38 protein-coding genes, 1 tRNA gene and 1 riboswitch are annotated in these 45,103 nt (G+C 43.1%); of the genes, 25 read left to right on the top strand and 14 right to left on the bottom strand.

Going from position 1 to position 45,103, the window contains the following annotated elements:
- The 6 genes from hpf to VIM88_RS09955 form a co-directional block, all read right to left on the bottom strand.
- A partial coding sequence (gene hpf / locus VIM88_RS09980; RefSeq protein ID WP_331862744.1) for a ribosome hibernation-promoting factor, HPF/YfiA family occupies positions 1 to 404 on the bottom strand: 404 nt, incomplete at its 3' end.
- Between the two features lie 92 nt (positions 405 to 496).
- Positions 497 to 1,156 carry a pilus assembly FimT family protein gene (locus VIM88_RS09975; RefSeq protein WP_331862743.1) on the bottom strand — a complete coding sequence of 220 codons (660 nt, stop codon included), beginning with the start codon at positions 1,154 to 1,156 and terminating at the stop codon, positions 497 to 499.
- Positions 1,153 to 1,605 carry a type II secretion system protein gene (locus VIM88_RS09970; protein WP_331862742.1) on the bottom strand — a complete coding sequence of 151 codons (453 nt, stop codon included), beginning with the start codon at positions 1,603 to 1,605 and terminating at the stop codon, positions 1,153 to 1,155. Before VIM88_RS09970 ends, VIM88_RS09975 begins: the two co-directional genes overlap by 4 nt.
- Positions 1,605 to 2,423, bottom strand: a complete 819-nt coding sequence (locus VIM88_RS09965) for a type II secretion system protein (protein ID WP_331862741.1) — start codon at positions 2,421 to 2,423, stop codon at positions 1,605 to 1,607. Before VIM88_RS09965 ends, VIM88_RS09970 begins: the two co-directional genes overlap by 1 nt.
- Position 2,424: 1 nt before the next feature.
- Complete coding sequence (locus tag VIM88_RS09960; RefSeq protein WP_331862740.1) at positions 2,425 to 3,132, bottom strand: type II secretion system protein; 708 nt, start codon at positions 3,130 to 3,132, stop codon at positions 2,425 to 2,427.
- On the bottom strand, positions 3,133 to 6,381 hold the full coding sequence (locus tag VIM88_RS09955) for a hypothetical protein (RefSeq protein WP_331862739.1): 3,249 nt from the start codon (positions 6,379 to 6,381) through the stop codon (positions 3,133 to 3,135).
- A 376-nt stretch (positions 6,382 to 6,757) separates the two neighbouring features.
- A riboswitch (cyclic di-GMP riboswitch) is annotated at positions 6,758 to 6,833 on the bottom strand.
- Between the two features lie 164 nt (positions 6,834 to 6,997).
- Here VIM88_RS09955 and VIM88_RS09950 point away from each other — a divergent pair.
- Both VIM88_RS09950 and lon read left to right on the top strand, forming a co-directional pair.
- Positions 6,998 to 7,651: an outer membrane protein assembly factor BamD gene (locus tag VIM88_RS09950; RefSeq protein WP_331862738.1), complete on the top strand. Its 654-nt coding sequence runs from the start codon at positions 6,998 to 7,000 to the stop codon at positions 7,649 to 7,651.
- A 103-nt stretch (positions 7,652 to 7,754) separates the two neighbouring features.
- Complete coding sequence (gene lon / locus VIM88_RS09945) at positions 7,755 to 10,175, top strand: endopeptidase La (protein ID WP_331862745.1); 2,421 nt, start codon at positions 7,755 to 7,757, stop codon at positions 10,173 to 10,175.
- Between the two features lie 59 nt (positions 10,176 to 10,234).
- Here the strand turns inward: lon and VIM88_RS09940 are convergent, their stop codons facing one another.
- From VIM88_RS09940 to VIM88_RS09915, 6 genes are all read right to left on the bottom strand, one after another.
- Positions 10,235 to 10,603 (bottom strand): response regulator, encoded by a 369-nt coding sequence (locus tag VIM88_RS09940; RefSeq protein ID WP_331862737.1) that lies wholly within the window; start codon positions 10,601 to 10,603, stop codon positions 10,235 to 10,237.
- A gap of 5 nt (positions 10,604 to 10,608) precedes the next feature.
- The gene (locus VIM88_RS09935; protein ID WP_331862736.1) at positions 10,609 to 13,851 is read right to left on the bottom strand and encodes an ATP-binding protein; all 3,243 of its coding nucleotides are present in this window, start codon (positions 13,849 to 13,851) and stop codon (positions 10,609 to 10,611) included.
- A gap of 13 nt (positions 13,852 to 13,864) precedes the next feature.
- The gene (locus VIM88_RS09930; protein WP_331862735.1) at positions 13,865 to 15,196 is read right to left on the bottom strand and encodes a hypothetical protein; all 1,332 of its coding nucleotides are present in this window, start codon (positions 15,194 to 15,196) and stop codon (positions 13,865 to 13,867) included.
- A gap of 18 nt (positions 15,197 to 15,214) precedes the next feature.
- Positions 15,215 to 15,628, bottom strand: coding sequence for a PAS domain S-box protein (locus VIM88_RS09925; RefSeq protein WP_331862734.1), 414 nt, complete (start codon positions 15,626 to 15,628; stop codon positions 15,215 to 15,217).
- A gap of 292 nt (positions 15,629 to 15,920) precedes the next feature.
- A complete protein-coding gene (uvrC, locus tag VIM88_RS09920) occupies positions 15,921 to 17,711 on the bottom strand; it encodes an excinuclease ABC subunit UvrC (protein ID WP_331862733.1) in 1,791 nt (596 codons plus the stop codon).
- Entirely contained in the window at positions 17,699 to 18,142 is a 444-nt protein-coding gene (locus VIM88_RS09915; protein ID WP_331862732.1) for a hypothetical protein, read from the bottom strand. Before VIM88_RS09915 ends, uvrC begins: the two co-directional genes overlap by 13 nt.
- A gap of 119 nt (positions 18,143 to 18,261) precedes the next feature.
- On the opposite strand from VIM88_RS09915, the gene nadB reads away from it, so the two are divergent.
- From nadB to VIM88_RS09890, 5 genes are all read left to right on the top strand, one after another.
- Complete coding sequence (gene nadB / locus VIM88_RS09910; RefSeq protein WP_331862731.1) at positions 18,262 to 19,719, top strand: L-aspartate oxidase; 1,458 nt, start codon at positions 18,262 to 18,264, stop codon at positions 19,717 to 19,719.
- A gap of 73 nt (positions 19,720 to 19,792) precedes the next feature.
- Complete coding sequence (guaA, locus tag VIM88_RS09905; RefSeq protein ID WP_331862730.1) at positions 19,793 to 21,331, top strand: glutamine-hydrolyzing GMP synthase; 1,539 nt, start codon at positions 19,793 to 19,795, stop codon at positions 21,329 to 21,331.
- A gap of 25 nt (positions 21,332 to 21,356) precedes the next feature.
- Positions 21,357 to 21,623 (top strand): hypothetical protein, encoded by a 267-nt coding sequence (locus VIM88_RS09900; RefSeq protein WP_331862729.1) that lies wholly within the window; start codon positions 21,357 to 21,359, stop codon positions 21,621 to 21,623.
- A gap of 66 nt (positions 21,624 to 21,689) precedes the next feature.
- A complete protein-coding gene (locus VIM88_RS09895; protein ID WP_331862728.1) occupies positions 21,690 to 22,856 on the top strand; it encodes a hypothetical protein in 1,167 nt (388 codons plus the stop codon).
- Positions 22,857 to 22,888: 32 nt separating this feature from the next.
- The gene (locus VIM88_RS09890; RefSeq protein WP_331862727.1) at positions 22,889 to 23,491 is read left to right on the top strand and encodes a transglutaminase domain-containing protein; all 603 of its coding nucleotides are present in this window, start codon (positions 22,889 to 22,891) and stop codon (positions 23,489 to 23,491) included.
- Positions 23,492 to 23,496: 5 nt separating this feature from the next.
- On the opposite strand, the gene VIM88_RS09885 is transcribed toward VIM88_RS09890, so the two are convergent.
- On the bottom strand, positions 23,497 to 23,988 hold the full coding sequence (locus tag VIM88_RS09885; protein ID WP_331862726.1) for a SixA phosphatase family protein: 492 nt from the start codon (positions 23,986 to 23,988) through the stop codon (positions 23,497 to 23,499).
- A gap of 144 nt (positions 23,989 to 24,132) precedes the next feature.
- On the opposite strand from VIM88_RS09885, the gene htpG reads away from it, so the two are divergent.
- The 14 genes from htpG (at position 24,133) to VIM88_RS09815 (ending at position 40,821) form a co-directional block, all read left to right on the top strand.
- Positions 24,133 to 25,995 (top strand): molecular chaperone HtpG, encoded by a 1,863-nt coding sequence (gene htpG / locus VIM88_RS09880; RefSeq protein ID WP_331862725.1) that lies wholly within the window; start codon positions 24,133 to 24,135, stop codon positions 25,993 to 25,995.
- 135 nt (positions 25,996 to 26,130) lie between these two features.
- Complete coding sequence (locus VIM88_RS09875; protein ID WP_331862724.1) at positions 26,131 to 26,790, top strand: hypothetical protein; 660 nt, start codon at positions 26,131 to 26,133, stop codon at positions 26,788 to 26,790.
- A complete protein-coding gene (locus VIM88_RS09870; protein ID WP_331862723.1) occupies positions 26,787 to 27,713 on the top strand; it encodes a cation diffusion facilitator family transporter in 927 nt (308 codons plus the stop codon). Before VIM88_RS09875 ends, VIM88_RS09870 begins: the two co-directional genes overlap by 4 nt.
- Before the next feature lie 493 nt (positions 27,714 to 28,206).
- Positions 28,207 to 29,475, top strand: a complete 1,269-nt coding sequence (purD, locus tag VIM88_RS09865) for a phosphoribosylamine--glycine ligase (protein ID WP_331862722.1) — start codon at positions 28,207 to 28,209, stop codon at positions 29,473 to 29,475.
- Between the two features lie 9 nt (positions 29,476 to 29,484).
- On the top strand, positions 29,485 to 29,940 hold the full coding sequence (locus tag VIM88_RS09860; protein WP_331862721.1) for an RDD family protein: 456 nt from the start codon (positions 29,485 to 29,487) through the stop codon (positions 29,938 to 29,940).
- Positions 29,933 to 32,053, top strand: coding sequence for an LPS-assembly protein LptD (locus tag VIM88_RS09855; RefSeq protein ID WP_331862720.1), 2,121 nt, complete (start codon positions 29,933 to 29,935; stop codon positions 32,051 to 32,053). The genes VIM88_RS09860 and VIM88_RS09855 overlap by 8 nt, the downstream gene beginning before the upstream one ends.
- Positions 32,043 to 32,315 carry a DnaJ domain-containing protein gene (locus tag VIM88_RS09850; protein WP_331862719.1) on the top strand — a complete coding sequence of 91 codons (273 nt, stop codon included), beginning with the start codon at positions 32,043 to 32,045 and terminating at the stop codon, positions 32,313 to 32,315. The genes VIM88_RS09855 and VIM88_RS09850 overlap by 11 nt, the downstream gene beginning before the upstream one ends.
- Positions 32,293 to 32,991 carry a phosphoribosyltransferase gene (locus VIM88_RS09845; RefSeq protein WP_331862718.1) on the top strand — a complete coding sequence of 233 codons (699 nt, stop codon included), beginning with the start codon at positions 32,293 to 32,295 and terminating at the stop codon, positions 32,989 to 32,991. Before VIM88_RS09850 ends, VIM88_RS09845 begins: the two co-directional genes overlap by 23 nt.
- A 4-nt stretch (positions 32,992 to 32,995) precedes the next feature.
- Positions 32,996 to 35,128, top strand: coding sequence for a polyribonucleotide nucleotidyltransferase (locus VIM88_RS09840; RefSeq protein WP_331862717.1), 2,133 nt, complete (start codon positions 32,996 to 32,998; stop codon positions 35,126 to 35,128).
- A 338-nt stretch (positions 35,129 to 35,466) separates the two neighbouring features.
- On the top strand, positions 35,467 to 38,682 hold the full coding sequence (locus tag VIM88_RS09835; protein ID WP_331862716.1) for an SdrD B-like domain-containing protein: 3,216 nt from the start codon (positions 35,467 to 35,469) through the stop codon (positions 38,680 to 38,682).
- 12 nt (positions 38,683 to 38,694) lie between these two features.
- Positions 38,695 to 39,366 (top strand): porin family protein, encoded by a 672-nt coding sequence (locus tag VIM88_RS09830; protein ID WP_331862715.1) that lies wholly within the window; start codon positions 38,695 to 38,697, stop codon positions 39,364 to 39,366.
- A gap of 222 nt (positions 39,367 to 39,588) precedes the next feature.
- Positions 39,589 to 39,900, top strand: a complete 312-nt coding sequence (locus VIM88_RS09825; RefSeq protein ID WP_331862714.1) for a F0F1 ATP synthase subunit C — start codon at positions 39,589 to 39,591, stop codon at positions 39,898 to 39,900.
- Positions 39,901 to 39,999: 99 nt separating this feature from the next.
- A tRNA-Leu gene (locus VIM88_RS09820) sits at positions 40,000 to 40,084 on the top strand.
- A gap of 455 nt (positions 40,085 to 40,539) precedes the next feature.
- Positions 40,540 to 40,821 (top strand): HU family DNA-binding protein, encoded by a 282-nt coding sequence (locus tag VIM88_RS09815; protein ID WP_331862713.1) that lies wholly within the window; start codon positions 40,540 to 40,542, stop codon positions 40,819 to 40,821.
- A 241-nt stretch (positions 40,822 to 41,062) separates the two neighbouring features.
- Here the strand turns inward: VIM88_RS09815 and VIM88_RS09810 are convergent, their stop codons facing one another.
- A complete protein-coding gene (locus VIM88_RS09810) occupies positions 41,063 to 41,530 on the bottom strand; it encodes a DsrE family protein (protein ID WP_331862712.1) in 468 nt (155 codons plus the stop codon).
- A gap of 96 nt (positions 41,531 to 41,626) precedes the next feature.
- On the opposite strand from VIM88_RS09810, the gene VIM88_RS09805 reads away from it, so the two are divergent.
- The 4 genes from VIM88_RS09805 to VIM88_RS09790 form a co-directional block, all read left to right on the top strand.
- Entirely contained in the window at positions 41,627 to 42,751 is a 1,125-nt protein-coding gene (locus VIM88_RS09805) for a hypothetical protein (RefSeq protein WP_331862711.1), read from the top strand.
- Positions 42,748 to 43,407, top strand: a complete 660-nt coding sequence (locus VIM88_RS09800) for a response regulator transcription factor (protein ID WP_331862710.1) — start codon at positions 42,748 to 42,750, stop codon at positions 43,405 to 43,407. Before VIM88_RS09805 ends, VIM88_RS09800 begins: the two co-directional genes overlap by 4 nt.
- Positions 43,397 to 44,542 (top strand): HAMP domain-containing sensor histidine kinase, encoded by a 1,146-nt coding sequence (locus VIM88_RS09795; RefSeq protein ID WP_331862709.1) that lies wholly within the window; start codon positions 43,397 to 43,399, stop codon positions 44,540 to 44,542. The genes VIM88_RS09800 and VIM88_RS09795 overlap by 11 nt, the downstream gene beginning before the upstream one ends.
- Positions 44,543 to 44,884: 342 nt before the next feature.
- On the top strand, positions 44,885 to 45,103 hold a 219-nt coding region (locus tag VIM88_RS09790), incomplete at its 3' end, for a hypothetical protein (protein WP_331862708.1).

Genomic DNA, 45,103 nt, shown 5'->3' with positions numbered 1-45,103 from the left:
GGCTTGTGAAGCTCAAGGTCCATAGGGACGATTTCGATGTCATCTGCGGTTAACTCAGCAACCGCCTCGGCCTCTTCACCCAGATCTCTAAAGCTCATGATCTTATGGTCTTTGATCTTATCCGAGTGTCTTCTAAGTGATTTTTTTACTCTCTCTATGGCAAGGTCCATAGCAGCATATACATCTTTATCTACTTGTGAAATAATGATCGTATTTTTATCTTTAAGGTTAATAATGAACTCTGTGACAAACCCTTTTTTCCCATTTTTCTCACTGGCTGAGATCACAGTACTTGCAGAAATAATGTCTAAGTGATATTTTTCCAGGCTATCCATAGCTGCTTCCGCATAGGTTTTGATAGGCTCAGTAAGTTCGAAATGTCTTCCCGTTATACTTTTGTTCATAATATATCCTTAATATTAGAGTATAGATATATCGCTATATCCATACTTAATTCTAACTTAAGATACTTAATGAAAGGTAAATAGAAAGAGGATTAAAATTCTTCTTGTCCTATAACATAGGCATAACCAGTTTCACGAGAGATATTGATATCAATCGGTTCCCCTGGAAAAGCATTTTCCGCACTGAAAGTTAGAATACAATCTTCATTGACATAGCTATCGTAGTCATTTGTAGCAGTAGAAACTCCCCTAAAAGGGCGACCTAGATTATCAAATGCAATATGCAGAGTGGTCGTAGCTGTACCGGCAGCATTTCCGCATCCGTCAGTGATTTCTATACTCGTAATGCCATATTTTTTATTCAGAAAAATATCGGGACTTTCATCTGCTTGAGGGGTGGCTGAATTGTTATAGATATATTTTCCATTGATAGGATCAATAGCAGCTTCTATTTTGTCAATGTTCCCTTCACGGTTCATATCAGAGCCTATAGTGTAATGATCTCCATCACTAGAAAATCTTATAGTCCAAAGTGATTTTTGCCAATCATTGATAAAAGGATTGGTCTTATCGTCATTGAGCGCCAAATGCTGCGTATAGCGGATGGCAGAGAGTATATTGTCTGCGGCTTCCTGTCTTATGTCACGATCCATTCTCGGCAATGCCAACGCAGCGAGTATCCCTAATACAACGATGACAAAGACAAGTTCCATCATAGTAAAAGCTTTTCTGTGTTTAAGTAAAGTTCTCATATTTTTTGCAAGCTCCTTCTATGGTAAGTGATCTCCGCACCATCTGGATGATCCAGGTCTTTATGTTTGACAAAAACATCCACGATGATACTGAGGGGAGATTTTTCAGTGACTACAGTATTGCTTAGGGTTCTGCAGCTACCATGCAAGTTTGCATCTCCGATATAAGAGATGTTGACATCAATATTGTAGAGGTATGTACCGTCCCCGAGATCTCCATAGTTCCCGCTAATGTTATTGAGACAGTTAGCAGTGTTGTGCTCATTTGCCGTGGCTGCCATGATGGCATACTCTGTGTAGCTTTTTGCCAGAAGGACGGACTGTTCATGCTGGAACTGTGCAGTCGTTCCCTTGACCATTTTACCTGAAAGGTTTATGATGAAGGCAGCGACAGTTGCCATAAGAACGATGATGAAGATCGCCGTTAACATTGAAAATGCTTTTCTCATTAGAATACCGCCTTTTCTTTACAAGCTGTGATGTTTACATCTTCGCTGATGGGTTCCTGTTTACACATCTTGAATCGGATGGTCCGTCCTGCACCCATAAACTTAAAAGTACTGACATCTTTCATAATGAGTGACCTGGAAGCTGTATCCGGAATGGCAATTGCAGGTGTAGGAATAAAATTATAATACAAATATAGATCATTATTCTCTACCACCAATGCATAAGAACTCCATGCAAGTTTATAGTGTTCTACTATTTTTGATGCATTATCATCGAGGGTAATCGTTTGACCCGTTCCTGTAGCAATGTGATGTACAGTATTGTACCCAGGAAAATAAATGGCTGCATCAGCTATTGTTTTTCCATTCGAGAGTGTTCCGATGATCGTATTCGTCAAATCCAGATCAGAACCAGGTGTAGAGAGTGAAGTTTTTGTCGTGAGATTGCTGTCAATATCACAAAAGCCGCTCCAGCCAGGTGTAGCAGCTGCACTGAAACTGTCAGTATCACTCCCCACCCATTGTAGACCTATGTAATCATCACCAGTACCAGTTAGGGCAGACTCAATCGGTTCATAGCTATCATCATTTTTTATCCGATAGACGGTTCCAGGTATCGCTGAAGACAGTCTGTTTGCTATCTGTGTAGCGGCCAGTTCGGTTTTAAGAGTAGCCCGGTGTTCTGCTCTTTGGACGATGTAACTCTCATAGACCTTGACGATCATCTCTGAACCTATGGAAGCCACGATACCGAGTATGACGATGACAAAGACAAGTTCAAGCATACTGAAGGCAGGCGTAAGTCGATAATGTTTCATATTAGAATTCCCTCTCTTCAAGTTTGTACCCACCGATGTTGCAGCTGAAGCCACGCAGTATGATCTCTTTTTCAAGTTCTTCCGCACCGCTGTTGCTGGTCACTGTAACGGTGATCGATTTGATATTGCTTGTATCTCCTGCATCTGCGAATGAGGGATCAAAGGTGATAGTGGACTGATCATAATCGGCGGTATCATCACTATAGATAACGTCTCTGGCAATAGTAATGTTTGTTTCTACATATTCAGCCACTGATGTTCCTTCTGGGGTAAGGGCGAGGTTTGTGCTAGAATCTGCAAAATCATCAATATCATCCTCTTCTGTATCGTCTGCATCGTCCCCGATTGCAGAGGCACTGATATTTTGATCTCCATCAGAACGTATAAAGGTACGGTAACTTTCTACCGGTGTTCCCAGACGACGACCTGTAGGGTCTACTTCTGCTAACTCAGCATCCCCATTTACTACTAAAATAGGGTCAATATACCTTTCATCCGCATCATTCTCATCCCAGTGATAGCCCATGATCATATTGACCTGGGATGCCGCTTCGTTGATGGCTTCCTGCTGGATGGCAACAAAGCCGCTTTTTGCTGCGGTGCTGACGAGCTGAGGCGCTGACATCAGTATGATACCCATGATCACGATGGCAAAGATCAATTCCAGCATGGCAATAGCAGGGCGCATTACTTTAGTTTTTAACATCATCTACCATCCTAGTCGTCTATTTTTCTTGGTACTTGTTTCGCTTTCAACTACATGGCCTGTATCGCCATGGCCCGCCCAGCCGCTTTCATCTATGAAACGGACACGGTAGAATGGAACCGGTATCTCATTTTTGTCTCTGTTATAGATGAGCCACTTGTCCGTATTTGGTGGAGCAACAAAGGTAATATCAACATCCAGAGGACGTGTAGTACCAGCATTTGCAGAAACCCTCACATCAGGGGTATTCACACCGTCAATGAAGTTGATAGGGAAAGGCGATGCGTCTGAAAGTTCAACATTGGCTCCGGTACTTGCATTCAAGGTGATATCTCCATCACCCTGATCTGTCACATGCCCGCGTGAAAGATACCAGTCATATTCATCTGTCTGCCTGAATGTCCCATTGGTTATGTTGTATACAGCGCCACACGTTACAGGGTCCTGATCACAATAGACCACCATTGAGATCGGGGTGTCTACAAAGTCTTCAGTGACATCATCATACAAATATTGAGAAGGTTTGGCTCTTCCATACACGAAAGTGACATTATGGTCAAGGATCTTGTCCCCAAATATTTTATGATCGTTTGTGAGATCTGCATAGATATTGGTCGGGGTATTGCTATTGATGGCATGCGTAATATTGAAATCTTTAAACTCTATATATCTGGGATTGAGTGTTTTATTGTAGTCACGTTTGAAATTATAGCCCAGGTCCATCGAGATAGACCCATTCATCTCTTTGACAAAGAACTCTTCTTCTTGAAGAATTTTGAATGGTGTACTATTATTAGTGTCTGTTCCTACTTCAAAGTGATTATCTAAGACATAGCCTGAAACAGGAACAGGTCTATAAATTTCTGTTTCATCATACGTATGATGATCTTTCAGACTGTATGAGAGGTATGGTTCTTGATCTGTTGCAGGCTCGGGACTGTTGTAAATAAAGTTCAGACTCATATTCACATCATCCGCATAACAGCCGTCGACGAAGTTGGTAAGAAGAACATCGTTATATCCAGCTGCAAAGAATCTGCCGTTCATATTGTAGCTCATATCTTTATTGTCTATATCCAGTGTTGGAGGGGTATTGATGTAGACAAAAGGTGCATGCGTATTGCTTCTTGTGTAGGGACCTATCTGAGGTTGAACCCCGGTAAGATTGAAATCATAAGGATAGATCATGGTGTTAATATCCGTATATTCAGTAACAGTACCATTATTTCGGGTATGTTTACTCTTAATATCACATCCGCTCACGTTCGTGATCGTACCACCATCTATTCCGGCACTTGCACCCTCCAAAGGAACATGCGATGAATCCACTACACAGTCCCTTGCATTATCCCCAGTAACAAAATACTCATCGACATCACCATGTATAGGGTGTATATAGTGATGTGCCAGTAGTTCTGGCTCATGATCATTACGGGTCCAATCTCTATCCAGGATCGTAAGATTGTATTCCCCTATCTGATCGTTAGAAAGATTGTTCTCCATCAGCCCGTTGATGAACTTCATGCTTTTATTGTGGTCACGGGTATCATTACAATTATTTGGGTTGATACTGCTGTTCGCATTCCAGACAAAACTGAAATGCTTATCTGCGGTTGCATTGGTTTCCGAAAACGTTTGACCGTAACCTGGGGTATTGTGATCATTTAAATAGTTGGTTGCATTGACATCCACTTTATACTGGTATCCTGCAGCGATGTTGATCCTGCTATTATCTACATTGGTTTTGATGTGACTTTGTGTTACAGGTGATACCTGAGATTGGTCACTGAGTGAAACCCTGAAACTTTCAGGCCTTATAGCAAAATTGTCTCGGGAACAGAGGTAACGTGTGTTGTATCCATAGAGACATTCCATACAAGTGGCAACTTCCGTTTGGGTCAGATTGTTACCATCGTTACTGCATGCAACAGAAACAAGCGATGTTATTGTATTGTTTTGAGGATTTTTTACTTCCTGTTTACAACTGGAGATATCTTGTACCAGTGCTTCAAAGTTATCTATCCTGAGGCCCTGGTCCGTTTTTATTAAACGTATGAGCTCTTCACCATCTTTCAGGGCATTATAAACAACCCTGAAAGCAACATTTTCTCTGGCACTGCTATAGAAGTCCCCCGGTAGTGAAATAGGAGGCGTACCGTCCAAACTTGGATATATCTGATCTGAAATTGAACCATTTTCGATAGCTTCTTGTATCGTCGCTGCATTAAAGGGAATATGTGTTGTGTCGGTTCCTGTTTCTGTCCCTGTGAAATCAAGCCATATACGAGGCGATATGGCACGGTCCTCGTCAGCACATGATTCATAGATGTCATCGTAAAGGACCTCTATGAGTTCAACCCCAACGATAGTAGAAACAGGATTTGTTGTGAAAACATCATCCACTTTGTATGAAACGACTTCGAAATTATCTGCGCGATTGGCAGTTTGGGTTGGAAGATTGTAGGTTCGGTCTTCTCCATTTGCAGTAGGACCATTTAAAGAATCAAGCTCCACATTGAATATACTATAGGCTGGAGAATATCCGGTCTGCATACTCTCACATGGTCCTATGTCTCCCAGGTTGAAGGTATGCGAAGTCATGACATACGTATCTCCTATCGGTACAGCAAGTTCATAGGCTATTGTTGCATTGATCGATAAATTCAAATCACTGACTTTAGGTACAAGCTGGTACCGGATGGTGAATTTGTCCATAGTAGGTATGTCACCCACATCAATTTCGTTTATATATGTAGGACTGGTATCCAGTTCAATGTTAGGGATATATTCAAATTCGAATACTCTGGCTTCCTTTACCAAGATGCCATCTGCTTCATAGGCCGCCTGTGAAACATTGATATCTGTAATGTCCACCACAGCATTTTCTGCCAATCTATAACCAGTCACAGTACCCAAATTTCTAATCAGAAGATTTATGTCAATAGGAGTCCCCACTGTTACGGTGTCTACCAGACCCGGTGGTTCTGTTATATTTAAAGGTGTTGCTCCCTGAGAGTAAGAATAGTCATAACAGAAGTCAGGTCTATTATAATCATCTTCAGTTAGTCCGCTGACATCCACATCATAGTCAATAGTAAGGTCATAGTTTTTACCATTACTATTATAGATCTTGATAAAATAAACCTCATATCTTTCAACGGTTATGGTGGGGGACACATGCGTTGTACTTTGGTCCGTGCCACTGTATATATTGCTGATATTGACATCATCACAGCCTGTTCCGACCAACATAGAAGCCACTTTGTTACCAGCGGGATCAGTGTTTTGCCATGTAATGGTTATAGTACCGTTAGCAGGAACTGTGAATTGATAATAGTCCGGGGTAGCAGAACTATTTTCAAACGTTCCTGTAACGATATTTATTCCATTGGAAATGTTTATGTCTTGAGTAGTATTACAGTCATTATTAGGCTCATCTTCAACTATAGCTAGCGCCTGTGTTGTCATAAGTGGAGAGAAAAGAATAACAAAAAATAGTAGTTTGGACAGATTGGTTAAATGCTTCATGATAACACCTTATAATATAATCCTCAAGAATAGTATTGAGTAAAACTAGATTCGTATCTACATCTGAAAGTGGTGAATTTTAAGCGTTATCGCTTACTTTTTTGGTAGCCCGGCTATCTCTTGAGAGACCCGTAGCTTTCCGTCCCTGTCTCGCAACAGGTTTGGCTTTTTCAAAATGTAAAACTCGGGCTAAAGAATATCATATCTAAGATAAATTTACAATTATATATAATAATATGAAATAAATATCGCGATTTTTTATAATTTATACGCATGTAATACGATTTTTACATACTTTGAGCTATGATATATAGTATTTAGATTTTAAGTAGGGAAAAATATGAAGTTGAAAAAGAGTATGTTAGCAGGTATGGTGTTGGCCGTATCATTTTTATTTGTAGGATGCGGAGATGAAAAAGAAGTGGCGGAATTTAACAAGCCGGCACTCTACTGGTACCAGAAGATAGCCAGCAGCATTACCCGCGGAGATCTGGACAAGGCTGATGCCTATTATATCTCTCTTAAAAGTGAACATATGCGTTCACCGCTGATGCCTACAGCACTGATGATACTTGCGCATGCCCATATGAACGAAGAAGAGTATCTGCTTGCAAACTATTATCTGGATGAATATAACAAGCGTTTCGGTGAAACGGAAAGCCGCGAATATACAGACTTTATGAAACTCAAAGCATCATTTTTGGGCATCAAAGATGTTTATAAGGACCAAAAGCTTATTATGGACAGCATTGCGCAGGCAAAAACGTACATTCATCGTTATCCCGGGTCTGCGTATGCACCGCTTGTTAATACAATGCTGATAAGATTGCATATGAGCCAATATCTGCTTAATGAGAATATCGCAGCACTGTATGACCGCACCGGAAAGCCTGATGCGGCAAAAATTTACAGAGACAAGAACAAAGGCTCTGTGGTAGAAATGGCTGATATTACACCGCCTGAAAAAGGCATCATAGGTCACGTCTTTGATTAACCTTTGATATGCAGTGCACCAAAGCACACTCCTCAGGGGGTATTCATGCCCGATCTGCCTAGAGAACACTATGAAATTAACTATTATTTAAAGGAACAATATGATGCAACTTAGCGATTATGATGCATTTCCCACCACACTACCGATCGTTGTCGAGGATGAACTTTTTCTTTATCCTTTTATGATCAGTCCTATTTTTCTTACCGACCAGAAAGATATAGATGCAGCCACCGATGCAATGGAAAACAACTCCTTGCTGTTCGTTGCTTCATCAATGCCGGGGAAAGAAGGCAAACATGATTTTGACTCTATCTATAAAGTAGGGGTGATCGGATCGATCATGCGTAAGGTCCATATACCCGATGGCAGGGTCAAGATACTTTTCCAGGGACTTTCACGCGGAAAGATCCTTGAAGCCAAAGAGGGTGCTTTCAACCGTGCCCTCATCGATGTGGTCAACCTGGAAAGCTATAACAAGCTCAAAGTAGATGCCTTGATGGACATACTCAGGGACAAAGTGAAATCGCTTTCGGCATTGAACAGTCAGATACCTGCGGACCTTGTGCGTACGATTGAAGAGAATGATGAACCGAACCGTATCGCAGACCTTGTCTCGTCCATGTTGAAACTGGACAAAGAGGTGGCCTACACCCTTTATATCGAACTGAACATTGAAAAACGTCTGCTGGGGCTGATCGATATCGTGACCTCCGAGATAGAGTCTGCCAAAGTACAGCGTGAGATACGCACGAAGGTACACACGAAGATCGAACAGACCAATAAAGAGTATTTCCTCAAAGAACAGCTCAAAGAGATCCAGCATGAGCTGGGTATGGATACCCAAAGAGAGGAAGAGATAGCTATTTTTAGAGAAAAAGTAGCTGCATTGAAGCCTCATATGCAGGAAGATGCCTTCAAAGAGATCAGCAAGCAGCTGGACCGCTTTGCGCGTATGCACCCTGACTCTGCAGATGCCAATGTGCTCCAGAGTTATTTGGAGTGGGTACTTGAACTTCCCTTCGGAAAGCTGACGAAGAAAAACCTCAGTGTCAAGGATGTCTCGCGTGAGCTCGACAAGGACCACTACTCGCTTGAAAAACCTAAAGAGCGTATCGTAGAGTTCTTCTCGGTCAGAGAACTGGCTGAACTTCGCGGTGTCAAACAGAAAGATGCAGGTGGTGTGATACTCTGTTTTGCAGGACCTCCGGGCGTGGGAAAAACGTCATTAGCCAACTCGATCGCTACGGCATTGGGAAGACCGCTTGTGCGTATAGCACTGGGCGGGCTTGAAGATGTGAATGAGCTTAGAGGCCATAGAAGAACGTACGTCGGCGCGATGCCGGGGCGTCTGGTACAGGGGCTCATTGAGGCAAAAAGCATGGACCCGGTCATCGTACTGGATGAGATAGACAAAGTAGGGCGCAGTATGCGGGGTGATCCGACTGCCGCACTGCTTGAGATACTTGATCCGGAGCAGAACAGCAAATACAGGGATTATTATCTGAATTTCAATATCGACCTGAGCAAAGCGATCTTTATCGCTACCGCCAACGATGTGGGGCGTATCCCTGCACCGCTTCGTGACAGGATGGAGTTCATAGGGCTTAACTCCTATACCCCTAAAGAGAAGTTCGAGATCGCAAAACGCTACCTGATACCACAGGAACTGAAAAAACATGCGCTGAAAAACAGAGAGTTTTCCATTTCCGATAAAGCACTTAAAATACTGATCGACGAATATACCAGAGAGGCCGGTGTACGAAATCTACGTCGGAGAATTGCAGGGCTGATGCGAAAAAGTGCAAGACAGCTTCTGGAAGATAAGACCAAAGAGTCGATCAGCATCACAAGAAAGAACCTGGAGAAGTTCACGGACAAAAAAGTCTTTGAGATATCTCAGGTAGACAGTAACCCTCAGGTCGGGATCGTGAGTGGCTTGGCATGGACCGCCGTAGGCGGGGATGTCCTGACGATAGAGGCGATCAAGATCAAGGGCAAAGGAGGCTTCCAGCTTACCGGAAGTCTGGGTGATGTCATGAAAGAGTCTGCCCGTATCGCCTTTTCAGTCGTGAAGATACTGATAGACAACGGAACGCTGCCTATTCCTTCTTCGATCATTCCTCAGAGTGCGAAAGAGAGAGAAGAGAACATTCCTGTAGACGCAAGCGAAGTGTATAAACGATATGATCTGCATGTCCACGTACCCGAAGGTGCCACACCTAAAGACGGACCGAGTGCAGGTATCGCTATGGTCAGTGCTATTGCTTCCATTTTGAGCGGTCAAAAGATAGACAACAAGATCGCGATGACAGGAGAGGTGACACTGACCGGGAAGGTCCTGCCGATAGGCGGATTGAAGGAAAAACTGATCGCTGCCTACAAAGCAGGGGTTGAAAAGGCTCTGATTCCGATGAAGAACTATGAACGTGATCTGGACGAGATACCAGAGGAAGTCAAAAGTCATGTAAAAGTGATCGGTGTGACGCATGTCAATGAAGTGCTTAAAGAGATATTTGTAAAATAGGAAGCGTGTAAGGTTTGAGCAGCTTGAAAGCTGCCTCAAGCGAAAAGACTAAGTAGAAACTAGTCCATCCACTGTGTGATCTTTTCAGCCAGCTGATCCTGCATCACAGGCTTGCGCAGGAAGTCATTCGCCCCATTGTCAAATACTTCTGTTTTGCGTGTATCATCTGTTGAGAGTACGATGACAGGTACGTGGGCATTTGACATGTCTGATCTGAAGATCTTAAGAAACTCTATTCCATCTACAACCGGCATCATGATATCTAACAGTATGAGATTTATTGCAGGGTCTTTTTTCAATTTATCCAACGCATCAGAACCATTTTCAGCTTCTACGATATCTGTGACATTCGGATTGTTCTTTAAATGGGTCTGCAACAGTTTTCTGTTGATGAAGTCATCATCGACTACAAGTACTTTTAGTGACATATTTTTTATCCTCTATATTTATTAATTATATTTGCTATATCTTCTTTAGAAGCTGTATTGGAGATGGTTTCACCTTTCTGTACGGTCACTTCTTGAGGCGTTTGGGTATTGCTTGCCGAAATTATAGCCACATTTTCATTTGACTGGCTGATGGTATCAGTGATCAGATCTGTATCCGTAAAGAGTATATCATAGCTGTCAGATGCCAGTTTGCTTTCAAGCATACCAAGGTCATCCAGGATATCATACTCCTGACCGAGGTTGTCCAATACTTTTGCCATGACCTTGCGTGACAACAGGTGTTTTTTGGCGATCAGTATCTTTTTCTCTTGTGGTGTTTCGATGAGGTCTTCTAGAGGTTCTTCAAAAGATTCTTCGAGATTCAGCTCCAGCGGTTCATCTGTCATATCGATCATTGCAACAGCCGTTTCTTCTTCTGCAGCTTCAGGAGCCGTCGTTTCAATCGTCGGCTCCTCTTTCTCGACTGCTTCATGCATTTGAGTGGTTGCTTTATGCGGCAAGAATTTGTTCAGTATGTACAGCAGTTCTGTCGTCTCGATCGGCTTGGTAATATACTCATCCATACCTTCAGCCAGGAATCTTTCTCTGTCACCTTTAAGGGCATTGGCTGTCAGTGCAACGATAGGGATATGTTCGACATTTTCATCTTCCTCATAATCAAGGATCTCATGTGTAGCTTCAATACCATCCATTACCGGCATTTGGATATCCATAAAGAGCAGGTCATACTCTCCGTTTCTTCTCTTCTCGAAGGACTCCAGACCATTGTTCGCAATATCCACAGTGATGCCATGCTCTTCAAGTATACGTCTAATAAGTTTCTGGTTAATGATATTGTCTTCTGTAACCAGTACTTTTGCATCAAACTTGGTTTCCTGTGCGGCCATCGCCTCTTGGATCAGTTGAGGCTCTACATTTACAGTATTGCTCAGTACGGTCTTTAGTTTGCTGAGTGTCACTGGTTTATAGACTACCTGTTTCTGGTCAATACCAAACGCTTCCACCTTCGCACGGCTTGAGATATTTGCCAGAATGATGAGCTTGGATTTGTCCATATGCCCGATCGCATCTATCATACTTTGCTTCGCTTTATCTATATCCACCCAGTAGTTCTTGCAAACATCTTTGCTGTCAAGGTCTTTGAGCTCACTGATGGATTCAAAATGCTCTACCTTTGGACCAAAGTATGCAAAGTATCTTTCAAGATAGGTATCCATTTTTGTTGGGATCTCCTGCTGATACTTGCCTATCGTGAGATCCGTATAGACGTTCATGTAGCTCGCTTCGGTCGAACCCACTTCTTCCAGCGGCAGGGAGAAGAAGAATGAAGTACCTTGGTCTTTGGCACTTTCGAGTTCAAGTTTTCCACCCATCAGCTCAACAAATTCACTTGAAATAGTAAGCCCCAGACCGGTACCACCGTACTTTCTTGTAACTGATACATCGGCCTGAGAGAACGCATCAAAGATACGCGACTGCTGGTCTTTTGTCATACCGATACCCGTATCTTTCACCGTGAACTTCACTCTCGGTACATCATTTTCATCTACAACTCTTAGAATTTCAAGGTCAACGCTTCCGCCATAACTTGTAAATTTGATCGCATTGGAGAGAAGGTTGATAATGATCTCTTTGATCTTGGTCGGGTCACCTTTAAGTTTTGGTGAAATAGTCGGATCCATATAGTAGTTAAGGTCGATGTTTTTCTCAGTGGCTGCAACTGCATAGGTTTCAACAGCACTTTCAAACTCTTCCGCTGCATCAAAGATGATATTTTCAATTTCGATCTTGTTGCTTTCGATCTTTGAAAGGTCAAGAATGTTGTTGATAATACTGAGAAGGTTCTCAGAACTCTTGTCAATGATCGAGAGGAATTCGCTTTGCTCATCTGTAAGTTTGGTGCTACGGAGTATCTCTGTAAATCCAACGATACCGTTGAGTGGTGTACGGATCTCATGTGACATGTTTGCAAGGAAAAGAGATTTTGCCTCATTGGCCTGCAAGGCTGTGAGTTTATCATTCTTTGCTTCTTCAACAAGGCTCTCAAGGAACTTATAGGCTTCTTTTGTACCTTCATGCGTATCAAGCTCGATGTTTTCGATAGCTAGCGAATCTGATGCAAGATAGTCCCCGCTGGCTTTCATTTCATCTACTGCTTTGTTGAGTACATCTTCAAGCTCTTTGATGTTTCTTGTAATATCTCTTGATGTGGTATATCCCAGGTAAGCCAAAATAAAACTCAGTATCCAGATAGCTGCCGCAATAGCAAGAAGCAGAAGCTGTTTTTCAAGATAGATATTACTTGTTTTCCATAATACGTCAGAAACGACCAGTTCTGCTTTTGAAAGCAGGGTGATCTTTTGTGTCTGAAGTGCAAACCAGTCTACAGCTTCCTCTGCATAGTCACCGTTATCCATATCGGTTTGCACTGCAGAGGATGTCATGGCAAGCTCATACATAGCCTCTTTTGCTTTTTCGTTATTGAACAGTTTCTGAATCTCATAACGTAACAGCGGATTGGCTATCTGTTTGACATCAAAGACATTGGCTCTGGTTTTAAAGGCATCCCACACAGCGATCTCATCAAATGAAAGTGAAGCTCTTTTGACCATGAAATAGGAAATAAAGTCTCTTTCCAGTGAGGCATTCTCTTTTGCTGTATAGAGCTGGACAAGTATATCGATCAGTGATGAGATCTCTGGATCGAGTGAATAGTTTTGAAGTATGAGCACTCTCTCCAGTACAGGTGTCGAGTACCCCTCGGTATAGGTGTTGAAAAAGACACTTTTAAAATCTACGGCTTCGCTGTCTATCTTCTCTCTGGCTGCGTTCAAATTGGCGATATTTGCGAAGAGTTTCTGGTAGCTGCTGTGGTCGATATGACTCTTTTCCTCCATCCATTCAAGGAGGAAAGGAAGATAGGCAGGCTTTTCCTGGATCACTTCATATTTGAGGTCTTCAAATGCATTGTCTAGTTTTTCTCTTTGTTTCCCGAGCGCATCAGCAAACTCTTGTTTGTCACTTCCAAGGAACAGGGCAGTGAGTCCGCGCTCCTGACCGATCTGTACAAGCGCTCTGTTCAAAGGGGCATTGTTGATCAGGGTTGTCTTGAGCGCATTTGCTTTTTCAAAGTTGACGTATGAAGTTACAAGAAAATAACTTGATAGAAGAATAAGCAGTGTGATCGGAACAAGCCCAATAAGTTTAAGTCTATTACGTATGGTCATCGTATATTTCCTTTTATTTAGCTAGTGCGTTTATTTGAATTTCAAAAGACAGGAAGTGGGCCCAATAGTCTTTGATATATGCTTCGAGCTTACTGACATCTTCACAGAACTGTATCTTGTAGAGTGTATCAGATAGTGGATTGATACGGAGGTTGCTTGATGCCCCTTTCAGCAGATGCCCTATCTTTTGGATGCTATCCAGATCACCTTCCTCATACGCTTTTAACATTTTCTCTGTCTCAACATGTGCCTGCTCTATAAAATCACGTACAAACTCTTCAATGAGGTCGATCGGCAAGGAGAGGTCATTTGCAGCCTCTTCCAATCGAAAATCAAAGTAAATAGGCTTGATACCCTCCAGGCTGATGCTCCCAAAGCCCTTTTCACTCTTTTCAGCGGCAGGTTCAGCTTCTTCTTTTGGTTCTTCTTCTAAACCAAACAGCTCCATTTCAGGCTCCATCTCAGGCTCTTTTTCAGGGGCTTGTGATGTGGTGATCCTTGAAAGTGCAGAGTAGAATGACCCTATAGCCTCTTGCTGCTTCTCTTCTGAAGCGGTATTGATCGAAGCGACCAAACCTGACATCATAGGAAGCTGCAGGAGATCACTAAGGTTTGTGAGCGTTCCAATGGCATCTGCACGTTTTTGTGCATCAGCACTTTTAAGGTCTTGTTCCAGTTCCAGTGCGGTATTGATATACTCATTGAGGAATGTATCATAGTCTTCTTCTGAAACGCCGATACGCTGGCTCACTTGTGCGATGTCTATAAGGATCTCTTCAGATCCATCGGTCACTGGCTGTACTTCAGCTGCCTCTTCCTCTTTTAAGGCAAAGTCCAGGTCCAGATCCAAGATATCCGTATCTTCACTTGGTGCCGGCGCTATCTCATCGATGCTCTCAGCTGTCTCCTCTGCGATACCCAGGTCAAGATCCATTAATGCTGTGTCCTCTTCAACCGCCTCGGTTTCCAGACCTGTTTCCTCCGTCTCTGGCTCGAGGGAGTACAGTTCCGTATCCAGGTCATGAGCAATGATATCCTCATCACTCTCTTCCGGTATACCTGTCTTGATATCTGACAGGAGGTCTTCGTTTCCTTCTTCCGGTCTCTTCAGATCGACCAGGGTCAGATGACCGAGCATACTTGAAAGAGAAACTTTAGACATAGGGTATGAGGTATCATTATCTTCCTCTGTGATGACAAGGTTCTCTTCGGAGGTATGATCGAACTTGGTTTTCCCCAGTGCAATGTTCAAATTCAATTGATCGATATGTGTCAATCCGCATAATTCCAATAAATCAGTATCAGCAGCTATGATCTGGTTCGTTTCGTTTAGTATAAAGTACATTGTATTGATATCCCGTGTTTAGTTTTTTTCTTTTTCTAATAAGTCCCTATAGATAGGAGTGCTTTCTTCGATCTCTGTAGGTGAGGCAGGCCTTCTGGCTGCAGTATAGCCGACCACTTCATCATCGGCCACTATGGGTGAAATGTGGGAATAGACCCAGTAGTATCTCCCGTCTTTTCTCAGGTTCTTAACAATGCCTGTCCATTCTTTCCCTGATTGGATCGTGTCCCAGAGCTCTTTAAAGGCTGCTTTCGGCATATCGGGATGCCTGACAATATTATGATTCTTTCCTACGAGTTCATCTTTGGTATATCCTGATATTTCACAGAATTTCCTGTTAGCATAGGTGATGATCCCCTTAAGGTCTGTAGAACTAACTATCAGACCTTTCTCAAAAGTATACTCTTCATCAATTGGATTAGGTCTATTCATGGTATTCTTTTACCCCTTTTATAGTATCTCAAGTGTATCAAGAAGAAGCGGATTCCAGTAAACTTCAAGCCAAAGATCACTGTCTGAAACCTAGCAATCTAAGTGATTCCTATGGTTTTCTTCCCCTCACTTCACAATGCGCTCAGCTGTTAACCTAGTGTTACGTAAATTGTATAATATCAAGTAGCTAAAATATTATATACATCATCCCACTCCTAAAACTCTATAACAATTAAACTAAAAATAGAATGAAATAAGCGGTTTTTAGTAAAAAATATCAAAATATGGTTGATTATGTATTATTATTTTTGATAATGTTTGAAATTTTGTTATTGGTCACTTTTGCAATTTCTTCACGCGATGCATTCTCTATGGCTTCGAATGTCCCAAAATAGTCGATGAGCTTTTTGACCGTTGCCTTGCCTATCCCTTTTTTCTCAAGGAGTGAAATGTGTGTGTCTTCTTTGCGTTTTTTGTTCTGGTGGTAGGTGATCGCATAGCGATGGGCTTCATCCCGCTGGCGCTGGATCCAGTGCAGGCGCTTGTCATTGGGTTTTAGTTCAAGCATCCCGTGGATCGTATAGAGCATATCTTTCGCTGCCCCTTTCGCACGGTGTGCTTTGGCATCCAGTTTCTCTTTGGCTATGGCGATGACATCAAGATTTACATTGGCTTCTTTCAGCAGAGAAAGCGCAAGGTTGAGATTGGCCTGTCCTCCATCGAGTATCCACAGGTCAGGTGCAGGCGCTTCTTTAAAGTTTTCTATACGCCGGGTAAGCATCTCTTTCATTTGTCCGTATTCATCGCGTGCATGCAGTGTGTACCGTCTGTAACTGTTCTTATCCCATTTCCCTTCGTCCCATACCACCATGCCCCCAACGGTAGCGGCCCCCATCAAGTGAGAGTTGTCAAAGGTTTCTATACGGTAGGGGATGACACTGAGATCGAGAAGGTCAGCGATCTTTTGTTCCATGAGGGTATCATCTTGGGTCTTTCGCAACAGCTCTTCGCAGTTTTGCAGGGCCAATGCAATGAGTTTTGCTTTGGGGCCACGCTGAGGTGTCGCTATTTCTATCTTGTCTCCAAAACGCGCAGAGAGGGTGTGGGCTACCTGCTGGCTGTCCTCAAAGGTGTGTGCTGTCAGTATCTGTTTGCTAATATGGGGGGTGTCGACCGTGTAAAATTCCAGCAATGCCTGCTTGTAGGCTTCATTTTCATCAAAGATATGGGTATGCCTGAAATAGGAATAGGTTGAGGAGATGATCTTCCCTCCGCGCATAAAAAGTTTCACGATCACCCCTTTTTCATCCCCGTTCTGTATGGCAAAGATATCAAGGTCAAGTTCCTTTGCCACATCTATGTTCGATGACATGGTGAGGGAGGAGATGGTCTGTATGCTGTCCCTCATGGCGGCGGCCTCTTCGTAGCGCTCCTGCAGTGCAAGATGGGTCATTTTCTCTTCCAGTACCGTGATGAGATTTTTACGTTTCAGGATGGAGGTCTTGGCCTCATCGACTATTTTGGCATAGGCATCAGGGGTTATCTTCCCTTCACAGGGTGCAAGGCATTTATGTATCTGATAAAAAAGGCAGGCTTTCCCCTCTTTGAGACAGGACTTTCTCTGTATCAGCGGGTAGACCTCATAGATGGCATCGAGCAGCGCTTTCCCGCCCGATGGGAAGGGACCATAGTAGGTGATGTTTTTCCCTTTGACGACTTTGCGCGTGATCTCGAACCGGGGGAACTCCAGTGTCTCATCAATATAGATATAGGGATAGGTCTTGTCATCGCGGAGCAGGATATTGTATTTGGGTTTGAGCTGTTTGATCAGAGAGTTTTCCAGGATGAGGGCATCCTCTTCCGTTTCCACAAGGATATACTCCAGTCTGTCAGCCTCATAGAGCATCTTTATGATACGGGAACTTTGTGCTTCATTGGGTTTAAAAGCGGGGGTGAAACGCCAGTAGCTTTTGATCCGGTTTTTCAGGTTCTTGGCTTTTCCTACATAGAGCAGTTTGCCTTTGGCATCAAAATACTGATAGACGCCCGCCGAGGAAGGCAGGTTCTGGATTACTGATTGCATGTGATCAGTGCTTTGATACGTTCGAATTTTTCTTTGAGCGCATTGTCCTCGGGTGTTTCAAAATCACCTTTGGCGCGTTCATGATAGTGCGGCACAGTGTCATAAGCATGCTTTTCCTCAGGCATTGCATAATAGCGGCTGTGAAAGACCACCACTTTTTGTGCCTGCATCATCTCACACGATTTGTCATGTGCAGCCAGCTGTGTTAATAGGCTTTTTAATAAATCTTTATTATAATTAAGTTCCATTTTAAAGCCAGGATGCGTGACCGCTACGAAAAGTGTTTCATCCTTGATGTACACAAAGGCAACTGCTTTCTGCCATTTGTGACTCAGCAGACTGATATACTTCTCGTAGCACGCTTGTCTTTTTAATGATTTAAACTGAGGTTGAGAAGATAAATGAGACAAAATCATACTGGCTTTTTTCATAAAGCGATTATAACATCAATTTGCTGTATCATCTTGACAGGATGCGGGTATAAAACAGATCCTGTATATGTTCCGGACGAGACGGACCAAAATTCAACAGTGAAGAGTGAAGGATAGAGGTGGAAAAGTATGATGTATTGATCATAGGGGCCGGTATCGCAGGACTATATGCTGCGATGCAGCTGCCCGCTAGCAAAAACGTCTTAGTGGTCTGTAAAGATATCCCATGGGAGTGCAACACCTTTTATGCCCAGGGAGGTATGACAACCGCTTTGAACGAAGCGGATATCCCGCTTCATGTGTCGGACACGATGGCTGCGGGTTCGTACCATAACAATAAAGAAGCTGTGGAGATCCTTTCCCGTACTTCACTGGAGACCACGCATGATATCATCTCTAGAGGGATGGAGTTTGATACGGATGAACAAGGCAGAATCCTTTATACGAAAGAGGCGGCCCATTCGGTAGAACGTATCATTCATGCAGGCGGAGACGCCACAGGGCGTTACATGCATTACTTTATGATGGTGCAGAACAAACACCAGCTGCAGAAAAATACATTGGTCTATGACCTGCTTATCGATAATGGCAGATGTTTTGGGGTAAAAGCAACGGTCAATTATGAACCCACGACGATCTATGCAGATGATGTGATCATCGCTTCTGGGGGGATAGGTTCACTCTATGCCTACAACACAAACTCGCGTACCGTCAGTGCGGATATCCATGGCATCTGTGTTGAAAAAGGGATAGAACTTGCCGATATGGAATTCATGCAGTTTCACCCCACCGTATTTGTGGATACCCCATTTGCAAGAAAACTGTTACTGACCGAGGCGCTCAGGGGAGAGGGTGCACATGTAGTGGATCAAGAGGGAAGACGTTTCCTGTTCGATTATGATGAGAGAGGTGAGTTGGCAAGTCGGGATATCGTGGCTCGGGGTATCTTCAATCATAAGCGCAAAACGGGGCAAAAAGCCTATCTTGATTTCTCTATGTTCGAAGAGAAGTGGTTCGAGCACCGTTTTCCGAACATCACACGTACGTTCGGTGCACTCGGATACAAGTTCCCCCGGGACAAGATCGCCATTTCGCCTGCGTTCCACTACTCTAACGGAGGCATAAAATGTGATACCAACGGGTGCATAGACGGCATGGAAGGTCTGTATGTCATAGGTGAAGCAGCACGAACCGGCGTACACGGAGCCAACCGTTTGGCATCCAATTCACTGCTTGAGGGAGTGGTCTTTGCCAAACGTGCAGTGGACCATCTGCTTTCCAAAGCGCATAAAGAGATGAAAACACCTAAATTTGAGAAAGATTACGGTAATATTCTGCACAAAGAGAAGGATAAAATCTATAAGCAAAAACTGCGTCAGGTGATGTGGGACGATATAGGGATTATCAGGACGACCAAAGGGATGCATGAGGCAAAAAATCTCATTTATGATATGAAAAATAAAGAGATCGGAAGATTGCTGAAGCTTAGGCTGAACACCGCTTCTGCAATCGTGGAGGCCGCACTTGCAAGAAAAGAGTCCCTGGGCTCTCACTATGTTGAAGCGGATGAAGGATAAACCTGCCTTCTTCCACCGTGGATAACGTTGTCTCTTCGGAACAACAGGTATATAATTTAATAAGGAAAGATATATGAAAGAAGTACCTATTTTGGTCTTAGACTTTGGCTCACAATATACACAGCTGATCGCTAGAAAACTCAGAGAGAGCGGTGTGTATACCGAAGTGGTACCGTATCGTGAAAGTATCGAAGATATCAAAGCAAGAAAACCGCAAGGGATCATCCTTTCAGGCGGTCCGGCTTCAGTCTATGCCGAAGATGCGTATAAGCCTGATGACGGTATCTGGGACCTGGGACTGCCTATCCTGGGTGTCTGTTACGGCATGCAGCTTATCACACAACACTTTGGCGGTTCGGTGATCGCTGCGGATCATCATGAGTATGGAAAAGCAAAGCTCAGGATAGAAAATAACTCCAAGATCTTTCAAAACATTTCCGATGATTCTATCGTATGGATGAGTCATGGTGACAAAGCTGAACGTATACCTGAGGGCTTTGAAGTGATAGGTACAAGTGAAAACTCTCCGTACGCGGCCATAGCCGATGAGAGCAGAAATATCTATGCATTTCAGTTCCATCCGGAAGTGCACCATTCTGTAGATGGCACAGTGATGTTGAAAAACTTTGCAAAATATATCTGCGGCTGTGACAGTACGTGGAACATGGGAAGTTTTGCAAAAGAGAAGATCGCCGCGATCAAGGCACAGGTAGGTGACAGAAAAGTGTTGTGTGGTGTAAGTGGAGGGGTGGATTCTTCCGTGGTTGCCGCGATGCTGAATGAAGCACTTCCCAAAGAGCAGTTGATCTGTGTCTTTGTCGATCAGGGACTCCTTCGAAAAGATGAAGCAGAACAGGTTCAGGACATGTTCAAACTGGTTGGCATCCCGCTGATCACCATCGACGCAAAAAAAGAGTTCATGGAAGCACTTGCCGGTGTGACGGACCCTGAGCAGAAAAGAAAAGCCATCGGTGAGAAATTCATAGAAGTGTTTGACAAAGAAGCGAAAAAACATACCGATGTCAGTTTCCTGGCACAAGGGACACTCTACACCGATGTCATAGAGTCGGTTTCTGTAAAAGGCCCGTCCAAAACGATCAAGTCCCACCACAATGTGGGAGGACTGCCTGACTGGATGACCTTTGAGCTGGTCGAACCGCTGAGAGAGATCTTCAAAGATGAGGTAAGAAAACTCGGTCTTGAACTGGGACTTCCCAAACATATGATAGGCAGACATCCGTTCCCCGGACCGGGGCTTGCCATCAGGGTGATGGGTGAGGTCAACGAAGAGGCACTGAGACTGCTTCGCGAATCGGATGCCATCATGCAGGAAGAGCTTAAAGCCACAGGCTACTATGACAAAGTATGGCAGGCGTTCACGGTACTGCTGAATGTGCAGTCAGTCGGCGTGATGGGTGACAATCGTACCTATGACAACACGGTCTGTATCCGTATGGTCGAGTCGGTAGACGGTATGACAGCGACGTTCGCACATGTACCGCATGATGTACTGGAAGGTATGAGCAGAAGGATCATCAACGAAATTGACGGGATCAACAGAGTGGTGTATGATATCAGTTCCAAGCCACCTGCGACGATCGAGTGGGAATAGTTTCAGCATGTGTATCCCCTCTTATGTGAAATACCTTTTTCTGGGTATTTCCGTAGCGCTTTTGATCGTGCTGTCAGTCTTTTACACACACAGTACCCTGCAGTTGGCCCTTGCAATGATATTGGCCATTGTGCAGAGCCGTATCACCTGTCCCAAGTGCGGTAACTCCATACTGAAAGATAAAAACGGCTGGTATATCTTTACGATGAGAACCACCTGCCGGCACTGCGGACAAGATACACTTTTGTGTGAGGTAGAACCGGACGAGGTGACCGAAAAACGTTTGAAATGATCTTGCACACAGGTATGCGATGTATTTGAGATGCTTCTGCTATAATATTTCTTAAAGGAACCTCTTATGAAACAAACACTTCTTCATCTACTCTCTTCTTTTTCGATCGTGATATTGTTGACAGCCTGCAGCGGCCAAGTAGCGGATAAAATGGCGGTGGTAGGTGAACCTTCTTTGTCCTCTGATCCATGTGCTGTCATCGATGAAAAGGTGATGAGGCTGGACAGTTTTACGGAAGTGGTGCAAAACTCCAGTGCGTTCCATCTGGAAGAAAAGGCCACAGCACTTCCTGTCCCTGGGATCACGGTTAGCAATAACAGAAAACAGATGCTAAAAGATGCAGAGAAGAAGCGGGCAGAGTATGCTGCAGAGCGTCAAAAGTATGGTTGTGAACCTAGCACTGCAGACATGAAAGATACCGCTATATCTTCAGATCCATGTAGTGCCATCGATAGACAACTGATCAGGCTGGACGAGTTCACTGCGATGGTAAACCATACCAGTGCGTTCCATTTAGAAGAAAAGGCCACAGCACTTCCTGTCCCGGGGATCACGGTGAGCAACAACAAAAAACACATGTTGAGAGATGTAGAGAGGAAACGTGCAGAACTTTTACAGGAGCGTGAAAACCAGGGTTGCAAAACCCCTGTACCTGCAGGCGCTGCGACAGTGCCGGATGAAAAGCCAGCCGTAAAGAAACCTGCAGTGGTGTCTGAAGCATCTGCCGAGAGTGATCAAACAATGATGAAACCTGATGCATCGGCGGCTAAGGCAGACCCTGCCGCTACTCTCCCTGTGGAAGCCAAGGCTGCAGCAGAGCCCGTAGCAGCTGTCACGGTGCATCATACCAAAGCACCCACCAGAGCATCCACGACAAGCGAAGTAAAGGCTGAAGAGGCAGCACCTGAAGCAGAGCGTCAAACACAGGCTGATAAAACGCCTATGCCAGAGAGTACGGTGAAAACAGCTGATACAAAAGCACCCGCAAGTAAACCTGCCGCATCCTCTGGAGCATGTGATGCTATCGAGGAAGAACTGGTCCAACTGTATGAGTTTATGCTCATGGTAAAGAATACCAGTGCGTTCCATTTGGAAGAAAAGGCGCAGGCAATGCCGGTACCGGGGATCACGGTAAGTAACAATAAAAAGAAAATGTTAAGAGATGCCGAGAGAAGGCGGGCAGAGCTTTTGGCAGAGCGTCAACAGCAGGGGTGTGAAACCTCTACAAAATAGGACACGGTTTCGTAGCGTAGTGTATACCTGACATGAAGAGTGAGAGCAAAAAGAACCTATCTCTGCTTATTATAGTGATCGCATTTGTCGCTTTTGTCTACGGTACCATCAAAGCGATGGCTATCGTAGAGAGAACCCATGTAGGCACCTCCAATGGGGTATATAGATCATATGTCACGACTTCTGAAGCGATCCAGGATAAAGCATTTTCATTAACACAGCACTGTAGAGATGCCTTATGCGAAGTACAAACGTTATTGGATTTCGTGACCGAGATCCCCTACAGGACGGCTACCTTTCAGCAGTATTCAGCACAAAAAACCATACAGCAAAATTTTGGGGACTGTGATGACAAGAGCAACCTGCTGATCTCCATGCTGCATGCGTTAGGAAAGGAAGCCTATTTTGTGCTGGTACCAAAGCATATTTTCATCATCACGGCCATAGAGGATAAACGCTTGGATCGGACAAAAGGGCTTTGGGTGAACGGGAAGAAATACTATATCCTGGAGAGCACGGCCAAAGGTTCAAAAGTAGGTTTCCCCTTACAGTACAAACTCAAGGAGATCGATGTGATCGTTGAGCCGTTCTCGAATGAAAAAATTCCGCTCAGAACGTTAGAGTGGAAACGATAAGATAGCTACTCGAACATTTTTGGGTAGATAAAAAAGTCAAGCTTGGTTTTTTCGGGTTTGAATTTTTTCCAATGTTTGATAGGTGCATTGAAACCAACGATACCCAATGTAGGTACGTTATCGATATACTCATCTACCATAAGATCCGTCAATTCTGTTGTTTCAGGGTTATGACCGATGATAAAGACGTTATTGTATTTGTCCGGGATCTCTTTGATGAGCCTGATGACCTCTATGGGTTCTGCCATATAGAGGGTTTCAATGTAGTCTATCTTACCCTTATACTTGATCTCTTTGGCCAGCCCTTTAGCGGTGAGCTTGGCCCTTTTGGCAGGACTACAGAGTATCAGGTCGGGCATGACGTTTACTTTTCTGAGTGCATCCGCCATGGTCACAATCGCTTTTTGACCCCGTTTGTTGAGACCTCGCTCCAGGTCACTTTTGCTTTCGTCATTCCAGTCTGATTTGGCATGTCTGATGAGATATAAGTTTTTCATACTAAAAGTATAGCAAAAAAGGATAAGAGATATATATGACCATAGTTTAGTCACTTTGACTAAACTATCTTTCTAAAAAACTTGTAATTTTTGCGAAAATAGACTATAATCCCAAAAAAATAATCATATAGAGGAGAAACATACATGGCAAAACATCAGTTTCAAACAGAAATAGGACAGCTTTTAAAACTCATGACACACTCTCTTTATTCCAACAAAGAGATCTTTGTCAGAGAGCTGGTCTCCAATGCGAGTGATGCAATAGACAAGTTCAACTATCTCTCTTTAACAGATGACAAGTATAAAGATGAGAACTGGTCAGGAAAAGTCTTTATCAAGCTTGATAAGGAAGATAACTCATTGACCCTCGGTGATAACGGTATAGGTATGAATGAAGCAGACCTCATGGAGAACCTGGGAACGATCGCCAAGTCAGGTACCAAAGCCTTTATGGAAAACCTTACAGGAGATGCAAAAAAAGATTCGAATCTGATCGGTCAGTTCGGGGTAGGGTTCTACTCTGTATTCATGGTAGCCGAGCATGTAGATGTCATTTCCAAAAAAGCGGGAGAAGAACAGGCGTACATGTTCTCGACAGATGGTACGGGTGAGTATGAGGTCAAGCCTGTGACCAAAGAAGAGCACGGGACCATTATATACATCAAGCTGAAAGAGGATGAAAAAGAGTTTTTAGAGAAGCATAGAATAGAAACGGTGATCAAGAAGTACTCTAACCATATTGCGTACCCGATCATGCTTCACTTCTCAGAGGAAGAGACAGAGGGTGAAGGGGATGACAAAGTGACGAAAATGGTCAACAAGTCAGAGCAGGCCAATGCTGCCACTGCACTATGGACCCTTCCGAAGTCCGAGCTGAAAAAAGAAGACTACATAGAGTTCTACAAAACGCTCGCACACGGAGATGACGAACCTTTGACGTATCTGCACAACAGAGTGGAAGGGGCCAATGAGTTTACGACACTCTTTTACATCCCTAAAAGAGCACCGATGGATATGTACAGACCGGACTATGAGGCTGGGGTGAAGCTGTATGTCAAGCGTGTCTTTATCACCGATGACAGCAAAGAGCTGCTGCCTCCTTATTTACGTTTTGTCAGAGGGATCATCGACAGCGAGGACCTTCCTCTGAACGTATCCCGTGAATTGCTTCAGGAGAACAGAATTCTGGCAAACATCAAACAGAGTTCAACGAAAAAGATACTTCAGCAGATCAAAAAGCTCAGCGGCGATGATGCGGTCACCTTCACGAAACAGTACAACAAAATGATCAAAGAGGGTATCTATACGGACTATGTGAACAAAGAGCTGCTTCTGGAGATCGTCAGATATAAATCTTCAACCGAAGAGGGGCTGGTAGGTTTTGAGGACTATATCTCACGTGCAAACTCTGAGAAAAAAGAGATCTATTATCTGATAGGTGAGGATGAGAAAGTACTTAGAAACTCTCCGCTGCTGGAAGCCTATATCAGGGCAGGCATTGAAGTCCTGATCATGGATGACAAAGATGAAGACAGCATTGTCACACCGATGATCGAAAAATACAAAGAGTGGGAGCTGAAAGACATCACTGCTATCGAAGCACCTGATACCAAGACCGAAGAAGAAAAAGAAGAGATCGAAAATGAGTTTAAGGATCTTACAGAGAAGATCAAAGAAGTTTTAGGCAAAGAGGTGAAAGATGTGAAGATCTCTACACGTTTGACCTCAAGTCCGTCCTGTGTACTAAAAGATCCTTCAGACCCTCTGGCGGCCATGGCAGGGATCTTTGCACAAATGGGTCAGGAGATGCCTGAAACCCCTTTGATACTCGAGCTAAATCCGGAACACGAGATGATCAAAAAGCTCAACAGTCTGAGCGATGAAGGGTTGTTTGCCGACATCGCCTGGATACTGCTTGACGGTGCGAAACTGGCTGAAGGCTTCGAACCTAAAGACAAGAGTGCCTTTGCTTCAAGAATCGCTTCTCTGGCTACGAAAGCACTGTAAATAAGCCTGACCGATATACCACCTTTATGGTATATCGTAAGGTATGATTCCCACTACAACCTGGCTTTCCTCTCTGTACGCTTTAAAACAAACTTATGCTAAAATCACATCCACTAATACATTAGGTCATTCACCATGGGTATTCCTGATCTCTATCAAGAGATAATTGTTTTTGCATTGCTTCTTTTTGCTGTATTTGGCATCTATGTACTGCTGAAGTTACATTACCGGTTTGCGTTCGGTCTGATGAAGAACACAGCCTCCTATGAGAAACACAAAACGAAAATAGAAAAAGCCAGAAGTTACCTGTTCATAGTGCTCAAAGTACTGCTATGGCTTGGGTTAACAGCGGTGTCTGTGTTCTGTATCACGTATCTCTATCAGGGGATGAGTCTCAAGGCGCTTCTTTGGGAACTCTGGGCCAAGATACCGGAGGGGTTCTGGCTGAATGCACTTCTTGTCATCGTGCGCATCGCTGTGATCATTATGTTGTCGCGCTATCTTTTAAAGTTCGTTTATGCATTTTTAGATAGACGGGAGCAGCAAACCATTGAGAAGAGATGTGCACACTGCAGGGAAGAAACCATTATCAAGTTCTATGCAAGGCTGCATGATATGGTGAAATATACAGTATTACTCGGTATACTATATCGCATAACACTGTTTTTCCCTTTCCTTGAAATAGTAAGTGCGGCACTATGGATACTTCTTCTACTCTATATTGTGGTGTCCTTGGGATTATTGGGGGCTAATGGGTTGTTGATGATCAAAGAAAAGAGAGGGAGATACGGATGAAAGCAAAGCCTAAAATGTCGTCACAAAAAAAGGCAACACTGGTATCGAGTTCGGTCGCTACACTGCTGGTACTGATCAAATTGGTACTAGGGGTGGTGAGCGGCTCGGTGGCGGTACTGGCATCTGCGATAGACTCACTTCTGGATATGCTGGTCTCTGTCTTTAACTTTTTTGCCATAAAGAAGTCAGAAGAGCATCCGGATGAGGAGTACCATTACGGGAAAGGCAAGGTGCAGGCTGTTGCGGCAGTGATAGAAGGCACGATCATTACGATTTCCGGACTCTATATTATCTATGAAGCGATCAAGAAATTAAGTAAAGGTACGGAAACCACTTTGCTGACGCCTTCTATCGTGGCGATGACATTTTCTATCATCATTACCTATCTTTTGGTAAGGTATTTATTAAAGGTGGCAAAGGAGACACAGAACCTTGTCATTAGGGCAGATGCATTGCACTATAAAACAGACCTGTGGAGCAATGCGGCGGTTCTGACGGCACTGGGATTGGTCTATGTGACAGGTCTGGATGCGATCGATGCCGTCATTGGGTTGGGTATAGGCGTCTATATTATTTACTCTGCCTATGAGATCATACAAGAGGGGATAGAAATACTTTTGGACCGTGCGCTGGATGCGGAGATGGTAGAAGAGATCGGCAATATCATCTCCTCTCATTCGGAAGTGGCAAGTTACCACTGGCTTAAAACACGTACGGACGGTTCTACCAATTTTGTAGAGTTCCATATGGTACTTCGTCCCAATATATTATTGCTTGATGCCCACCGTATAGCAGATGAGGTCGAAGAACAGATCCATGCATTGGACAAGAAGAAGAACTGGCTGATCTCCCCGCATTTCGACCCTTATGATGACGAGCTTATGAACGATGCGATGCTGTATGGCAAGAGCCTGATCGATTAAATATCCTCAGCAGAAAGACCAAGGTGGTTGCTCTGGTCCCTTGCTTACAAAACGATGGTGCCAGGAAGAAGAATGTATAAAATCATAGTTCTACGCTTATAATTAGGGCAGCTTTTACTCACTTCTAACTTCAAATAGGCTATAATCAAATCAACCTAGGTGATGCGACGACTGTATTTGGGGTCCAACATTTATTCTTAGTGGGACATGTAGTTTCTTGGTGTGCGGAGGTTGTCATTTGAGCTTGACCTGGTCAGCGAGACATCTTCCCCTAAAGAGAGACTCTCTCCTGCACCGTTGGCTATATAGGGCCGACTTGAACAGAACGCTCACCCGGGGACTAGGTAGTACCATTGCACGTACAGGACTTTGTAAAGCTTATCGACGAAGAGAAGTTTGACTCAGATCTTTCCAAAATCCTCTACGTACAGGTACAACATCTGGTATCACATGACAAATTCCTTGTTCTGGTTATAATTTTTTGGAGAAATAAATGGATGTATTAATCATAGGTTCGGGTGGTAGAGAATACTCTATCGGTTTGGCACTTGCTAAAGATGACAATGTAGAGAAGATCTATTTCGCTCCCGGTAATGGTGCTACGGATGCTTTGGGTGAGAACCTGAGCATCAGCGACTTTTCCGAACTGGCAGACTTTGTTGAAAAGAATGGTATCGCATTGACGATCGTCGGGCCGGAAGGGCCGCTGGTCGAGGGGATCGTAGATGTGTTTGAAGCAAGAGGGCTGACGATCTTTGGTCCTACCGCAGCGGCCGCACAGCTGGAAGGTTCCAAGATCTTCATGAAGAACTTCCTTGCCCGTCACCATGTACCTACTGCAAAATACATTGAGACGGATTCCCTTGAGGCAGCCTATAAATTCATCAATACACTGGAAGCACCTATCGTGGTCAAAGCAGACGGACTTTGCGGCGGAAAAGGTGTGATCATCGCACAGAGCCATGACGAAGCGAAGAAGGCTGCTGGCGAAATGCTTGCAGGAAACTCGTTCGGGGAGGCGGGAACCTCTATTGTCGTTGAAGAGTTCCTGGACGGGTATGAACTCTCCGTATTTGCGATCTGTGACGGAAAAGACTATGTCGTACTGCCTGCCGCACAGGACCATAAGAGACTGTTGAATAATGATCAAGGTCCCAATACCGGCGGTATGGGTGCCTATGCTCCGACCCCTCTGGTCAATGAAGAGATCTACGCAAAACTGGATGAGCGGGTGATCAAGCCGACACTGAAAGGTATGGAAGAGGAAGGAAATCCTTTCAAAGGGGTGCTTTTCATCGGTGTGATGGTGGTCAAAGGTGAACCAATGATCCTTGAATACAATGTGCGTTTTGGAGACCCTGAATGTGAAGAACTGATGCCTCTGCTCAAATCGCCTGCGAGCGAACTCTTCTACAAGGCAGCTACGGGTGACCTGAAAAATGCGGAGATAGCGTTTCATGACAAGTATGCGGTAGGTGTCGTGATGGCAAGCAAGAACTATCCGTATGGCAGTACACCACCTGCTGAGATCATTGTAGATGAGATCTATCATGAAGAGGTACGTGAAAATACGCACATCTCCTATGCGGGTGTCAGCAGGGGGGAAGATGGAAAGCTTTATGCCACCGGCGGAAGAGTACTGGTCTGTGTAGGGTTGGGAGACAGTATCAAGGAGGCACAGCAGCGTGCCTATATGCTGGTAGGGCAGGTGCACTTCGCAGGAAAGCAGTGTCGTACTGATATTGCCTACCAGGCACTCTAGGAAACCGGGATGCATGAGCCCGCTTCTTTGCCCATTGCAAGCATCCAAAAAAGGATCGCTTCCTTTGTCATAGATGACCTGGTCATCTCTGTGTTTACGTTTATTATTTTTTATGATCAGTTCTCTGAAGTGTTTTCGAACATCACTGTAGTAGACCAGGCGGCGATCGAGACCATCAATGCCTTTATCGCGCAAAATATTATCGTGATATTTGCGATCAAGATCATCTATCACACGGTTCTCGTCTGGCAAAACGGTATGACGCTGGGCAAGTATCTGATGAAGATCAAGGTCATAGACCTGGAGACGGGGAAAGTACCGGGTTTCTCAAAAGCATTTTTGCGCGCAAGTATAAGGATCCCAAGCGAAGTGCTCTTCTACTTGGGATTCCTCATGGCCTTTTTTGTTCCCTTGAAACAAACACTGCATGACAAACTCTCCCATTGTGTAGTTGTTGATGGCTAAAACGTTTTTTCTTTTATGTGCACTCTTCGGCATGCAGCTATTGTATGCCGCTATCGATAAAAACAAAATAGAAATTACAGCAGAACATTTAGAGTCTACAGAAACCACTGTGACGGCAAAAGACAATGTGCTGGTCTATTATCAAGATGCTGTGATCAAGGCATCCTCGGCACATTTTGATAAAACCAAAAAGCTGCTTATCCTTGATGGGAACATTGAAATGATAGGATATAAAGGTACCAAAGAACAAAGCGACCATATAGAGACCTATACGGATACACAGGAGGTCACGTTTGAAGAACTTTTTCTTGTCAGCGAGAATGACCTATGGCTTTTTACGGGCGATGCCCATCGAAAAGAGGGGAATTACACCTTAGGCCACTCCTTGTTCTCAAGCTGTGATATCGAAGATCCTTTATGGAAAATGTTTTTTTCACGCTCCACGTATGACAGCAATGCAGATTATATGAAGATATACAATGCCAAAGTATACCTGTGGGATATCCCTGTATTTTATACACCCTACCTGGCGTTTTCCACCAACAAGCAGCGAAGCTCGGGGCTGCTTTTTCCGGCTTTCGGCTATAATTCAAATGAGGGCTTCCTCTATGAGCAGCCCATTTTCTGGGCGATCTCGCCAAGCATGGATCTAGAGTTCAATCCACAGATCCGTACTGCAAGAAGTGTAGGTCTTTACAGTACCTTTCGATTTGTGGATTCCGCACACTCCTCCGGAACCTTGAGGGCAGGTTATTTTAAAGACAGCACAGACTATATAGCAGGTAACCTTCTTCCGGAAGACAGTCATTACGGGATCGAGTTCAACTATGAATCTTCCAAACTGTTCGCAGACACACTGCCTCAGGGTTTCACCGATGGTCTCTATGTCAATACCACCTATCTGAATGACATTGATTACCTGAACCTGCAAAAAAGAAAGCTGGAACATTTCGGACTGGTACCTTTGCAGGAATCCAGAGTGAACTATTTCGCATATAACAATGACTTCTATGCAGGGCTTAATGCAAAATACTTCATCGATACGAGAGAAACAAGCAATGATGCAACCATGCAGGTGCTTCCATCCGTCCAGCTGCATAAATACCTGAATCATCTGATGTGGGAAAACCTCACCTACAGTGCTGACCTTCGCATCGATAATTTTCACAGAATAGAGGGTGCCACACTGCGTCAGGCAGCACTTAATATACCGGTGGAATTCACTACATCGTTCTTTGATGACTTTGTACATGTCTCATTAGGTGAAAAGATCTATTACAGCAAGTTCTTTTTTGGCAATGGCGACTATCTCCATGATGATTTCGCATACTATAGCAACATTCATAAAGTAAAATTCTTTACGGACCTGAGCAAAAAGTTTGACGGTTTTGTACATGTCATGCAACCTGCTTTAGAGTATACTAAACCCGGAAGTGAAGATCAGTCTCCTGTCCCATTCTCTTCGCTCACGCAAGAACAGCAGGAGTTGTTTACGGTAGGTTTGCCCGAAGAACACTATACATTCAGCCTAAACCACTATTTTTATGATGAGAGCATGAAATTGAAATTTTTTCAACGGTTATCACAAAAGTACTATCTCGACAGGGCGTATAGGCTTGCCGATATAAGCAATGAAATGCAGTATAACTGGGACGAATGGAGTATTTATAGTAATATGACCTATGCACATGAGTATGGGAAAATACGCGAATCATCGAGTTACCTGTCATTGAACAGAGCAGATTACCATGTGCGCGTAGGCCATACCTATAAACAGATCTTACAGGATGAGATGGATCGGTATAATGGGATAAATACGGCTGCCAACGATATCAATATCGCTTTTAGATACACAGTGAACGAGAAGATCGCATTGCATGGCGGGTTTAACTATGATGTGGATGATGCTTCGGATAAGCAGTGGAGGATCGGAGGAAGCTACCATCGTGATTGCTGGAACCTCACAGCTTCATTAAGACAGGATATTACGCCAAGACCTACAGGATATACAGAAGATACCTCTTTCAATTTACAGATGAACTTTATTCCTTTTGGCAGCATAGGTACTGGAGAGACACAACAGGGATTGGAGAGCATTAATAATGATTACTAATCCACAAGAAGAGATAGAAAAAGCCTTAGAGGTATTGAGTCTTCCCAAATTGATCAGTAGGTCAGATATCAAAAAACAGTACCATTTTTTGGCTAAGAAGAACCATCCTGATGTAGGCGGTGACATTGAAAAAATGGAAGAGTTGAACCATGCCTACAGATTATTGATGAAGTATATAGAAGAGTTTCGTTATACTTTTGATGAAGAAGAGATCTCAAAACAATTTCCAGGAGCAGATCATGCCCAGCGATTTAAACCCTAATATCTATTATGAAGACAGAGAGGATGCTTCAAAGCAACTGATCGACATGCTGCCTTCAGAGTTATTTGAAAAAAATGAAACCGTGGTGATCGGTATCAGTGAAGAGGGGGTTTATTTTGCAGATCAGATAGCCACAGCGATGGATGTGCAAATGGATATTCTGCTTACAGAGCCTATTTACGCGCCCAACAATCCTGAATTGGCGATCGCGATGGTTTCAGAAACGGAAGAAGTGGTGATACATAAAGCACTTACGGATGCCTTTGCGATCAATGAAGACTATGTGTATGGTGAAGCACATCGAAAGTATGAAGAGGAAGTGCTGACCTATGTCTATAAATATCGTAAAGGAACGGAGATGGTTCCGCTTCGGGGAAAGTATGTGGTCTTGGTTGATGAGTGTATAGAGACCGGATTGACGATGATGGTAGCACTGAAGTCAGCGATCGCAAGAGGCGCTAAAAATATCTATATCGCAACGCCTATACTGGACCAAACGGTCTATCAGAACTTTCTGAGCGTCTGTGACGGGATATTCTGTCCGCATAAGATACAAGATTATATCTCTATCGAATATTACTATAAAGCGTATGAGAGATCGGACTTTGAAGAGATACAATCTATAGTCAAAGCACAAGCTGGGAAATACAAAGTAGAAAAAACAAAGGAAAAATAGACTTATGAAAGAACAAATTGTAGAGATCAACAGTAACCGTCTCGAAGAGAAGTATGAATTCAATAAAATAGCCAAACAGGCAAGCGGTGCAGTGATGTACAGACAGGGTAAAGCCGTACTCATCGCAGCAGTGGCTATCGATGAAAAGGCCGTGGACGAGGACTTCCTTCCATTGACGGTACAGTATATGGAAAAGTCCTATGCGGCAGCGAAGATCCCCGGCGGTTTCATCAAGAGAGAGACGAAGCCCGGTGATTTTGAAACATTGACATCCCGCATAGTGGACCGTTCTTTGCGCCCTTTATTCCCCAAGGGGTTTCATTATCCCGTTACGATCACGGTGATGGTGGTCAGTTCAGATTCGGAAGTCGATATGCAGGTCGCTGCGCTGCATGCGGCCAATGCGGCACTCTATGTGTCGGACATCCCGGTAGCCAGCAGTATTGCTGCTGTCAGACTTGGTACGGTCGGAGATGACATCGTGATCAACCCGACGCTCTCACAACAGGCCCAGAGCGAATTGGACCTTCTGGTGGTAGGTTCTGGAAAAGATGTGGTCATGATAGAGATGCGTACCCTTGCAACAGAGGGTGAAGCAGGCCAGAGTGCGAATGAGTTCGAGGAGTCGGCACTGGTGGATGTCATTGCCATGGCGGCTGAAGCGATAGACGCAGCAACCACTGCTTATGTAGAGGCATTTACTCCCCTTAAGAGAGAACCTTTGGACCTTGTCCTGACAGAAGACAAGATCGACGAATCGCTCTATGCGATGATCGAAAAGAACTATGCTGAAGCGGTTGAAAAAGCGATCTCACATATGGCCAAAAGTGAGCGTTCTACGGAACTCAAAAAAGTACGTACGACCATTATGGAAGCGTTGGAAGCTGAAGGCAAGGAAGCAGATAAAGAGCTGGTTTCCAAAGTGCTGGAGCAGTATAAAAAAACCGTTGTAAGATCGATGATCCTGGATAAGGGTATCCGTGCAGACGGCAGAGCACTGGATGAAGTGAGACCGATCAGCATCGAGACGAACCTTTTGCCTTCCGTGCACGGTTCATGCCTTTTTACGCGCGGACAGACCCAGGCACTGGTCACGGTGACACTGGGTGACAAGAAAGATGCCCAGATGTATGAGCTCATTACGGATAAAAATGCACAGGCAGAGAATTTTATGGTGCATTACAACTTCCCGGGCTACTCTGTGGGTGAAGCAAAGTTCATCGGTGCGCCGGGCAGAAGAGAACTGGGGCACGGCAACCTGGCTAAAAGGGCGCTGGAACCTTCGTTGGATCTTAACTATGATGGAAGTATCCGTATCGTTTCTGAGATCCTGGAGAGTAACGGCTCTTCCTCAATGGCAACGATCTGCGGGGGTGCACTGGCACTGCGGGCGGCTGAGGTCAATACGACAGCACTGGTAGCAGGTATCGCAATGGGGCTTGTCAGTGAAGGTGACAGATACGCGGTCCTGACAGATATCATGGGACTCGAAGACCACGATGGGGATATGGACTTCAAAATAGCCGGAACGTCAGATGGGATCACGGCGCTTCAAATGGATATCAAACTGGGCGGTATAGACCTGGAGATCCTCAGGGATGCACTGCAAAAAGCCAGCAAAGGGAAGAACCATATTCTCGGACTGATGGAAGAAGCAGAAAAAACGATCGTTTCAAGTGGCGCACTTCCGAGCACAGAACATTTTACAGTACACCCAAGCAAGATCGTGGACATCATCGGTAAAGCAGGTGCGACGATCCGCGAGATCATTGAAAAGTTCGAAGTCTCTGTGGATCTTGACCGTGAAGTAGGCGGGGTAAAACTCTCAGGCGAAGACAAAGCAAAAGTGGCTGAAGCAAAAGCCCATATAGAAAGCATCGCCTCTGCACCTGTGAAGAAACAGATGGAGTATAAAGTAGGGGAAAGCTATCAGGGAAAGGTCAAAAAGATCGTGGACTTCGGGATCTTTGTCGAAATGCCGGACGGCTTTGATGCACTGCTTCACATTTCAAAAGTAGCCAAAGAGCGTGTCAACAACCTCTCGGAAAGATACAGCGAGGGTGATGACATCACCGTGGTCGTGATGGAGCAAAAAGGCAAAAAGGTCGAACTGGCAACGCCGGAATTTCTAGCCTAGGCTTCTTCTCTCTTCTTTATTCCTCTTCTGAGCAATAAACGGAGAGGATACTTCCTGCCTAGCATAGCCTACACTATCCCCTCCAAACATACAAAATCCCCTTTATCAGGCTTAATCAAGCATTATATCATTTATAAGTACTAAATATAATTTTAAATTATATTGTAAAATTATATTTTTTGGAGTATACTGTAGGCAAAGGCCAATTATCTTTGAAGAGACAGCTGGCCCTTTGAATAAATTGTTTGGACAAAGAGGTGGATTAGAGTACGATTGTTAATAAAAAGTTGAGCTACTCTTTTTTTAATATATTTAGAATAACTGAGTAAGGATTTACGATGAAATTGATTAATGAATGTAAATGGCTTAAAAAGTTTCGTGAAGGAATGAAAGGTGCCGTCTTCGGTATTTTTCTTTTATTCGCCTCAACAATTATTATGGAAGCAGGAGTGCTTAAACTTGATCTGCAGGGCTGTAGGTCAGCTGCAGATAATGGCTATCATGCGGAGCAGGTACCAGATATTAATTCACCAGGTGATGAGTTTACCATGTATTTCTGTGATGATCCTTTTTATACAGAAGGTAACCTAAAATTTTGGGCTGAATTGGATATGGTCCCCCATCGTATTACCTTTACCAATACCACCGGAAGTGCACAGGATTTTACTTTCAAGGTGGGGGGTGACTATAAAGATGCCAATGATCCCACTATAGTCGGATGGGACTACATTACGGAATTGACCTTGGACGAATACTCTACCCCTCCTGAAAATATTGAAGCATGTAGAAACATCGGTTCGTTGGCAACACAAGAGTTACTTATCACACCTGATGAAAGTGAGATTTTTCGACAAGTGACGGTAGAGGGGTATCCCAATAACTTAACCTGTGTTGCTATCTATAATATGAGACTGGCGATAGGTTCAAGCAATTATAGTGGCTCTTCTCTTCAAAGCCGTCTGATAAGCGTAGCATCAAGTGTAAATTTGGGAGATCAGACCCTTCCTGTACCGGATGTAGAATCAACTACCTTCAGTAAAACAATGACAGCGACTCAGGGAGGGAGCAGAACCTGGACCGTTTCAAAATCTTCAGAACCGGCAAGTCTTAGTTTTGATAATACCTGTGATGAAACCTTACCGCTTCAAAAAGATATAAACATTACTGTAAGCTGGACAAAAGGTGAAATCACACCAGCAGGGAATGTTGATGTCACGACCATTATCCAGGCATCCAACACCGCGCATCGTGATATCACCATCAGTGTGGAAGATACAATCTATAGTGATGTAACTGTACTAGATACTCATCAGTGCGATCCTTTTACACTGCAGGCAGATGCAGGTAATCAGATAGTATGTACACATAAAATTACCATTCCCGAAGCGCAGGGTATCAGCCTAAATGATAGAGCTGTAGCAACGTATATTGATCCGGATCATCCTGATGGTGTTATCTTGGGTACAAAAGTAGCAACTGCCACTGCATTTGTACAGGGTACTTCAGAGAATGATGATGAAAATGCGACGATCAAAGATTACGAATGGATCTCGGGTACAAATCTGAGCTATTCAGTGGCCCAACCGTCCATAGGTACCTTTGATAATTATACGGCTGATACTACGACAACAGGCGACGTGAACTGGACATCCGGTGTAGTGTTTAACAGTGGCAGTGTCACCTTTACCAAGACGGTCTATACGCAGCCAGCAACGAGTGCAACAGGATCATTGAGTGACATCGCTTCTCTCAAGACAGGGGGCGGCAGCGGTACGAACAGCGGTACCTTCAGTGTCAGTCTCTCTTCTTCGGCGTTGGTATCTTTAACGATCGTTAAAGAGATGGACCCTGCTATCATTCCAGATGGCGAGACGCTGGATTTCAACTTTACGGTCCGTAATGGCTTGGGATATGAGGAAACATTTACTATAGATGTGAATGATACTACTCCTACGAATTCCATTACGATTTCAGGTTTGGACCCATCACAATATAATGTACAGGAACTTCCAACGTTCGGGTATGCACCAACAGGAAGCAGTACAAAACTTGTCGATCTGAGACTGCCAAAATGTTCGGCTACGGTAACCTTCACCAATATATTAGCCGATCGTCCGGCGGTAAAAGTCAAAAAAGTCACTTACCCTCCAGGATCTGAAGCGGGTTGGGTGATGACAATTTATAAACTTGATGATGATAATGTTACCTGGGTTGAGGAAAATACTACAACAACCACAGATGCGAATTGGACGACCATTATAGGGAAGAACCAACTTCTAGCAGGAACCTATAAGATAGAGGAGACACCAAAAGTTGGCTGGTTTGAACTAAACAGGGCTACTGACTGTAATTTTACCTATGATCCTGATGTAGACGGCAACCGGTCTGATTATGAATGTGTCATTGCGAATGCCCTATATTCGCAGGTTACTATCACTAAGGTAGTAGAAGGAGCAGCTCCTGCTGACGACTTCAATTTTACTCAAAATATCGATAGTTCAGTTTCTCTTTTACTGAACGATGGAGAGAGTTATACCTTTGAGAATGTCAAATTTGGTACCTATAGAGTAACAGAGAACGATCCTGCCCCGGATTATCTTTTGAGTAATTTGGTGTGTGATGAAACGGATGGACTCGCAAACAGTGTCACAGATCTACTGCTTCGAAGAGCTACGATAAACCTTGAACCGGGTGAAACCGTAGCGTGTACATTTACCAACCGGGAAAAAGGACAGGTTAGTGTACTCAAACTTGAAGATGGCGGTCCGACATCTGAACTTTGGACATTTACGATAGAGGGACCAGAGGGTATCATGGAAAGAGATACAAGCAGTGGACCGCTGAACTTTGAAGATGCGAGATTGGTTCCAGGCACGGTCTATACACTATGTGAGATCAATGTCCATCCTCTTTGGGATGCCAACTGGACACTGAATGGTACGCCTATAACTCCTGTGTTGACAGAAGAGGGAGAGACCGTGGACCGATGTTACGACTTTAGTGTTGGCATAGGAGAAACAGCAGAGTTTGTGATAGACAATATTTCTCCTACAGGTGCTGTACATATAGGAAATTACGCCTGGTTCGATGATAACAATAACGGTATTCAAGATGCGGGTGAAGACCCAGTAGTTGGACTCAAGGTAGAGCTATTGGATGAAAATGGCATTTTAGTCAATGATTTACATGGTAAAAATAGACACGATACCAATGCTACGGGAAATTATGATTTTTTTGTTCCAGAAGGAAATTATAGTATCAGGTTCTCCGGCTTGCCTGCAAATTATGCCTTTTCACCAAAAAATGCAGGAAGTAATACAGATATCGATTCCGATGCGAATAGTAATGGAGTTACGAATCTTCTGAGTGTCTCTGGGACGTCCAGGTATGATATTGATGTGGGACTTTACTGTACATGTCTTGATACGGAAAGCAAAAGTGACAGTTCTCCGGCACTGAATGTTGTTACGGGTACATTGATGATACTTTTGACACTGATGATCGGTCTTTTCTTTGTAAGAAGAGAAGAAGAGATTTATAGAAACGAAAGATAGAAAGGGTTGGAGATGAAAAAAGTAATAAAAACACTGACACTTGGTGCAACTTTGGCAACAGGCAATCTATTCGGTGGGGGCGATATCGCTCCTGCTGTAGCTCCCATAGGGATAGAGGAGATAGATCCTAATCCTTTATATATCGGAGTAGGTGCTCTTTGGGTAGATGTCACCAGAGACTGTGAGTGCCTTGATCTTCTAGGTAATCCACGAATCGGAACACGGTTGGAAGATACTACATGGGGTGGGATCGTGAGATTAGGTTATGACTATAATCAGTATTTTGGTATAGAAGCCCGTGCGCTTAAAGCGCTCTATGACAGTGACACGTTTGATGTCACACATTATGGGATATTCCTCAAGCCTATGATGCCAATAGGAGAACAGTTCAATGTTTATGGTCTTATCGGATATGGATATACAAAGGTTGAAACAACATGTGGAACCCTACGTGAAACTTATAGTGAGAATGGTATGCATTATGGTATAGGGTTAGAGTATGATCTTTCCGATCGTGACTCAGATAAAGAAGAAGGCGGTGTCTATGACAGACCTTTTGATGGTCATGGAGACCAGGAGAAAGGTTGGGGACTTTTTGTAGATTACCAAAATCTGCTGCATGATAGTGGACCGATCAAATATAGAGCAAATGTGGTCAGTTTCGGTATTACCTACGACTTCTAGTCAGAGAGACTGCTATTTAAAATAGCAGTCTTCTTCAACTCATGTTTTTTAACCATATTTAATCATCATAAAGATATAATTGCGTCGTTATTTGAAGTGATCAGTAGGGAAATGTAGGCATTCATGTCTATGTTGGCGATTCTTTTAGTATCGTTTACGCTATCCGAACAGGCTTTGAGAACAGTCGAAGAGACTTAAAATCACTTAATCAAAGGATATAAAATGAAAAAGTTTTTCTTACTTTTCTTGGCACTTGGTGCTGTTGCATTTGGTGCTGAAGTAGATGGTGAATCTATGATCAAAGCATACTCAGTAGTTGCTGCTGGTGTTGGTCTTGGTCTTGCTGCACTTGGTGGTGCTGTAGGTATGGGTCACACTGCTGCTGCGACTATCGCTGGTACTGCTAGAAACCCAGGTCTTGGTGGTAAACTAATGACTACAATGTTCATCGCACTTGCAATGATCGAAGCACAGGTTATCTATACATTGGTAATTGCGCTTATCGCTCTTTACGCTAACCCATTTATCGGTTAATCTTAAAGACATTGAAAGGTTGTGATGGTTATAATCCGTCACAACTTTTTAACCCCTCATTTTAAAGTCCGGTAGTACTTTTAAACTACAAGTCTATGTGCGTCAGTGGTGGAACGGTAGACACGCTACCTTGAGGGGGTAGTGCCCTACGGGTGTGGAGGTTCAAATCCTCTCTGACGCACCATCTTCTTCAAACCCTTTTAACAGACAGCTAATCCAAAATTTAAATCTATGTACACTGTAAATGCAAACGCTTCATATGTTGTCCTTGCCTTTGTCATGGCAATACGGTTTAAAATCACTCTATGAAATTTTGTGAAATTTTTAGTTCCATGTACAATACTTGATGCGATCATTGAAACTTTATCGCTGAAATTTGCCAAGTAGGCAACTGCTTTTGTTACGACCACAGTGTCTTTTCTTAGGGGAAAGTGCCGTTTTGTCTTTTTTAAACACCCATGAGTATAATTTCTTGATATATTAACTATTACATTACTAAATAACTAAATGTTATATTTAATCTTTTTTTTAACAAAACACCATTAAATGCCGTAAATAAGGGCTTTTTAGCATTTTTTTATCTTTTTTTAAGAATTGGTTGTGTTATAATGACTGCATCTTAAAACAAGGAAGAAGAACATGACAAAAGCAGATTTCGTAGAATTGGTCCAAAAGAATGGTGAGTTTGAAAGCAAAGCAGCAGCGGAGAGAGCGGTAAAAGCATTTATTGCTTCTGTAACTGAGGCTTTGGTAAAAAAAGAAACAGTATCATTGGTAGGGTTTGGAACATTTTCTACAGTAGAAGTAGCAGAAAAAAGCGGTACAGTTCCTGGAACGAACAAAAAATACAAAAAAGCTGCACACACTGCACCTAAATTCAAAATCGGTAAAACACTTAAAGACGCCGTAGCTGGTAACTAAAAGTACATTCATGTCCCCTCTAAAGGGGCATGAACCTATGTATCAAACTTCAGTTCATTTCTCCAAAATAATCATTTAAATTGCATTGTTACAGGATTTGATCCTGGACGCATTTATCACGTCACTCCGAATCAAAAACTTTTTACCTTCAGACCTATCAAAAGTCTATTTCGTGACAGGTCTTCAACCTTACGCTTGACAACCATAGATACAGATACTGAGCTATATAACTAGGCCCTGATCAGTCTCCGACAGGGACATACGCATACCCTTCATTCTGTTTGTCGGTCAATCCAAGTGTGGCATTGGGGATGATTTCTATAAAATCATAGATATCTTTTTTTTCAAGTCCGTGTTTACGTAAGCCTGCCCCGCATACCAGGAATTGAACATCATAGGTTTTGGCCAGTGTTTCAATACGTTTTCCCAGAGATCGGTATGTGGCAACCAATGCTTTGTCGTCTTTGAACTTGCTGTTTGCAGGGTCTTTTAGAAAGAATTTGTAGGCACCGCCATGGATCACAGCGGCAACATCAAGCTCGCGTAAGGTGCCTTCATAATGTGCTTTATTTGATACGGTAGCACTTAAGATGCGTCGTTCAAAATTATTCAGGTCTTTGGTGGTCAGATCATATACCAATTTGGCAGAATTCTCTTGAGCATGCAGTAGACCTAGACTTAAAAGTAGACTAAAGATCATTTTTTTCATGTGTGTTCCTTTTAGTAAGTTTAAGATAGGATAGCGATATAATATAAAAAAAATATAAATGGTAAGGAACAGGGTCCAAACTTTATGCGTGTAAATATGAAAGCATGTACCCCTACAAAGTACATCAGTAAAATAGCAGCCTATATTACTTTTGGCATATTGATGATCCTTTTTGTTTCGGTTTTCTTCTTTGTAAAACAAAGCAATGAAGACAGACTCATAAGTCTGGGTGATCAGGTGATCAATGATTTTAGATCGGGACTTGACTATGAGATGGTTGACCTGCTCTCATTGTCTTTGGCACTCTCAGAAGATGGCGAACTTAAAAATGCACTGACCGCTGAAGATGAATCCCAAGGCTATAGGATCCTGAGCAAGATCACAGAACGGTTTAAAAAATATACGCATGTGAAAACCTTGCGCATACAGATACTGACCCGGGACTTTTTCATTTTTGCACGTAGTTGGGATGAAGGGTATGAAGGGATGCCTATCTGGTGGTTTAGAGATGATCTGGCCTCACTGGATAAGAACAGCCGTCCAAAAGTGGGGATGGAAAGAGGTAGATTACTGACCCTGAAAGCTACGATACCTATGTACAGCGGAGATGAGGTGCTGGGCTATTTGGAAGTGATCAAGTTTATCGATGATTTTGCACTGAAGTTACGTAAAAAAGGCATCGAACTTTTTGCTTTGATGGATGAAGCATATATGGACAAAGCAGAACTGATGCGAAATTTTCCCTACTTGAATGGGTATGTGGTCTCCAATCAAAACTATAACGAACGCTACCTTGAGAAAATAAGAATGTTGGATTGGGAAAGCCTTTTGGCCAATAATTATCGATATGAAGAGGGTATTCTTTATCTGTATGAACCTATGTTGAATGGAGAGGGGAAACAGATCGGCATATATCTTTTGGGTATTCCGGAGGATGCACTTCAACAATATGAAAAATCAAATAAAGGTATGTCTTTCTTCACACAGTTCTCAGATGAAGATATTAAAAATGTGGTCGACACCTGGAAGTCTCCACATGACAGTTTTCGCAATCGCCAGGACAAGGAGATCATAGAGGTATTGCCAAAGTTGAATAAAGAAGATAAGCAGGAACTTGAGATCCAGGCAAAACGGATACTGTATGACTATAGCAAAGATGAACTTATTGATATCATTGTTGAAAATAAACATAATGACAAAAAGATTGGGACCGTAAAATGAAAATACTGATTTTGGAAGATGAAAGAATACTTGCGTTAAGTATGAAAGAATTTTTAGAAGAGAGTGGGTATGAGGTGGAATGTTTTACAGATTCTGATGCCGCGTATGATGCTATTTATGAGAAGGTGTATGATCTGCTGCTTCTGGATGTGAAAGTACCTGGTGAAAAAAATGGTTTCGGGATGCTGGAAGAGTTACGTGCAGATGGAAACATGACGCCAGCTATCTTCATTACTTCGCTAACAGACATAGATGATCTAAGCCGGGGGTATGAGTGTGGTGCCTGTGATTACATACGTAAACCTTTTGACCTTGCAGAATTGAAATTGCGTGTGGAGCAAGTGATGAAGGTACAATGTTTTGCTTCGTCGGAAGAAAACATAGAACTGCCATCGGGATATAACTATGATCTAAAAAAAATGAAGCTTACCTACAATGGTGAAACGGTACAGCTTGCCAAGACAGAGACGAAGATCCTGGAACTTCTTATCAAGAAAAGAGGTTCTGTGGTGAGTTGTGAAATGTTTTGGGAAGAGGTATGGGGCGAGTGGGTAGATTCTGCCAATATCCGTGTCCAAGTAGGTAATTTACGTAAAAAACTTGAGAAAGATTTCATTAAAAATGTGCGTGGCGTAGGGTACAGTATTGATTATTAATACCCAAGAGTTTGCCCGAAAGTATGCATTGCTCTATACGGGGATATTGGCTGTTTTGCTGATCACTCCCCTGGTGGTCTATGTGCAACTGCTCCTGCAGATAGATGAGGCAAAAGTGGAACTCTCTCTTGAATCGCAGGCAAAAAAGATCATCACTTCCATGCAGCAGTATCAAAATGAAGACAAAGTGTATTATTTCCCTCGGTACAAAGAGTATAAAGCGGCACTTTATACAGACAAGTATCAGATCATATTTTCCAATTTAGATTTTGAACCTATGTCCTTTACGGAAGGTTTCCATCAAAAAAGAAACCGTTATTATTATGTCTATTCTCTCCCTGATGCCTATTATTTTGGTGCAAGCTATTTACTGGTCTCTACCGTGCATACGGCCAGTAATGTTTACTTTTTCGCTGCGATGATCATGATCGCTATTGTGATCGCTTTATTCATATTTTCATTTTTATTGCTTAGAAATTTTTCAAAACCTCTTGAAAAACTCAATATGCAGCTTGACAGTTTCATTAAAGACTCTATGCATGAGATCAATACCCCTTTGAGTATCATCAACTTGAATTCTGATCTTTTTGCCAGTAAATATGGTGAAAATAAATACTTATTGCGTATGAAGTCTGCTGCCAAAACACTCGCTACCATTTACAATGATATGGACTATCTTGTGAAAGAAGGCAGGGTGGAACATAAAAAAAGTACGTTTGACTTTGGTGAATTTATTCAAAGTAGAGTAGATTATTTTCAGGAAATTGCAAACCTTAAGCAGATACAGCTTCATAAGAGTATTCTAGCGGGACTTACACATACATTTTCAAAAACGAAACTGCAACGTATTGTTGACAATACGATCTCAAATGCGATCAAATACAGTAATGACGATAGCCATATCGAGATCAATGTATATACGAACGATGAACATATCGTTTTTGAGGTCATAGATCACGGTATCGGTATCAAGGATACCAGTAAAATATTTTCACGATATTATAGAGAGAATGAAGCCAAAGGTGGCTTTGGTATAGGACTCAATATCGTGAAGAAGATCATAGATGAAGAAGATATCCTATTGGAGATCAAATCTAAATTGGGGGAAGGTACAACATTCCGCTATACCTTTTAGGCTACTCTCTCTGCCATAAAGTATCACATTATAAAAATTTACATTGCAAAGTAAACAGAAAATAGGGAATTTGTCTCTATTTTTTTACTTTTATCATCCAGACAGTCAATGATAGTGCAATAGAAGTCAAATTTTGTTTCAAATGGAATTGAACATCCTAAAGTAAGGGAATAACGAAGCATATATTGCTCTTTAGATTGCTTTTACATGAGTAAAAGGTAGTATTATTTATAGTCGTTCTTTCAGTTTATATATATAAATTATAAAATCATATAAAATAATTTTACATTTTTTTTACATTGTACCGCTACTATGTCATCGAACTTACAAAAAGGACAGGGAATGATACAAGTAAAAACAAGTATTTCAAAACGATCTATATTGAAATTTGCTTTAGTTGCCCCGCTGTTATTTAGCGGAGTGGAAGTGAATGCAGCAAACTGGCTGATGCTACAAGGTACTGAGCCGGATATGGTAGAATCTAAAGGAGTGAAAGTACCGAATAGAAACAAGGTGCCTAAACTTTGGGGTTTTATACAGGCCAATTATGAAAAAGATTTT

The sequence above is a fragment of the Sulfurovum sp. genome, assembly GCF_036568385.1.
GTDB lineage: Bacteria > Campylobacterota > Campylobacteria > Campylobacterales > Sulfurovaceae > Sulfurovum.
The sequence above is the reverse complement of the archived record's forward strand: the minus strand, read 5'-3'. Positions and strand labels throughout refer to the sequence as shown.

Coding starts and splice junctions, on each gene's coding strand:
- VIM88_RS09975 (WP_331862743.1), bottom strand. CDS start 1,156: ATGAGAACTTTACTTAAACACAGAAAAGCTTTTACTATGATGGAACTT.
- VIM88_RS09970 (WP_331862742.1), bottom strand. CDS start 1,605: ATGAGAAAAGCATTTTCAATGTTAACGGCGATCTTCATCATCGTTCTT.
- VIM88_RS09965 (WP_331862741.1), bottom strand. CDS start 2,423: ATGAAACATTATCGACTTACGCCTGCCTTCAGTATGCTTGAACTTGTC.
- VIM88_RS09960 (WP_331862740.1), bottom strand. CDS start 3,132: ATGATGTTAAAAACTAAAGTAATGCGCCCTGCTATTGCCATGCTGGAA.
- VIM88_RS09955 (WP_331862739.1), bottom strand. CDS start 6,381: ATGTTGGTCGGAACAGGCTGTGATGATGTCAATATCAGCAATATATAC.
- VIM88_RS09950 (WP_331862738.1), top strand. CDS start 6,998: ATGAAGTTGAAAAAGAGTATGTTAGCAGGTATGGTGTTGGCCGTATCA.
- lon (WP_331862745.1), top strand. CDS start 7,755: ATGCAACTTAGCGATTATGATGCATTTCCCACCACACTACCGATCGTT.
- VIM88_RS09940 (WP_331862737.1), bottom strand. CDS start 10,603: ATGTCACTAAAAGTACTTGTAGTCGATGATGACTTCATCAACAGAAAA.
- VIM88_RS09935 (WP_331862736.1), bottom strand. CDS start 13,851: ATGACCATACGTAATAGACTTAAACTTATTGGGCTTGTTCCGATCACA.
- VIM88_RS09930 (WP_331862735.1), bottom strand. CDS start 15,196: ATGTACTTTATACTAAACGAAACGAACCAGATCATAGCTGCTGATACT.
- VIM88_RS09925 (WP_331862734.1), bottom strand. CDS start 15,628: ATGAATAGACCTAATCCAATTGATGAAGAGTATACTTTTGAGAAAGGT.
- uvrC (WP_331862733.1), bottom strand. CDS start 17,711: ATGCAATCAGTAATCCAGAACCTGCCTTCCTCGGCGGGCGTCTATCAG.
- VIM88_RS09915 (WP_331862732.1), bottom strand. CDS start 18,142: ATGAAAAAAGCCAGTATGATTTTGTCTCATTTATCTTCTCAACCTCAG.
- guaA (WP_331862730.1), top strand. CDS start 19,793: ATGAAAGAAGTACCTATTTTGGTCTTAGACTTTGGCTCACAATATACA.
- VIM88_RS09895 (WP_331862728.1), top strand. CDS start 21,690: ATGAAACAAACACTTCTTCATCTACTCTCTTCTTTTTCGATCGTGATA.
- VIM88_RS09890 (WP_331862727.1), top strand. CDS start 22,889: ATGAAGAGTGAGAGCAAAAAGAACCTATCTCTGCTTATTATAGTGATC.
- VIM88_RS09885 (WP_331862726.1), bottom strand. CDS start 23,988: ATGAAAAACTTATATCTCATCAGACATGCCAAATCAGACTGGAATGAC.
- htpG (WP_331862725.1), top strand. CDS start 24,133: ATGGCAAAACATCAGTTTCAAACAGAAATAGGACAGCTTTTAAAACTC.
- VIM88_RS09875 (WP_331862724.1), top strand. CDS start 26,131: ATGGGTATTCCTGATCTCTATCAAGAGATAATTGTTTTTGCATTGCTT.
- VIM88_RS09870 (WP_331862723.1), top strand. CDS start 26,787: ATGAAAGCAAAGCCTAAAATGTCGTCACAAAAAAAGGCAACACTGGTA.
- purD (WP_331862722.1), top strand. CDS start 28,207: ATGGATGTATTAATCATAGGTTCGGGTGGTAGAGAATACTCTATCGGT.
- VIM88_RS09860 (WP_331862721.1), top strand. CDS start 29,485: ATGCATGAGCCCGCTTCTTTGCCCATTGCAAGCATCCAAAAAAGGATC.
- VIM88_RS09855 (WP_331862720.1), top strand. CDS start 29,933: ATGGCTAAAACGTTTTTTCTTTTATGTGCACTCTTCGGCATGCAGCTA.
- VIM88_RS09850 (WP_331862719.1), top strand. CDS start 32,043: ATGATTACTAATCCACAAGAAGAGATAGAAAAAGCCTTAGAGGTATTG.
- VIM88_RS09845 (WP_331862718.1), top strand. CDS start 32,293: ATGCCCAGCGATTTAAACCCTAATATCTATTATGAAGACAGAGAGGAT.
- VIM88_RS09840 (WP_331862717.1), top strand. CDS start 32,996: ATGAAAGAACAAATTGTAGAGATCAACAGTAACCGTCTCGAAGAGAAG.
- VIM88_RS09835 (WP_331862716.1), top strand. CDS start 35,467: ATGAAATTGATTAATGAATGTAAATGGCTTAAAAAGTTTCGTGAAGGA.
- VIM88_RS09830 (WP_331862715.1), top strand. CDS start 38,695: ATGAAAAAAGTAATAAAAACACTGACACTTGGTGCAACTTTGGCAACA.
- VIM88_RS09825 (WP_331862714.1), top strand. CDS start 39,589: ATGAAAAAGTTTTTCTTACTTTTCTTGGCACTTGGTGCTGTTGCATTT.
- VIM88_RS09815 (WP_331862713.1), top strand. CDS start 40,540: ATGACAAAAGCAGATTTCGTAGAATTGGTCCAAAAGAATGGTGAGTTT.
- VIM88_RS09810 (WP_331862712.1), bottom strand. CDS start 41,530: ATGAAAAAAATGATCTTTAGTCTACTTTTAAGTCTAGGTCTACTGCAT.
- VIM88_RS09805 (WP_331862711.1), top strand. CDS start 41,627: ATGAAAGCATGTACCCCTACAAAGTACATCAGTAAAATAGCAGCCTAT.
- VIM88_RS09800 (WP_331862710.1), top strand. CDS start 42,748: ATGAAAATACTGATTTTGGAAGATGAAAGAATACTTGCGTTAAGTATG.